This window comes from Massilia sp. S19_KUP03_FR1 (assembly GCF_036688685.1).
GTDB lineage: Bacteria > Pseudomonadota > Gammaproteobacteria > Burkholderiales > Burkholderiaceae_D > JALYUM01.
Map to the genome: position 1 here is coordinate 171963 of NZ_JAQQPS010000003.1, position 55775 is coordinate 227737.

General features: G+C 62.9%; 55 protein-coding genes (2 of these 55 cut by a window edge). 17 read left to right on the forward strand and 38 right to left on the reverse strand.

Going from position 1 to position 55775, the window contains the following annotated elements; translation table 11 throughout:
• The 3 genes from ctaD to V6M87_RS04130 all read right to left on the reverse strand — a co-directional run.
• Window positions 1–482, reverse strand: the 5' end (the start) of a protein-coding gene (gene ctaD / locus V6M87_RS04120) for a cytochrome c oxidase subunit I (RefSeq protein WP_332848469.1). 1141 nt of this gene lie to the left of the window's left edge; the window shows 482 of its 1623 coding nt (coding positions 1–482); its start codon is at window positions 480–482; the stop codon falls past the left edge of the window.
• Window positions 483–512: 30 nt separating this feature from the next.
• Entirely contained in the window at window positions 513–1697 is a 1185-nt protein-coding gene (coxB, locus tag V6M87_RS04125; RefSeq protein WP_332848470.1) for a cytochrome c oxidase subunit II, read from the reverse strand.
• A gap of 359 nt (window positions 1698–2056) precedes the next feature.
• Complete coding sequence (locus V6M87_RS04130; RefSeq protein ID WP_442920551.1) at window positions 2057–2947, reverse strand: methyltransferase domain-containing protein; 891 nt, start codon at window positions 2945–2947, stop codon at window positions 2057–2059.
• 84 nt (window positions 2948–3031) lie between these two features.
• Here V6M87_RS04130 and V6M87_RS04135 point away from each other — a divergent pair, with 84 nt between their 5' ends.
• Complete coding sequence (locus V6M87_RS04135; protein ID WP_332848472.1) at window positions 3032–3778, forward strand: ComF family protein; 747 nt, start codon at window positions 3032–3034, stop codon at window positions 3776–3778.
• 18 nt (window positions 3779–3796) lie between these two features.
• On the forward strand, window positions 3797–4267 hold the full coding sequence (gene trmL / locus V6M87_RS04140; RefSeq protein ID WP_332848473.1) for a tRNA (uridine(34)/cytosine(34)/5-carboxymethylaminomethyluridine(34)-2'-O)-methyltransferase TrmL: 471 nt from the start codon (window positions 3797–3799) through the stop codon (window positions 4265–4267).
• A gap of 169 nt (window positions 4268–4436) precedes the next feature.
• Here trmL and rfaE2 read toward each other — a convergent pair whose 3' ends face one another.
• The gene (gene rfaE2, locus V6M87_RS04145; protein WP_332848474.1) at window positions 4437–4916 is read right to left on the reverse strand and encodes a D-glycero-beta-D-manno-heptose 1-phosphate adenylyltransferase; all 480 of its coding nucleotides are present in this window, start codon (window positions 4914–4916) and stop codon (window positions 4437–4439) included.
• Window positions 4917–4923: 7 nt separating this feature from the next.
• Entirely contained in the window at window positions 4924–6123 is a 1200-nt protein-coding gene (locus tag V6M87_RS04150) for a PilT/PilU family type 4a pilus ATPase (protein WP_332848475.1), read from the reverse strand.
• 161 nt (window positions 6124–6284) lie between these two features.
• Between V6M87_RS04150 and V6M87_RS04155 the strand changes: the two genes are divergently transcribed.
• From V6M87_RS04155 to V6M87_RS04165, 3 genes are all read left to right on the forward strand, one after another.
• Complete coding sequence (locus tag V6M87_RS04155; RefSeq protein WP_332848476.1) at window positions 6285–7229, forward strand: hydrogen peroxide-inducible genes activator; 945 nt, start codon at window positions 6285–6287, stop codon at window positions 7227–7229.
• A 38-nt stretch (window positions 7230–7267) separates the two neighbouring features.
• Window positions 7268–8122, forward strand: coding sequence for a 4-hydroxybenzoate octaprenyltransferase (ubiA, locus tag V6M87_RS04160; protein ID WP_332848477.1), 855 nt, complete (start codon window positions 7268–7270; stop codon window positions 8120–8122).
• Between the two features lie 79 nt (window positions 8123–8201).
• Complete coding sequence (locus V6M87_RS04165; protein WP_332848478.1) at window positions 8202–8519, forward strand: DUF883 family protein; 318 nt, start codon at window positions 8202–8204, stop codon at window positions 8517–8519.
• On the opposite strand, the gene proC is transcribed toward V6M87_RS04165, so the two are convergent.
• Together proC and V6M87_RS04175 are read right to left on the reverse strand one after the other, a co-directional pair.
• Window positions 8516–9334, reverse strand: coding sequence for a pyrroline-5-carboxylate reductase (proC, locus tag V6M87_RS04170; RefSeq protein WP_332848479.1), 819 nt, complete (start codon window positions 9332–9334; stop codon window positions 8516–8518). The genes V6M87_RS04165 and proC overlap by 4 nt on opposite strands.
• The gene (locus V6M87_RS04175) at window positions 9331–10041 is read right to left on the reverse strand and encodes a YggS family pyridoxal phosphate-dependent enzyme (protein ID WP_332848480.1); all 711 of its coding nucleotides are present in this window, start codon (window positions 10039–10041) and stop codon (window positions 9331–9333) included. The genes proC and V6M87_RS04175 overlap by 4 nt, the downstream gene beginning before the upstream one ends.
• Before the next feature lie 75 nt (window positions 10042–10116).
• Between V6M87_RS04175 and V6M87_RS04180 the strand changes: the two genes are divergently transcribed.
• Window positions 10117–11160, forward strand: coding sequence for a type IV pilus twitching motility protein PilT (locus V6M87_RS04180; RefSeq protein ID WP_332848481.1), 1044 nt, complete (start codon window positions 10117–10119; stop codon window positions 11158–11160).
• A gap of 9 nt (window positions 11161–11169) precedes the next feature.
• A complete protein-coding gene (locus tag V6M87_RS04185) occupies window positions 11170–12306 on the forward strand; it encodes a PilT/PilU family type 4a pilus ATPase (protein WP_332848482.1) in 1137 nt (378 codons plus the stop codon).
• 79 nt (window positions 12307–12385) lie between these two features.
• On the opposite strand, the gene V6M87_RS04190 is transcribed toward V6M87_RS04185, so the two are convergent.
• On the reverse strand, window positions 12386–13342 hold the full coding sequence (locus V6M87_RS04190) for a fasciclin domain-containing protein (protein WP_332848483.1): 957 nt from the start codon (window positions 13340–13342) through the stop codon (window positions 12386–12388).
• Window positions 13343–13823: 481 nt separating this feature from the next.
• On the opposite strand from V6M87_RS04190, the gene V6M87_RS04195 reads away from it, so the two are divergent.
• Window positions 13824–14312 carry a glutathione peroxidase gene (locus V6M87_RS04195; protein WP_332848484.1) on the forward strand — a complete coding sequence of 163 codons (489 nt, stop codon included), beginning with the start codon at window positions 13824–13826 and terminating at the stop codon, window positions 14310–14312.
• Here V6M87_RS04195 and V6M87_RS04200 read toward each other — a convergent pair whose 3' ends face one another.
• From V6M87_RS04200 to V6M87_RS04220, 5 genes are all read right to left on the reverse strand, one after another.
• Complete coding sequence (locus V6M87_RS04200; protein ID WP_332848485.1) at window positions 14313–16313, reverse strand: hybrid sensor histidine kinase/response regulator; 2001 nt, start codon at window positions 16311–16313, stop codon at window positions 14313–14315. It lies immediately after the preceding gene.
• A 228-nt stretch (window positions 16314–16541) separates the two neighbouring features.
• A complete protein-coding gene (locus V6M87_RS04205; RefSeq protein ID WP_332848486.1) occupies window positions 16542–16856 on the reverse strand; it encodes a hypothetical protein in 315 nt (104 codons plus the stop codon).
• 54 nt (window positions 16857–16910) lie between these two features.
• On the reverse strand, window positions 16911–18134 hold the full coding sequence (glcF, locus tag V6M87_RS04210; protein WP_332848487.1) for a glycolate oxidase subunit GlcF: 1224 nt from the start codon (window positions 18132–18134) through the stop codon (window positions 16911–16913).
• Window positions 18115–19182, reverse strand: a complete 1068-nt coding sequence (gene glcE, locus V6M87_RS04215) for a glycolate oxidase subunit GlcE (protein ID WP_332848488.1) — start codon at window positions 19180–19182, stop codon at window positions 18115–18117. Before glcE ends, glcF begins: the two co-directional genes overlap by 20 nt.
• Window positions 19183–19209: 27 nt before the next feature.
• Entirely contained in the window at window positions 19210–20691 is a 1482-nt protein-coding gene (locus tag V6M87_RS04220; protein ID WP_332848489.1) for an FAD-linked oxidase C-terminal domain-containing protein, read from the reverse strand.
• Between the two features lie 90 nt (window positions 20692–20781).
• On the opposite strand from V6M87_RS04220, the gene V6M87_RS04225 reads away from it, so the two are divergent.
• The gene (locus V6M87_RS04225) at window positions 20782–21333 is read left to right on the forward strand and encodes a cob(I)yrinic acid a,c-diamide adenosyltransferase (protein ID WP_332848490.1); all 552 of its coding nucleotides are present in this window, start codon (window positions 20782–20784) and stop codon (window positions 21331–21333) included.
• An 87-nt stretch (window positions 21334–21420) separates the two neighbouring features.
• On the opposite strand, the gene dxs is transcribed toward V6M87_RS04225, so the two are convergent.
• Genes dxs through V6M87_RS04240 form a run of 3 tightly spaced genes read right to left on the reverse strand, consistent with a single transcriptional unit; the run spans window position 21421 to window position 24443 of the window.
• A complete protein-coding gene (gene dxs / locus V6M87_RS04230; protein ID WP_332848491.1) occupies window positions 21421–23301 on the reverse strand; it encodes a 1-deoxy-D-xylulose-5-phosphate synthase in 1881 nt (626 codons plus the stop codon).
• On the reverse strand, window positions 23302–24192 hold the full coding sequence (locus tag V6M87_RS04235; protein WP_332848492.1) for a polyprenyl synthetase family protein: 891 nt from the start codon (window positions 24190–24192) through the stop codon (window positions 23302–23304). It abuts the gene before it with no gap.
• Complete coding sequence (locus V6M87_RS04240) at window positions 24189–24443, reverse strand: exodeoxyribonuclease VII small subunit (protein ID WP_332848493.1); 255 nt, start codon at window positions 24441–24443, stop codon at window positions 24189–24191. Before V6M87_RS04240 ends, V6M87_RS04235 begins: the two co-directional genes overlap by 4 nt.
• A gap of 253 nt (window positions 24444–24696) precedes the next feature.
• On the opposite strand from V6M87_RS04240, the gene V6M87_RS04245 reads away from it, so the two are divergent.
• The 3 genes from V6M87_RS04245 to V6M87_RS04255 are packed head-to-tail and all read left to right on the forward strand — an operon-like array spanning window position 24697 to window position 27601.
• Window positions 24697–25797 carry an aromatic ring-hydroxylating oxygenase subunit alpha gene (locus V6M87_RS04245; RefSeq protein WP_332848494.1) on the forward strand — a complete coding sequence of 367 codons (1101 nt, stop codon included), beginning with the start codon at window positions 24697–24699 and terminating at the stop codon, window positions 25795–25797.
• Window positions 25798–25852: 55 nt separating this feature from the next.
• Entirely contained in the window at window positions 25853–26767 is a 915-nt protein-coding gene (locus tag V6M87_RS04250; protein WP_332848495.1) for a DMT family transporter, read from the forward strand.
• 9 nt (window positions 26768–26776) lie between these two features.
• Window positions 26777–27601: a sulfurtransferase gene (locus tag V6M87_RS04255; RefSeq protein ID WP_332848496.1), complete on the forward strand. Its 825-nt coding sequence runs from the start codon at window positions 26777–26779 to the stop codon at window positions 27599–27601.
• Between the two features lies 1 nt (window position 27602).
• Here the strand turns inward: V6M87_RS04255 and V6M87_RS04260 are convergent, their stop codons facing one another.
• The 3 genes from V6M87_RS04260 to polA all read right to left on the reverse strand — a co-directional run bounded on the left by V6M87_RS04260 (window position 27603) and on the right by polA (window position 32298).
• Window positions 27603–28304, reverse strand: coding sequence for a ZIP family metal transporter (locus tag V6M87_RS04260; protein ID WP_332848640.1), 702 nt, complete (start codon window positions 28302–28304; stop codon window positions 27603–27605).
• 153 nt (window positions 28305–28457) lie between these two features.
• On the reverse strand, window positions 28458–29339 hold the full coding sequence (locus tag V6M87_RS04265) for a dienelactone hydrolase family protein (RefSeq protein WP_332848497.1): 882 nt from the start codon (window positions 29337–29339) through the stop codon (window positions 28458–28460).
• A 220-nt stretch (window positions 29340–29559) separates the two neighbouring features.
• Window positions 29560–32298, reverse strand: a complete 2739-nt coding sequence (gene polA / locus V6M87_RS04270; protein ID WP_332848498.1) for a DNA polymerase I — start codon at window positions 32296–32298, stop codon at window positions 29560–29562.
• Window positions 32299–32445: 147 nt separating this feature from the next.
• Between polA and V6M87_RS04275 the strand changes: the two genes are divergently transcribed.
• The 3 genes from V6M87_RS04275 (at window position 32446) to V6M87_RS04285 (ending at window position 34683) form a co-directional block, all read left to right on the forward strand.
• Complete coding sequence (locus tag V6M87_RS04275; RefSeq protein ID WP_332848499.1) at window positions 32446–32871, forward strand: hypothetical protein; 426 nt, start codon at window positions 32446–32448, stop codon at window positions 32869–32871.
• An 82-nt stretch (window positions 32872–32953) separates the two neighbouring features.
• Window positions 32954–33913, forward strand: a complete 960-nt coding sequence (locus V6M87_RS04280; protein WP_332848500.1) for a homoserine kinase — start codon at window positions 32954–32956, stop codon at window positions 33911–33913.
• The gene (locus tag V6M87_RS04285; RefSeq protein WP_332848501.1) at window positions 33910–34683 is read left to right on the forward strand and encodes a BPSS1780 family membrane protein; all 774 of its coding nucleotides are present in this window, start codon (window positions 33910–33912) and stop codon (window positions 34681–34683) included. Before V6M87_RS04280 ends, V6M87_RS04285 begins: the two co-directional genes overlap by 4 nt.
• Window positions 34684–34731: 48 nt before the next feature.
• Here the strand turns inward: V6M87_RS04285 and kdsA are convergent, their stop codons facing one another.
• The 8 genes from kdsA to V6M87_RS04325 form a co-directional block, all read right to left on the reverse strand.
• Window positions 34732–35574: a 3-deoxy-8-phosphooctulonate synthase gene (gene kdsA / locus V6M87_RS04290; protein WP_332848502.1), complete on the reverse strand. Its 843-nt coding sequence runs from the start codon at window positions 35572–35574 to the stop codon at window positions 34732–34734.
• 24 nt (window positions 35575–35598) lie between these two features.
• Entirely contained in the window at window positions 35599–36330 is a 732-nt protein-coding gene (locus tag V6M87_RS04295) for a LytR/AlgR family response regulator transcription factor (protein WP_332848641.1), read from the reverse strand.
• Between the two features lie 20 nt (window positions 36331–36350).
• Window positions 36351–37517, reverse strand: coding sequence for a sensor histidine kinase (locus V6M87_RS04300; protein ID WP_332848503.1), 1167 nt, complete (start codon window positions 37515–37517; stop codon window positions 36351–36353).
• A gap of 39 nt (window positions 37518–37556) precedes the next feature.
• Window positions 37557–38066 (reverse strand): DUF6622 family protein, encoded by a 510-nt coding sequence (locus tag V6M87_RS04305; protein WP_332848504.1) that lies wholly within the window; start codon window positions 38064–38066, stop codon window positions 37557–37559.
• Window positions 38067–38372: 306 nt separating this feature from the next.
• Complete coding sequence (locus V6M87_RS04310) at window positions 38373–38609, reverse strand: hypothetical protein (RefSeq protein WP_332848505.1); 237 nt, start codon at window positions 38607–38609, stop codon at window positions 38373–38375.
• Window positions 38610–38783: 174 nt separating this feature from the next.
• On the reverse strand, window positions 38784–39926 hold the full coding sequence (locus tag V6M87_RS04315; protein ID WP_332848506.1) for a serine hydrolase domain-containing protein: 1143 nt from the start codon (window positions 39924–39926) through the stop codon (window positions 38784–38786).
• Between the two features lie 117 nt (window positions 39927–40043).
• Window positions 40044–40556, reverse strand: a complete 513-nt coding sequence (locus V6M87_RS04320) for a GNAT family N-acetyltransferase (protein ID WP_332848507.1) — start codon at window positions 40554–40556, stop codon at window positions 40044–40046.
• On the reverse strand, window positions 40557–42866 hold the full coding sequence (locus tag V6M87_RS04325; RefSeq protein ID WP_332848508.1) for a UvrD-helicase domain-containing protein: 2310 nt from the start codon (window positions 42864–42866) through the stop codon (window positions 40557–40559).
• 126 nt (window positions 42867–42992) lie between these two features.
• Between V6M87_RS04325 and V6M87_RS04330 the strand changes: the two genes are divergently transcribed.
• Window positions 42993–43982 carry an aldo/keto reductase gene (locus V6M87_RS04330; protein WP_332848509.1) on the forward strand — a complete coding sequence of 330 codons (990 nt, stop codon included), beginning with the start codon at window positions 42993–42995 and terminating at the stop codon, window positions 43980–43982.
• Here the strand turns inward: V6M87_RS04330 and V6M87_RS04335 are convergent.
• Entirely contained in the window at window positions 43909–45321 is a 1413-nt protein-coding gene (locus V6M87_RS04335) for an App1 family protein (protein WP_332848510.1), read from the reverse strand. The genes V6M87_RS04330 and V6M87_RS04335 overlap by 74 nt on opposite strands.
• 110 nt (window positions 45322–45431) lie before the next feature.
• Between V6M87_RS04335 and V6M87_RS04340 the strand changes: the two genes are divergently transcribed.
• Window positions 45432–46226, forward strand: a complete 795-nt coding sequence (locus V6M87_RS04340) for a lipid II flippase Amj family protein (RefSeq protein WP_332848511.1) — start codon at window positions 45432–45434, stop codon at window positions 46224–46226.
• A 3-nt stretch (window positions 46227–46229) separates the two neighbouring features.
• Here V6M87_RS04340 and V6M87_RS04345 read toward each other — a convergent pair whose 3' ends face one another.
• The 10 genes from V6M87_RS04345 to thiE all read right to left on the reverse strand — a co-directional run.
• On the reverse strand, window positions 46230–46712 hold the full coding sequence (locus tag V6M87_RS04345) for an RES family NAD+ phosphorylase (protein ID WP_332848512.1): 483 nt from the start codon (window positions 46710–46712) through the stop codon (window positions 46230–46232).
• The gene (gene parS, locus V6M87_RS04350; protein ID WP_332848513.1) at window positions 46712–47197 is read right to left on the reverse strand and encodes a type II RES/Xre toxin-antitoxin system antitoxin; all 486 of its coding nucleotides are present in this window, start codon (window positions 47195–47197) and stop codon (window positions 46712–46714) included. Before parS ends, V6M87_RS04345 begins: the two co-directional genes overlap by 1 nt.
• 88 nt (window positions 47198–47285) lie before the next feature.
• Window positions 47286–48449, reverse strand: coding sequence for a M56 family metallopeptidase (locus V6M87_RS04355; protein WP_332848514.1), 1164 nt, complete (start codon window positions 48447–48449; stop codon window positions 47286–47288).
• Window positions 48450–48453: 4 nt separating this feature from the next.
• Entirely contained in the window at window positions 48454–48840 is a 387-nt protein-coding gene (locus tag V6M87_RS04360; protein WP_332848515.1) for a BlaI/MecI/CopY family transcriptional regulator, read from the reverse strand.
• Window positions 48841–48911: 71 nt separating this feature from the next.
• Window positions 48912–50981, reverse strand: coding sequence for a M13 family metallopeptidase (locus tag V6M87_RS04365; RefSeq protein ID WP_332848516.1), 2070 nt, complete (start codon window positions 50979–50981; stop codon window positions 48912–48914).
• Between the two features lie 163 nt (window positions 50982–51144).
• The gene (locus tag V6M87_RS04370; protein ID WP_332848517.1) at window positions 51145–51639 is read right to left on the reverse strand and encodes an outer membrane beta-barrel protein; all 495 of its coding nucleotides are present in this window, start codon (window positions 51637–51639) and stop codon (window positions 51145–51147) included.
• A gap of 269 nt (window positions 51640–51908) precedes the next feature.
• Window positions 51909–53015, reverse strand: a complete 1107-nt coding sequence (locus tag V6M87_RS04375; RefSeq protein ID WP_332848518.1) for an S-(hydroxymethyl)glutathione dehydrogenase/class III alcohol dehydrogenase — start codon at window positions 53013–53015, stop codon at window positions 51909–51911.
• A 55-nt stretch (window positions 53016–53070) separates the two neighbouring features.
• Window positions 53071–53814 (reverse strand): sulfite exporter TauE/SafE family protein, encoded by a 744-nt coding sequence (locus V6M87_RS04380; RefSeq protein WP_332848519.1) that lies wholly within the window; start codon window positions 53812–53814, stop codon window positions 53071–53073.
• A 4-nt stretch (window positions 53815–53818) separates the two neighbouring features.
• Window positions 53819–55354, reverse strand: coding sequence for a hypothetical protein (locus V6M87_RS04385; RefSeq protein ID WP_332848520.1), 1536 nt, complete (start codon window positions 55352–55354; stop codon window positions 53819–53821).
• Window positions 55355–55403: 49 nt separating this feature from the next.
• A protein-coding gene (thiE, locus tag V6M87_RS04390; protein WP_332848521.1) for a thiamine phosphate synthase crosses the window boundary here: on the reverse strand, window positions 55404–55775 show its 3' portion. Its footprint extends 246 nt past the window's final position; the window shows 372 of its 618 coding nt (coding positions 247–618); its start codon lies off the right edge, out of view; the stop codon is at window positions 55404–55406.

Below are 55775 nucleotides of genomic sequence, written 5' to 3' on the forward strand. Positions count from 1 at the left end.
GGCGCGTACAGCGTCCAGCCGGCGGCGGTGGCGCCGCCCGGCACAAAAAACGACGTGGCCAGCAGCAGCGCGGCCGGCGGCAGCAGCCAGAAACTGAAATTGTTCATGCGCGCAAAGGCCATGTCGGACGCGCCCACCTGCAGCGGGATCATCCAGTTGGCGAAGCCGACAAAGGCCGGCATGATGGCGCCGAACACCATCACCACGCCGTGCATGGTGGTGAGCTGGTTGAAGAATTCGGGACGGAAAAATTGCAGGCCGGGCTGGAACAGCTCGGAGCGGATCATCAGCGCCAGCACGCCGCCGGAAAGCAGCATGGTGAACGCGAACCACAGGTACAGCGTGCCGATATCCTTGTGGTTGGTGGCGAACAGCCAGCGCTGGTAGCCGTGCGGCTGATGGTGCGCATGATCGTGGTCATGCGCGTCATGGTGGGCGTGGTCGTCGTGGCCAGCAGCTTGATCAAGTGTACGAGTGCTCATGGCAGTTCTCTCTCAATGTTACTTATTGGCTTACTTACGGGCCACCAGGATTTCAGCAGGTTGGACAATATTCTCTGCCGGTTTGTTCGACCACATATTGCGGGTATAGGTGATGACGGACGCGATGTCGCTGTCGGACAATTGCTTCCACGCCGGCATGGCGGTCTGGTACTTGCCGCTGTGCTTGCCGTTCAGGAGTACATCGACCTGGCCGGCCTTGGCGCCCAACACGACCGGCGACTCGACCAGGCTGGCGAACACGTTCGGCATGCCCTGGCCATTGGCCTGGTGGCAAGCCACGCAGTTGGCGGCGTAGACTTTTTCGCCCTTGGTTTTCAGTTCGTCGATGGTCCAGGTTTTATTCGGATCATCGGCCAGCGCGGCCATGCGCGCTTTTTCCTTGCCGACCCAGGCGGTATAGTCAGCGGGTGTCACCACGCGTACGACGATCGGCATGAAGGCGTGGTCCTTGCCGCACAGCTCGACACAACTGCCGCGGTAGACGCCCACTTTCTCGGCGCGGAACCAGGTGTCGCGCACGAAACCGGGAATCGCATCCTGTTTCACGGCAAAGGCGGGCACGGTCCAGGAGTGGATCACGTCGTTGGCGGTGAGCACGATGCGCACCTTCTGGTTGACCGGCACGACCACTTCATTGTCGACTTCCAGCAAATACGTGTCGCTGCGCTTTTCGGTCGGCGCGACCCCTGGTGAGCCCACTTGCGAACGCGGCGTGGACAGGTTCGACAGGAAGGAAATGCCTTCGCCCTCGCCTTTCAGATAATCGTAGCCCCACTTCCACTGCATGCCAGTGGCCTTGATGGTGATGTCGGCGTTCGACGTGTCCTTCATGGCAATGACGGTTTTGGTGGCCGGCAGCGCCATCACGATGACGATCAGGAAGGGCACGATGGTCCAGGCGATTTCGACCGTGGTCGATTCGTGGAAAGTGGCGGGCTTGTGGCCGCGCGAGCGGCGGTGCGCGAACACCGAGTAAAACATGACGCCGAACACGGCGAGGAAGATGGCGACGCAGACCACCATCATCCAGGTATGCAGGGCATAGATTTCGTGGCCGATGCCGGTCACGGGTGTTTGCAGGTTCAGCTGGTACTGGACCGGGCGGCCCATTACTTCATCCGCCGCCAGTGCCGGGATACCGGCGCAGGCCGCCATTGCGTACAGCGAGGCGTAAAGCCGCTTTGCATATGTCATGTTTTCCCCAACCACCCAAAAATAGAAAATTTTCAAACGGTCAGCAATTCCATGAACGAACTGCCGCCGCTCCGAAACCTGCCAGGCCCATCAAACCGTCCGGAGCACGGTTCGACGTTGACTTGCGGTTGCTGCAATCGGGAGGGGAAGGGACGCTGCTTCATTCCGATTCGTGCTGAATCGAATTAGCGTTTTACATCCACAGCCGACAAAGAATAGTCTTTGATTATACTCAAACTGTTAACTTGATACTAAAAGAATGATGCTGACGCAACATTATTTTTGAACCGAAACAGTGCGCCAAGAGCGTAGCACCTCTACCCCGGCATGGCGAGCGTTTGCACCGTTTTGGCCGCCCGTCAGGGTTTCCGTGGCTGAAAACGCACGATCGCCTCGCCCGCCGCTGTCACGCGCGGCGCAGGCCGGAACGCGTGGCCGTAGATGACTTCAAAAGTCAGTCCCAGTTTGCCGTCCGGCCGACGCTGGGCTTCAAGCGCCGCCAGCATGCGGGCCCAGGCAGCGCGCCCGATCAGGCCGCGCCGGCGCGTGGCCAGCGGGTTGCCACCCAGCGCGCGCACATCGGCCAGCAGGGCAGCGGTCGTGTCGTAGGTCACCGTGATGCGCTCCATGTCCATCACGGGCGTCGAAAAACCGGCTTCGACCAACTGATCGCCGAAATCGTGCATGTCGACGAACGGCAGCACGTGGGCGCTGTCGTCCAGCGCCCCGAACGCGGCGCGCAATTCCTTGAAGGTATCGGGGCCAAAATTGGAAAACATCAGCAAGCCATCCAGGCGCAGCACCCGTCTCCACTCGGCAAAGACCAGGTCCGGCTGGGGATGCCAGTGCAAGGCAAGGTTCGACCAGACCAGATCGACCGCGTTGGGTGTGAGCGGCAAGTTGCCGAAGTCGGCGCAGGCCAGGTCGATGCCGGTCTTGGCGGGCAACAAGCGGCTGAGCATCTGGTTCAGCGCACCCGGTGCCGGCAGCGCGGCGCGCGCCCCGACCAGCGCGCCGGGAGCGGCATCGAGGCCGACGATTTGCGCGGCCGGGTAGAAGCGCTGCAGTGCGACCAGGTCGGCGCCGCTGCCACAGCCGGCGTCCAGCACGCGTGCCGGCGCAAGTTTTACCAGCAGCAAGCGCTCCATCATGCGCGCGGCAATTTCACGGCGCAGGAAGCTGGCGGCGGCGCTGCTGGCGGGGTCGGCGAACAGCGCGCGCACGCGCACGAGGTCGATCGGCGCGCTCATTTTTGAAGACGGTAGGGTTGAAGCCATGGTCAAAACTGCGTGAATGAGATAATGGCGGCAGTGTACAGGTTTTGGAGAGCCATCTTGGATAGCCAGGGACTTTGGCAGTGGCCGCAGCGTGCCTCGCGCGCGCTGTTGACGGCGGTGGCCGATGTGCTGCTGCCCTCCTCGTGCGCGCTGTGCGCCGGTCCTTGCAAGGGCGTGTTGTGCGCGCCGTGCCGCAGCCAGTACACGCTTGCGCGGCGACGCTGCCTCCAGTGCGCCAATCCGCTGGCGGCGCACGAACCGGTGGTGCGCTGCGGCGCCTGCATCAAGGCCACGCCGGGGTACGACGCGACGGTGGCCGCGGTCGATTACGCGGCGCCGTTCGATGCGCTGGTGTTGCAACTGAAATTTGGCGCGCAACTGGCGCTGGCGCCGATGTGCGCGCAGCTGGTGCGCGACGCCATGCTGGGCCGCGCCGGCCTCGATTTGCCGGATGTCTTGTGTCCGGTGCCGCTGGGACCGCGCCGCCTGGTGGAGCGTGGCTTCAACCAGGCGCTGGAAATTGCCCGGCCGCTGGCGCGGGCGCTGGGGGTGCCGCTGGACCCACGCCTGCTGGCGCGCCCCGTGGACACGCCGGCGCAATCGACCATGACGCCGGCCGCGCGCCGTGATAATGTGCGGCGCGCCTTTGTCGCCTGTGGCGATGTCGAGGGCAAGCACGTCGGCGTGGTCGACGACGTGATGACCAGCGGGCAGACACTGCATGCCGTGGCGCGCACATTGAAGCGCGCCGGGGCGGCGCGAGTGACGAACCTGGTGTTCGCACGCACGCCGCCGCACGATTGATTAATGAAGGAGCAAGCCTTGTTTCACGTTGTCCTGTTTGAACCGGAAATCCCGCCGAATACCGGCAATATCATCCGTCTGTGCGCCAATACCGGCGCCCAGCTGCACCTGATCGAGCCGCTCGGTTTCCCCCTCGACGACGCCAAGATGCGCCGCGCCGGGCTCGATTACCACGACTACGCAACCATGCAGGTGCACAAAAACTGGGACGCATTCATCGAGGCGGCGCAGCCCGACCGGGCGCGCATGTTTGCCATGACGACGCATGGGTCGGCGCCGTTTGCCAATGTCAAGTTCCAGGATGGCGATGTGTTCGTGTTCGGGCCGGAGTCGCGCGGGTTGCCGGTCGATCTGCGCGAGTCGTTTCCGCCGGCACAGCGCATTCGTTTGCCGATGCGTGAGGGGAACCGGAGTCTGAATTTGTCGAATACGGTGGCGGTGGTGGTGTACGAGGCGTGGCGGCAGAATGGGTATGTGGGCGGAACTTGATACACCCATCTCGCCAATTAGTGCCAACGTCATCCCGACGAAAGTCGGGACCCATACTGATTCACCGGCTGGTGCAGCCTCAATGTCGCGATAACAGCACGCTCGGCATGCACCCCGGCCTGCGCCGGGGCGACGGTTTTTCGTGTCGTGGCTAGAGAATTGTCTGCGTTCAGCTGCCTGCCCTGACCTTTGTCAACAACTTCGTCGTCGACCGGTCATGCTCGAAATCGATCGCGATCGCCTGCCCCCCATACGCCAGCACGGCCTGTCCTTCCGGAATGGCCGTCATGTCGTAATCGCCGCCCTTGGCATAAATGCCCGGGCGCGCTTCCTGCACCACTTCGAGCGCGGTGTCTTCATCGAATGCCACCACCAGGGCGACGGACTCGAGCGCCGCGATCACGGCCATGCGGTCATCGCACGTATTCAAGGGCCGGTCATCCCCCTTGCCCAGGCGTTTCACGGACGCGTCGGTATTCACCGCCACCACCAGCGACGCTCCCAGCGCGCGCGCCTGCGCGAGGTAGGTCACGTGCCCACGGTGCAGGATGTCGAATACGCCATTGGTCAGCACGACTGGCTGCGGCAAGGCGGCCACGCGGGCGGCCAGCGCGAGCCGGGAACACATCTTCGTTTCAAAATCGGTCACGTCATTCCTATATCTTGTTGGGCATCTTGGCACTGTCGTCTTCTTCCGGCTCGGCTTCCAGCGCCATCGACAGGTCGGCGGGCTTGCCGCGCGTGTCGCCCGGCTCGCGGCGCTCACCGCGCAGTTTGATTTGCAGGCGCAGGCCGTTGGCCGAGTCGGCATTGCGGATCGCCTCATCGTAACCGATTTGCCCCTTGTTATAGAGCTCGTAGAGCGCCTGGTCAAAGGTGCACATGCCCAGTTCGCGCGACTTGTGCATGATTTCCTTGATCCCCTGGAAATTCCCTTTCAGGATCATCTCGCCGATCGTCGCTGTATTGAGGAGGATTTCGATGGCTGCTTTCCGGCCCTTGCCGTCTTCGGTGCGCACCAGGCGCTGCGAGACGATGGCGCGCAGGTTCGACGACAAGTCCATCAGCAACTGGCCTTTGCGCTCTTCGGGGAAGAAGTTGATGATCCGGTCCATGGTCTGGTTCGAATTGTTCGCGTGCAGCGTGCCGAGGCACAGGTGGCCGGTTTCGGCAAACGCGATCGCGTGCTCCATCGTTTCCGTATCGCGAATTTCACCGATCAGAATCACATCCGGCGCCTGGCGCAGCGTGTTTTTCAGGGCGTTATGCCAGGACAAGGTGTCGACGCCCACTTCGCGGTGCGTGATCAGGCAACCCTTGTTTTTATGGACGTATTCAACCGGGTCTTCCACCGTGATGATATGCCCGGCCGAGTTGGCGTTACGGTAATCGATCATCGCCGCCAGCGTGGTCGACTTGCCCGAACCCGTGCCGCCCACCACCAGCACCAGCCCGCGCTTGGTCATGATGACTTCTTTCAAAATATCGGGCAGCTCGAGTTTCTCGAAGTTCGGGATTTCCGAGGCGATGGTGCGCACGACCATCGAGACGGATTGCTGCTGCACGTAGACATTCACGCGGAAGCGGCACACGTTCGGCAGTGAAATGGCGAAGTTACACTCCATCTCTGCCTCGAATTCATTACGCTGGCGCTCGTTCATCAGCGACATGGCCAGCGCGCGCGTGACGTCGCCGGTCAATTTTTGCTGGCTCAGCGCCTTCATCGCCCCCTGATGTTTCATACTCGGAGGAAAGTCTGCCGACACGAACAAGTCGGAGCCCCCCTGGTGATGCATCACGGTCAGCAGCTTGTGGATATATGCCTGGGCTTCGGCCGGACCAAAGGTAGTCGACATGGTGGTCTTTCTGGTGTGGTAATGTTCAATGGCAAAATATAGTGTGGGTCATGCGATAACGGCAGTAACGCTAAAATAAGGCATCACCAGTTGACTCAACGATCATTCATCCCGCAGCGGCATACATTGCTTTGCTGCAATTCTAACGGTCCACCACGACAATGACACTCACTGAGTTGAAATACATCGTCGCCGTTGCGCGCGCCAGACATTTCGGACACGCTGCCGAATCCTGTTTCGTTGCCCAGCCTACGCTCTCGGTTGCCATCAAGAAGCTCGAAGACGAGCTGGGGGTGGTGCTGTTCGAGCGCGGCGGTTCGGAAGTCTCGGTCACGCCGCTGGGCGCCCAGATCGTCGCCCAGGCCGAACGCGTGCTGGAGCAGACCGCCGCCATCAAGGAACTGGCCAAGCAGAACAAGGATCCGCTGGCCGGCGCGCTGCGCCTGGGCGTGATCTACACCATCGGCCCTTACCTGTTGCCGCCGCTGGTCAAAAACCTGATCGACAACGTGCCGCAAATGCCGCTGGTACTGCAGGAAAACTTTACGGTACGCCTGCTGGAATTGCTGCGCCAGGGTGAGCTCGACGCCGCCATCATGGCGCTGCCGCTGCCGGACCACGGCATGTCAATGCAGACACTGTACGACGAACCGTTCGTGGTGGCGATGCCAAAAAGCCATCCGTGGGCCAAGCGCACCGAGATCTCGGCGGCGGACCTGAAAACCGAAACCATGCTACTGCTGGGCAATGGACACTGTTTCCGCGACCAGGTGCTGGAAGTGTGCCCGGAAATGGCGCGCTTTTCCTCCCCGGGCAATGGCATGCAGCGCACCTTCGAAGGGTCGTCGCTGGAAACGATCCGGCACATGGTGGCCAGCGGCATCGGCCTGACCGTGTTGCCGCGCGCATCGGTGCCGGACATGCATGAGCCGAATGGCATGCTGGCCTTCGTGCCGTTCATGGCGCCGGTGCCGGACCGGCGCGTCGTCATCGTCTGGCGCAAGAGTTTTACGCGGCGCGCGGCCATCGACGCGGTATGCGCGGCGGTGGCGGCGTGCGCTTTGCCGGGGGTGCACATGCTGCCACTGGAGGATCTGGCGGCGTAGGAGGTAAAATCCCGCCACCTGCACTCACGAACCACACCATGACCAAGCTGGCGCTCTACTTCCGCCTGATTCGCGCCGACAAGCCGATCGGCATTCTGCTGCTGTTGTGGCCCACCCTCTGGGCCCTGTGGATGGCCACCGGCGGCAAGCCCGATCCGTTCATATTGACCATCTTCGTCATCGGCACCGCCCTGATGCGATCAAGCGGCTGCGCCATCAACGACTACGCCGACCGCGACTTCGACAAGCACGTCAAGCGCACCGCCGAACGTCCCCTCACCAGCGGGCGCATCAAAAGCTGGGAAGCGCTGATGGTGGCCGGCGTGCTGGCCGCCTGCGCCTTCCTGCTGGTCATTCCCCTCAACGCGCTGACCAAACAATTGTCGGTGCTGGCCCTGATCATCGCTGCCAGCTATCCCTACTTTAAGCGCTTCTTCGCAATTCCCCAGGCCTATCTCGGTATCGCCTTCGGCTTCGGCATCCCGATGGCGTTTGCCGCCGTGACCGGCGCAGTGCCGGCGGTGGCGTGGTGGCTGCTGGTGGCGAACGTGTTCTGGGCCGTGGCCTACGACACGGAATATGCCATGGTCGACCGCGACGACGACATCAAGCTCGGCATGCGCACCTCGGCCATCACCTTCGGCCGCTTCGACGTGGCCGCCGTGATGCTGTGCTACGGAGCGGCGCTGGCGATCGACCTGGTGTGCGGCTGGACGCTGGGACTGCGCTGGTATTTTGTCGGCGGCATCGCGCTGGCGGCCGGCATCGCCCTGTATCACTACACCCTGATCCGCGCGCGCGATCGCATGCAATGCTTCGCCGCCTTCCGCCACAACAACTGGCTGGGGGCCGCGATTTTCATTGGTGTCGCACTAGACTATGCAATAGGATAATATTGCCGCAATTGCACGCGCCGGTTCACAAACTCAGCCCGGCGCGGCTTACCCAGAAACATAAAGAAAGGCTCTTACCATGATGGAAAAAATCCCGACCCAGTCCAGTGCCCGCGACCAGTTGATGCGCGATTTGAAAAACGTGGTGTCGGACGCGGAAACGTGGCTGCGCGGTAGCAACCTGACTGGCGACGATTTGAAAGCGGCCAAGGCCAAATTCGAGCGCACCCTGGTCAACGCCAAGGACGGCATCGTCCGCATGGAAGAAGCCGTGGTCGAAAAGACCAAGGCAACGGCGAAGGCGACCGACGTCTACGTCCAGGAAAATCCGTGGAAAGCCATCGGTATCAGCGCCGCCATCGGTGTGCTGGTCGGCGCGCTGATCTCCCGCCGTTAATTCGCGCCCAGTTCGACCCCAAGTTCGCGGCCCCTTGCGGCCGCGGCCTTCACCGCAGCAACGATGGCTTCCTTGACACCGGCGTCCTGCATGCTGGTCAACGCCGCGTACGTGGTCCCGCCTTTTGACGTCACCCGCTCGCGCAATACCGCCACCGGCTCGTTCGACTGCGCCGCCAGTTGCGCCGCACCGGTGAACGTGGCAATCGCCAGTTCCCGTCCCTGCTCGCTCGACAAGCCCAGTTCTTCGGCGGCCTGCTGCATCGCCTCGATAAAATAAAACACGTACGCCGGGCCGCTGCCCGACACCGCCGTCACCGGATCGATCAGCACTTCATCGTTTAGCCAGACCGTCTTGCCGACCGTCGCCAGCAGCGTATTGGCGGCCGCCTTCTGCGCCGGCGTCACGCCCTGCATGGCCACCATGCCGGTGATGCCCTGCCCGATCAACGCGGGTGTATTTGGCATGCAGCGTACGATGCCCTGGTAGCCACCAAGCCAGCGCGACAGGACTTCGCCACGGATACCGGCGGCAATCGAGACGATCAGCGGGGCGCCGCGCACCAGCAGGGGCGCGATGGCGTCCGCCACATCGCGCATCTGCTGCGGCTTGACCGCCAGCACCAGCACATCGGCAATGACGACCGCGGCGTCGATAAGCGCCGACGTGGTCACGCCGTACTCGCCGTGCAGGCGCGCCAGCGCGTCGGCGCTGGAGTCGACCACGTGGATATCGGCCCCGGCGACCAGTTTGCCGGCCAGGCCGGAAATGAGTGCCGTCGCCATATTCCCGCCGCCAATGAATGCAATCTTCATGCTGTTTCCTTGTAAGTGCGTTTGCCGAAAATGGCGCTACCGATGCGGACAATGGTGGCGCCTTCGGCCACCGCGGTGGCCAGGTCGCCGGACATGCCCATCGACAGCGTGTCGAGCGGCAGGCCATCGCGCTGTAGTTGTTCGTACAAGAGACGCAGCTGGGCAAAGGGCAGGTGTTGTTTCGCCGCGTCAGTTTCGGCTTCCGGTATGGCCATCAAACCGCGCAGGCGCAGGTTCGGCAGTGTCGCCACCTGGCGCGCAAGTTCGGGCAAGTCCGCTGGCGCCACGCCGCTTTTGCTGGCTTCGCCACTGATATTGACTTGCAAACATACATTCAATGGCGACAACCCGGCCGGTCGCTGCTCGGACAGGCGCTGGGCAATCTTCAGGCGGTCGACCGCATGCACCCAATCGAAGTTTTCCGCAATGGGACGCGTCTTGTTGCTCTGGATGGGACCGATAAAATGCCATTCGAGATGGGCATCGGGTGCGGCGGCGGCAACCGCGGCGATCTTGTCGACGCCTTCCTGCAAATAATTTTCGCCGAAGGCACGTTGCCCCGTTTGCATCGCGTCGAGCACGGCTTGAAACGGAAAGGTTTTCGAAACTGCAAGCAATTGAACGCTCGAAACGGGCCTGCCGGCGGCCTGCGCGGCGGCGGCGATTGCCTGTTCGACAGCTTGCATGTTGGCGCTGATTATGGACATAATGATTTACGTAGGGCAATACCCGAAGGGCGCCCATTCAACGCGGTTGAGTTTTAATGGATCACTGGATTATAAATGGACATCTCCGAACTGCTCGCCTTCTCTGTAAAGAATAAGGCGTCCGACTTGCACCTGTCATCGGGCCTGCCGCCAATGATCCGCGTTCATGGCGACGTGCGCCGCATTAACTTGCCGCCGCTCGAGCACAAGGATGTGCACGGGATGATCTATGACATCATGAACGACGGCCAGCGCAAGCAGTACGAAGAAATGCTCGAGTGCGATTTCTCGTTTGCCATTCCGGGCCTGGCGCGCTTCCGCGTCAACGCCTTCAACCAGGAACGCGGCGCCGCCGCCGTGATGCGGACCATTCCGTCGAAAATCCTGAGTCTGGAAGAACTGAATGCCCCGAAGATTTTCCAGGAACTGGCGATGCGTCCGCGCGGCCTGGTGCTGGTGACGGGCCCGACCGGTTCCGGCAAATCGACCACGCTCGCCGCGATGGTGAACCACCTCAATGAAAACGAATACGGCCACATCCTGACGATCGAAGACCCGATCGAATTCGTGCACGACTCGAAGAAATGCCTGATCAACCAGCGCGAAGTAGGTCCCCACACGCTGTCGTTCAGCAACGCGTTGCGCTCGGCGCTGCGCGAAGACCCGGACTGTATTCTGGTGGGCGAATTGCGCGACCTGGAAACCATCCGCCTGGCCCTGTCGGCTGCCGAAACGGGCCACCTGGTGTTTGGCACGCTGCACACCTCGTCGGCCGCAAAAACCATCGACCGGATCATCGATGTGTTCCCTGGTGACGAAAAAGAAATGGTGCGCGCGATGTTGTCCGAGTCGCTGCAAGCGGTCATTTCGCAGACCCTGCTCAAAACCAAGGACGGCAGCGGGCGCGTGGCGGCCCACGAAATCATGATCGGCACGCCGGCCATCCGCAACCTGATTCGGGAAGCGAAGATTGCGCAGATGTACTCGGCCATCCAGACCGGCAGCAATGTCGGCATGCAGACGCTCGACCAGAACCTGACCGACCTGGTACGCCGCAACGTCATCTCGAACGGCGCGGCCCGTTCGGCGGCGAAGACGCCAGACAATTTCCCAGGTTAAGGACGAATTATGGAACGCGACCAGGCATCAAAATTCATGTTCGACCTGCTGCGCCTGATGGTGAGCAAGGGCGGCTCCGATCTCTTTATTACAGCAGGCTTCCCTCCCGCAATCAAAATCGACGGCAAGATGACCCCCGTGTCGAGCCAGCCACTGACGGCCTCGCACACGGCGGACCTGGCGCGCGCCATCATGAACGACAAGCAGACTGCCGGCTTCGAGCTCAGTAAAGAAGCCAACTTCGCCATCAGCCCGGGCGACCTGGGACGTTTTCGCGTCTCGGCCTTCGTGCAGATGAGCTGCGTGGGCATGGTGCTGCGCGTGATTACCACCACCATTCCGAAACTGGCCGACCTGGACTTGCCGGACATTCTGTCGGACATCATCATGACCAAGCGCGGTCTGGTGATCATGGTAGGCGCCACCGGTTCCGGCAAATCGACGACGATGGCGGCCATGGTGGGCTACCGCAACGAGAACAGTTACGGCCACATCATCACCATCGAAGACCCGGTCGAATACGTTCACCCGCACAAAAATTGCGTGATCACGCAGCGTGAAGTGGGCGTGGACACCGACAGCTTTGCCGCGGCGCTGAAAAACTCGCTGCGCCAGGCGCCGGACGTGATTCAGATCGGCGAGATCCGCGACCGCGAAACGATGGAACACGCGATCGCGTTCGCCGAAACCGGCCACCTGTGCCTGGCCACGCTGCACGCCAACAGCTCCAACCAGGCGCTCGACCGCATCATCAACTTCTTCCCGGAAGAGCGGCGCCAGCAATTGCTGATGGACTTGTCACTGAACCTGAAAGGGCTGATTTCGCAGCGCCTGATTCCACGCAAGGAATCGAAGGGACGCGTGGTGGCCATCGAGATCATGCTGAACTCGCCCCTCATTTCCGACCTGATCTTCAAGGGCGACGTCCATGAGATCAAGGAAATCATGAAGAAGTCGCGCGAACTGGGCATGCAGACCTTCGACCAGGCCCTGTTCGACCTGCACGAACTGGACAAGATCACCTACGAAGATGCGCTGCGCAATGCCGACTCGGTCAACGATTTGCGGCTGGCCATCAAGCTGCGCGGCAAGGATGCCAAGAGCCGCGATTTGTCGGCCGGGACAGAGCACCTGGGGCTGGTGTAGCGATCACGTAGCCGGCATGTGCCGCGTTGCGGGACATCTGGCTGATCGGGCGAATGCCGTCCGATCAGCCAGACCGCCCCTAGCGCGGAATCAGGACCTTGCCAATCACATGAATCACGCCATTGACTGCCCGTACATCCGTTGCCAGGATGCTGGCCGCGCTGGTGGTGGTATCGGTGATGGTGAGATTGCTGTTGATGGTGATCGTCTGCGCCGCGACGGTGGCGCCGTCCAGCGTTTTGGTGTCGAGCGTGGCAATGGGGGTACCGAATGGGATCGCGCTCGACAGCACCTGACCCGACAGGACATGATAGGTCAGCACCGAAGTGAGCTGCGCTGTCGTCAAACCTTGCGGCGCAGCGGCGAACGCCGTGTTGACTGGCGCAAACACCGTGAATGGGCCGGCGCCGCTGAGGGTGGGCGCCAGACCAGTGGCAACGACAGCGCCAACAAGCGAACTGAAGGTTGCCGGATTGGCCTGCGCCATCTGGACGACATTGAGCACACCTGGCGGCACCAGCACTTTGTCCACGGCGTGGATGACGCCATTATCGGCCCGCACATCTGCCGTTGTCACGGTTGCATCGGCCAACACGGCATCGGTGACGGCAATACCGGTGCCGGTTTTCAGCCGCACGGTGGCCGGCGCGCCCTCGAAGCGATAGCTCGTCTGCAGCGATGCACCCGCCGCCCGGAGGTCCGCGGCAGATTTGGTTCCGCTGACAACGTGGTACTGCAATATTTTGCTCAGGTCTGAAGCCGGCAACGCGGTGACCAGCTCGCCGGCATTGGCAAAGCCCAGTTGCTTCGCCAGCGTGTCGAAGGCAGCATTGGTTGGCGCGAACACCGTCACATTGGCATTCTCCGCCTGCAGGGTTGCAGTAATACCCGCCTTGTCGGATGCCGCCAGCAGCGCCGTAAAGCCGCGTTGCTGCGCAACGGTCGCCAGATTACCGAAATCATCATCGCCACCGCCACAGCTGCTCGACAGGCCAGCCACGAACAAGATCGCGAACACGTGCCTCAAGAATTTCATGATGCAGTCTCCTTCAATGTGTGAATTTGTTCGACTACGAGCCGCTCCTTGAAGTTCAGTTCCGATTGGTCGCCAGGCGGGGCGCACTGACGCTTGTCAAGATGTGTCACTGTCAGCCACGCTTGCGTATTTGCCGCGCCGGCAAGCCAGCACCGCGGTCGCGCTTCGCGGTCACCTCACCCCCGACGTCGTCGCGGCGAAGGCTGGGAACCATGCAGAGCCGGCACACGCCCAGCTTGATTCGTCACGTGAGCAGGCCAAGGCCATCAATACGCGTCGTGTTTCAATCGACGACGCGATGCCTGAATCTCAGTATGGGTCCCGACTTTCGTCGGGATGACGTTCATGCGCCGACCATGAAAGCTGGCCTCGCCGGAAACGAAACACGTCCCCTGCAGCGTTGCCAGAATAACCCACAGTCGGTTAAGCTGATCTTCCGAGCCGCGCGATCGATTGCCGGCCAACGCACTGCAAGGTACGCATGACCCAGAACGTGTTCGACTTCACCGCCAATGGCCTCGACGGCCAGCCCATCGAACTGTCGCGCTACCGAGGGCACGTCTTACTGATCGTGAACACCGCCAGCGCCTGCGGGTTCACGCCGCAGTACCAGGGCCTCGAACAGCTCTACAAGGAAGACGCGGGCAGGGGCCTGGTGGTGCTGGGTTTTCCATGCAACCAGTTCGGCAAGCAGGAACCGGGCGACGCGAGTGCGATCGGCGCCTTCTGCGAAAAGAACTACGGCGTGACGTTTCCGCTGTTTGAAAAAATCGATGTGAATGGCAGCGACGCGCACCCGCTGTTCAAGCACATCGAACACGCCGCGCCGGGCGTGCTGGGCACGGAATTCATCAAATGGAATTTCACCAAATTCCTGATCCGCAAGGATGGCACGGTGTTCAAGCGCTACGCGCCCACCACCAAACCGGAAGACATGCGCGCCGATATCAGCGCGTTGCTGGCCGAATAATCAGGACGGTTCCAGCATCTGCTGCACCCGCTCGAACATCGCATCGATCGAAAACGGCTTCGCAATCAGCGCCATGCCCGGTTCCAGGAAGCCGCCGGTGGTGGCCGCCAGTTCGGCATAGCCGGTCATGAACAACACCGGCAGATGCGGTAGGGTCAGGCGCGCGGCGTCGGCCACCTGGCGCCCGTTCAGGCCGGGCAGGCCGACGTCGGTGACCAGCAAGTCGATCTGCGCGCCGCCGTCAAAGTGCGCTTGCGCTTCGATGCCATTGACCGCCACCAGCACCCGGTAGCCAGCCTCGCCGAACAAATCGCGCAGCATCTCCAGCACGGCCGGCTCGTCTTCCACCACCAGGATGGTCGCGCCGGCGCCATCGCGCGCTTGCACCACCGGCTGCGGCGGCGCGCCCGGCACGCCCGTGTCCACGCTGGCGGGCAGGTAGATGCTGACCGTGGTGCCCTGGTCAAGCACGCTGTCGATGCTGGCGAAGCCGCCCGACTGACCGGCGAAGCCATATACCATCGACAAGCCGAGCCCGGTGCCCTGTCCCAAGGGCTTGGTCGTGAAGAAGGGATCGAAGGCCTTGCCGGCCACGCCGGGCGCCATGCCCATGCCGGTGTCGCACACCGACAGGCGCACGAACCAGCCCGGCGCCACGGCGCGGCGGCTGGCATCAAGCTGGCCGATCTCGACGCAGTCGCTGCGCAAGGTCAGCGTGCCGCCTGCGGGCATGGCATCGCGCGCATTGATGGCCAGGTTCAGCAGTGCGCTTTCGAGCTGGTTGGCGTCGCAATGGGTATGGCATGGCGTGTCACGCAGCGCCAGGTGCAGCGTGATGGTTTCGCCGGTGGTGCGCTGCAGCAGTTCGACCAGCGACAGCACCAGGGCATTGGTGTCGAGCAGTTGCGGATCGAGCGGCTGGCGCCGCGAAAACGCCAGCAGGCGGTGTGTCAGGGTCGCGGCACGCCGGGTCGAGCCAAGCGCCATCTCGATATACCGGGCCACATGCGCGTCGAGGCCCTTGCCCAAGCGCGCGCGCAATAATTCGAGCGGGCCCATCACGCCTTGCAGCATATTGTTGAAGTCGTGCGCGATGCCGCCGGTTAGCTGGCCCACCGCTTCCATTTTCTGGGCCTGACGCAGTTGCTGCTCCAGCACGCGCTGGCGCGTCATGTCCACGCCAACCCCGGTGCGGCGCACCGGCACACCCTGTTGGTCAAAATAAGTGTGGCCGCGCGAGAGCACGGTGCGGACCGAGCCGTCCGGATGGCAGATGCGGTATTCCAGCTCCAGGTCGCCCGGTTGCAGCAGGCCGCCCGCCATGGTGGCGCGCAACTGCGCCAGGTCGTCCGGGTGCACATTGGCCAGGAAACCGCTGCGCAGGATGCCGGCCGCGCCCTCCTGCGGGTCGATGCCGTACAGCTCGGAAACGCCGGCGTCGCAAAAGAAGCGGTCGCTGGCGGCGTCGTAAGTCCAGACGCCGACGCCCGAGACCGCCGACAGCGCCAGCCGTGCGAAATCGACCGAGTCGCGCAGCGCCGTTTCGCGCGCGCGTTCGTCGGTAATGTCGCGCCCGACGCAATAGATGAAGCCGTTCGACGGCACCGCGCTCCAGCTGATCAGCCGGTACTGCCCGGCGCTGGTGCGGAAGCGGTCTTCGAAACCTTCACTGGTTGCGCCTTGCGCCACGCGCTGCACTTCCAACTGTTTGCGTTCGGCATTGTCGTCCGGATGCGCCAGCCAGTCCGACGTGCGTCCCACGATCCGCTGCGCCGGCCAGCCCAGCACCGCAGTCCAGGCGGGATTGACTTCCAGCCAGACGCCCTGCGCATCCGTCACGCCCAGCAAATCGTGGCACATCTGCCAGATTGGGGAATGGTTACCAGCCAGGCTGGCTTGCTGCTGCAACGCGAACATCTGCCGCAAGGCGTCGTTCTCGGCTTGCAGGGCAGCTTCGCGCGCGCTGACTGGCGCCGCCGCGGGGGGACGGGTGTGGGGCATGAAAATAAGCCTGAAGGAAATTCAGTGACGGAGGGCATTTTACCCTGTTGCCCAGCTCGCCTATTGAAACCAAAGATTGCAAAATAAAATTGATTCTCAGGTAATGCGAGGAGGATGCGCGCACCGCGTCGGCCGACGCCGGGTTCGACCACCATCTGACCAAGCCGGTGGACACGCGCGCGCTATTTCAACGCTGCTGGCCGCGATCGCGGCCGTCGAAGCAACGGCTTAGCGCGTTTCGACCGTGGACGAGGCGTGGATGGTGCAGCCGCGCAGGACGTTTTCCAGGAAGCGAATGGCATCCATCAGCGAAACGGTGGGCGGCAGCAGGCGCGCCAGCCGGGGGTCCTGGTGCAGGCGGTCGACCCCGAAGGCGATCACGCGCGACACGGCGCGGGCCTCCTGGCCGTCACTGTTATACAGGGCATCGTAGACGCCCGCCGCTTCCCACACCGGCACGCAGCCGGCACTGGCGCTATCCTTGAACACCACCGCCGGGCCGCTGCTGCCGTCTTGCGACACCAGACAAAATACGAGACTCACAACCGTCACCTCCTGTGTTTGCGTGGGCGACGATGCTACCAGATCGGCTTGAATTCAGCTGGCCAGCGCGCGGTCGATCAGTTCGATCCAGTGCGTGACCGGTGTATCGGTGCCCGACTGCAGGTGGCTGACGCAGCCGATATTCGCCGATACGATGGCAGTGGCCCCGGTGGCAGCCAGGCTGGCCAGCTTGGCGTCGCGCAGTTCATGGGCGATTTTCGGGTGCAGCACGGAATAGGTACCGGCCGAGCCGCAGCACAGGTGGCTGTCCTGGCACAGCACCACGTCGACGCCAGCCGCGCGCAGCACGCCTTCGACCTTGCCGCGGATTTGCTGGCCATGCTGCAGCGTACAGGGCGGATGGAAGGCCACGCGCTGCGTGATTTTTCCCCGCAAGAGCCCCGCCAGTTCTGTTTCGAACTGCGGCATCACTTCGGACAGGTCGAGCGTCATGCCGGAAATGCGCGCGGCCATGGCGGCATAGGCGCTGTCATGCGCCAGCAGGTGGCCGTATTCCTTGACCGTCACGCCGCAACCGGACGCGGTCATGAGGATCGCTTCGACCTGTTCAATGTGCGGCCACCAGGCGTCGATATTGCGGCGCATGTCGTCCAGCCCGGCCTCCTGGTCGTTCAGGTGATAGCGCACCGCGCCGCAGCAGCCGGCTTTCGGCGCGCTGATGAGCTGGATGCCGAACGCATCGAGCACGCGCGCAGCAGCCGCGTTGATCGATGGCGCCATGGCCGGCTGGACGCAGCCTTCCAGCAGCAGCATCTTGCGCGCGTGGGCGCGCGTGGGGCGCGCGCCAGCGCGGCGCGGCGCCTGCAATTTGTCCTGCAGATTCTTCGACAGCAGCGGGCGCAGCGCCAGCCCGGCCTTGAACGCGGCGCCGAACAGCGCGCTATTCGGCAGCAGGTGGCGCAAGGTCATGCGGGTGAGCTTCTCGCGGCGACCGCGCGCCACTTGCTGGTCGACCACCTTGCGGCCGATGTCGACCAGGCGGCCGTACTGCACCCCCGACGGGCAGGTGGTTTCGCAATTGCGGCAGGTCAGGCAGCGGTCCAGGTGCAACTGGGTTTTCGCGGTGGGCACTGCCCCTTCCAGCACCTGCTTGATCAGGTAAATGCGCCCGCGCGGGCCATCGAGTTCATCGCCCAGCAGCTGATAGGTCGGGCAGGTGGCAGTACAAAAGCCGCAGTGAACACACGCACGCAGGATCGCTTCGGCCTCGATGCCGTCGCGCGTACCCTGGATGAAATCAGCGAGATTGGTTTGCATGGTCGTAGTCCCTGCCTGGATTGAAGATGTGGGAAGGATCGAACGATGCCTTCAGGCGCTGGTGGATGCGCGCGATCGCCGGGGCCAGTGGCTGGAATACGCCACTGGTCTTGTCGCCGCCGCGAAACAGGGTCGCGTGGCCGCCGGCCGCGCCAACGGTGCGCCGGATCGTGGCCGCATCGACCTCGCTTTTCAGCCAGCGCAGCGCGCCGCCCCATTCGATCAGCTGGGTACCGGGCAGGATCAAGGCACTCGTGGTCGACGGCACCGACAAACGCCACAGCGGCGTTGCGCCGGCAAAAAATGGATGCTGCTGCTCGCGCACGCCGGCCCAGAACGGGGCGCAGTCGGACCACAGCTCGCCGCCGAGGTTGTGCAGCGCCGCCTCGACTGCCGCGCTGGCGCCGGACAGGCGCAGCGCCAGCACGCCGTCGTGCCAGCAGCTGGCGGAGACCGGTAGCGGCATGCCGCCCCACGCGTTCAGCTGGCGCAGCGCGTCGATTTCAGGCATGGCAAAGCGCAGCGTGGCTTCGCGGCGCGGGCGCGGCAGCACTTTGCATGACACCTGCAGCATCAGCCCCAGCGTGCCCATGGAGCCGGCCAGCAGGCGCGAGACGTCATAGCCGGCGACATTTTTCATGACCTGGCCGCCGAAGGTGAGTACCTGGCCGGCGCTATCCATCAGCACCGTGCCCAGCACGAAATCGCGCAGCGCGCCGCTGGTAGCGCGGCGTGGCCCCGACAGGCCGCTGGCAACCGCGCCGCCGAACGTGGCGCCTTCACCGAAGTGCGGCGGCTCGAAGGCCAGCATCTGGTTGCGCTGCGCCAGCGCGGCTTCAATTTCAAGCAGCGGCGTGCCGCAGCGCGCGGTGATCACGAGTTCCGTGGGTTCGTAGTCGATGATGCCGCTGTACGCGCGCGTGTCGAGAATGTCGCCGGTTAAATCCTGGCCATAAAAATCCTTGGTGCCGCCGCCGCGGATGCGCAAGGGCCGCTTCGATGCGGCCGCCTCCAGCACCTGCGCGCGCCATGTTTCGATTACCTGCATGTACTGTCTCCACTGCTGTTTTATTTTTTAGAAGCGCGGCAGGCCCGGGAACGGCAGGACGCCACCCGTCACGCGCATCTTGCCAAATTCGGCGCACCGGTTCAGGGTGGGAATGGCCTTGTCGGGGTTGAGCAGGAAGGGCGCGTCGAACGCGCGTTTCACCGCAAAAAAGGCATCGAGTTCGGCGCGCGAAAACTGCACGCACATCGAGTTGATTTTCTCGATGCCGACGCCGTGCTCGCCGGTGATGGTGCCGCCAACTTCCACGCACAGTGCCAGGATCTCGGCGCCGAAGGCTTCGGCGCGCTCGAATTCGCCGGGCTTGTTGGCGTCGAACAGGATCAGCGGGTGCAGATTGCCGTCGCCGGCGTGGAACACATTCGCGCAGCGCAGGCCGTAGGTGGCCTCCATGCGCTCGATACCGACCAGGACCTGGGCCAGGTTCTTGCGCGGGATGGTGCCATCCATGCAGTAGTAGTCAGGCGAGATGCGCCCCGCCGCCGGGAAAGCGTTCTTGCGGCCGGACCAGAATTTGAGCCGCTCGGCCTCGCTGCTCGAGACGGCGATCGCGCTGGCGCCGGCCTGTTCCAGCACCGCCGTCATGTGGGCGATTTCCTCCTCCACCTCGTGCCGGGTGCCGTCCGCCTCGCACAACAGGATGGCGGCCGCGTCGAGGTCGTAGCCGGCTTTCACGAACGGCTCAACCATGCGTGACGAGGTGCGGTCCATCATCTCCAGGCCGGCCGGGATGATGCCGGCGGCAATCACGCTGGCCACCGCGTTGCCGCCGGTGACGACATCGTCGAACGAGGCCATGATGACGCAGGCTGCGGCTGGTTTCGGCACCAGTTTCACGGTAACTTCGGTGACGATACCGAGCATGCCTTCCGATCCGATGAACACCGCAAGTAAATCGAGACCCGGTGCGTCGAGGGCTTCGCTGCCCAGCTCGATGATGTCGCCATCGATGGTGGCCACGCGCACGCGCAGCACGTTGTGCACCGTCAGGCCGTATTTCAGACAGTGCACGCCGCCGGAATTTTCGGCCACGTTGCCGCCGATGGTGCAGGCGATCTGCGACGAGGGATCCGGGGCGTAGTACAAGCCATGCGGTGCGGCCGCTTCCGAGATGGCCAGGTTGCGCACGCCCGGCTGGACCACGGCGGTGCGCGCGAACGGCTCCATGCGCACGATGCGGTTCATGCGCGCGGTGGACAGCACCACGCCATCGGCGATCGGCAGCGCGCCGCCCGACAGACCGGTGCCGGCGCCGCGCGGCACAATCGGCACCTGCAGCGCGCGGCACACCTCCAGGATTGCCAGCACCTGCTGCTCCGAATCGGGCAAGGTGACGATCATCGGAGGCTGGCGATACGCTGCCAGCCCGTCGCATTCGTAGGGCCGGGTGTCTTCCGGATCGGACAGCACGCAGCGCTCGGGCAGCTGCGCACGCAGTGCGGCGGCCACTTGGGCGCGACGCTCGGCGTTGATGGGCAGGGAGGCAGTCATGCTTTAGATTGTAAGCACTATTGGCCCGATTTGACGTATCCTTCCGCTATCTTTTTCACGAGCGCGGTTCAAGCGCAGACACGGCACATTATGGGCAATCGACTTTCGAAAATCGCGACCCGCACGGGCGACGATGGCAGCACCGGCCTGGGCGACGGCACCCGCACCGCGAAGGACAGCGCGCGCGTGCAGGCGCTGGGCGACGTGGATGAGCTGAACTCCAACCTCGGCCTGCTGCTGTGCGAAGCCATGCCGGAAGACCTGCGCGAAGAACTCGTCACCATCCAGCACGACCTGTTCGACCTGGGCGGCGAATTGTGCATCCCGGGCTACCAGATGATCCAGGATACGCACGTGGCGCGCCTGGACAGCCTGCTGGCCAAGTACAACGCCGACTTGCCGGTACTCAAGGAATTCATCTTGCCGGCCGGTTCGCGCGCGGCATCGCTGGCGCATGTTTGCCGCACCGTGTGCCGGCGCGCCGAGCGCAGCATCGTGGCGCTGGGGCGCACCGAGACGCTCAATGCGCAGCCACGTCAATATGTGAACCGGCTGTCGGATCTGATGTTCGTGCTGGCGCGGGTGTTGAACCGCTTTGGGGGAGGTAGCGATGTGCTGTGGGAGCACGCGCGCAAGCGTTAACCCCCGCGAAGGCGGGGGTGAATAGCACGCTTCAATAGCAATAACACGCGTCGAAGGTGCTATGGATCCCGCCTGCGCGGGGAAGACTCAGCTGTTGTTGACCACCAGGCGCGGCTCAGCCGCCCCAAAACGCTGGCGAATCGACGCTGCAATACCCTTGGCATCGAGCCCCACGCCGGCCAGCAAGGTGGCCGGATCGCCATGGTCGATGAACACGTCCGGCAAACCGAGCATCAGGATCGGTTTCACGATGCCAAGGCTGGCCAGCGCTTCGGCCACCGCTGAACCGGCGCCACCCATGATGGCGCCCTCTTCCACCGTCACCAGGTAGTCGTGCGACTCGGCCAGGCGTTTCACCAGTTCGACGTCGAGCGGCTTCACGAAACGCATATTGGCCACTGTGGCGCCCAGCTCCGCGCCGGCGGCGACGCTTGGCGCCACCATCGAACCGAACGCCAGGATCGCGACGCTTTTACCCTCGCGCTTGATCTCGCCTTTGCCCAGCGCAAGCGAGGTCAAGGCCTGATCCACCACCGCCCCGATGCCGGCGCCGCGCGGATAGCGCACCGCGGCCGGGCCGTTGTAGTGAAACGCGGTGGTGAGCATCTGGCGGCACTCGTTTTCGTCCGATGCGGCCATCACGACCATGTTCGGGATACAGCGCAGGAACGGGATGTCGTAGTTACCGGCGTGGGTGGCACCGTCGGCGCCGACCAGGCCGGCGCGGTCCAGCGCAAACGTCACGTCCAGGTTTTGCAGGGCCACGTCGTGGATCAGCTGGTCGTAGCCGCGTTGCAGGAACGTGGAATAGATCGCCACGACCGGCTTCATGCCTTCGGCCGCCAGGCCGGCACCGAACGTCACCGCGTGCTGCTCGGCGATGCCGACGTCAAAATAACGTTCCTTGAACTGCTGCTCGAAGCGCACCATGCCAGAACCCTCGCGCATGGCTGGCGTGATGCCGACCAGGCGCTTGTCGGCAGCGGCCATGTCGCACAGCCAGTTGCCGAAGACTTCGGTGTAGGTCATCTTGCCGGCCGCGGTGGCCGGCTTGATGCCTTCGGTCGGATTGAACTTGCCGGTGCCGTGATACAGGATGGGTTCGGCTTCGGCCAGCTTGTAGCCCTGGCCCTTCTTGGTGACCACGTGCAGGAACTGCGGGCCCTTGAGCTTCTTGATGTTTTCCAGCGTCGGAATCAGCGAGTCGAGGTCGTGGCCATCGATCGGGCCGATGTAGTTGAAACCGAATTCTTCGAACATGGTGGCCGGGACCACCATGCCCTTGGCGTGTTCTTCCAGGCGCTTGGCCAGTTGCAGCACCGGGCCGGGCAGCACGGTCTTGCCGACATTTTTGGCGGCGGCGTAGAACTGGCCGCTCATCAGGCGCGCCAGGTAGCGGTTCAGCGCGCCGACTGGCGGCGAAATCGACATGTCGTTATCGTTGAGCACCACCAGCAGGTTGCAGTCTTCTTCCACGCCGGCGTTGTTGAGTGCCTCGAAAGCCATCCCGGCGGTCATGGAACCGTCGCCGATGACGGCGATCGCGTGGCGGTGCTCGCCCTTGATGCGGGCGGCCGAGGCCATGCCGAGGGCGGCCGAAATCGAGGTCGACGAGTGTGCGGTGCCGAAGGTGTCGTACTCACTCTCGTCGCGCTTCGGAAAGCCGGAGACGCCGCCGAACTGGCGCAGCGTGTGCATGCGGTCGCGCCGGCCAGTGAGGATTTTGTGCGAATAAGTCTGGTGGCCCACGTCCCAGACGATGCGGTCGTACGGCGTATTGAACACGTAATGCAGCGCGATGGTCAGTTCGACCGTACCGAGGTTGGACGACAAATGGCCGCCCGTTTTCGATACCGAGTCGAGCAGATAGCTGCGCAGTTCGTCCGCCAGCGGGATCAGCTGTGCGCGGGTGAGCTGGCGCAACTGCGCCGGTTCGTTAATATTTTCAAGCAAATTGAGCTGGTTCATTTAAGCCTTCCGCTGCACGATCAGGTCCGCCAACTCGCGCAGCCTGCGTGCTTGTTCTCCGAACGGGGCCAGCGCTTCATGCGCCGTGTCCCGCAATTGTTGTGCCAGCGCGCGCGAGGGTGCCAGGCCAAGGATCGAGACGTAGGTCGGCTTGTTGGCCGCCGCGTCCTTGCCCGCCGTTTTGCCCAGCGTAGCAGAATCGGCCGTTGCGTCGAGCACGTCATCGACCACCTGGAACGCCAGGCCGATCGCATTCGCGTAGGTCTCCAGCGCGGCTTGCTCGTGCGCGTCCAGCTGCTTGCCGCACATGGCGCCAAGCAGCACGGCCGCACGCAGCAAGGCGCCGGTTTTCAGTTGGTGCATGCGCTCGAGCTGCGCCAAAGAGAGGCTGAGGCCAACGCTGTCGAGGTCGATGGCCTGGCCGCCGCACATGCCGTTTGATCCCGCGGCCTGCGCCAGCAGTTTCAGCATGGCGACCAGGCGCTCGGGCGGCATCGATGGGGACGCCGCCAGCACCTCGAAGGCCTGCGCCTGCAGGGCGTCGCCCACCAGCAGCGCGGTCGCTTCGTCGTAGGCAATGTGGACCGTCGGTTTGCCGCGGCGCAGGGCGTCGTCGTCCATGCACGGCATGTCGTCGTGCACCAGCGAGTAGGCATGGATCATTTCGACCGCCGCGGCGGCGCGCGCCAGGGTTTGCGGGTCGGCGGTGAACAGTTCGCCACTGGCATAGGCCAGCAGCGGACGGACGCGCTTGCCGCCGCCCAGTACGGTGTAGCGCATCGCTTCGTGCAGCTTGAGCGGGACCGTGTCTGCTTTCGGCAACAGCGCCTCCAGGGCCCGTTCGGAGCGGGCCTGGGTGTCCTGCATCCATGCGTCGAAATCGACCGTCATTGCTCGCCCTCGCCGGCAAACGGCTTGAGCATGTCGCCTTCCAGCACCTTGACCTGGGACTCGACTTTTTCCAGCTGGCCAGCGCAGAACTTGACCAGCTCGGCGCCGCGCGCATAGGCGGACACCGACGCTTCCAGCGGCAAGGCGCCGCCTTCCATCTGGGTGACCAGTTCAGCCAGTTCGGCCATGGCCTGCTCGAAGCTGGCCGGTGCCGTGGCGCTGGCTGCGGGTGCGGAAAATGTATTTGGCATAAATGCTTTATGAAAAAAAGCGACGTGCCGGCGCTTGGTGGCGACAGCCGAGTCTAATCGCGTATTTTAGACCAAACCACCCCCCGCGTGGACCAACTCTGTCTTGCAAGACGCACAACGCAATCCTGCATACTGCTGACCGGTGCTGCGCGTTACCGGATATAATCGCCGGTTCTGTCCGAAATACCGTATTGCGACACCCAAAATACTGGTCTTTCTCTTCCTGAGGTACGCATATTAAAGGGGGGTTGGGATGTCCGATCTGGCTACCCACGCCAAGCTGGCGCGTTCGTGCGCGCAGCTTCCAGTCAATGTCTATTTTGACGAAGCGTTGTTGCAGCGTGAAATGCAGCAGTTATTCCGGTCTGGCCCGCGCTACGTGGGCCACGAACTGATGGTGCCCGAGGTCGGCGACTTCGCCACGCTGAAGGCGGAACATGAAGGCCGCATGCTGGTGCGCAATGGCGCTGGCATCGAGGTGCTGTCGAACGTCTGCCGCCATCGCCAGGCGCTGATGTTTAATGGCCGCGGCAACGCCAACAACATCGTCTGCCCGCTGCACCGCTGGACCTACGACCTCAAGGGCGAGCTGATCGGCGCACCGCACTTCCCGGAAACGCCGTGCCTGAACCTGTCGAAAACCCCGCTGCAAAGCTGGAACGGCTTGTTGTTCGAGCAGAACGGCTACAACGTCATGGAAAAACTGTCGACCTTGTCGGTGACGCAGGACTTCGATTTTTCCGGCTATATGTTCGACCACGTCGAAGTCAATACGCTCGATTACAACTGGAAGACGTTCATTGAGGTGTACCTCGAGGATTACCACGTCGAGCCGTTTCACGCGGGCCTGGGTGGCTTTGTGTCATGCGACGATTTGCGCTGGGACTTCGGCAGCGACTACAGCGTGCAAACGGTTGGCGTGAACCGCGGGCTGGGCAAGGCCGGCTCGAAGGTCTACCAAAAATGGCAGGAGCAGGTGCTGAAATTTCGCGGTGGCGTGCCGCCGGAAAAAGGCGCGATCTGGTTCACGCTGTACCCGAACATCATGGTTGAGTGGTATCCGCACGTGCTGGTGGTGTCGACGCTGTGGCCGGAAGGCCCGCAAAAGACCCGCAACGTGGTCGAGTTCTATTATCCGGAAGAGATCGTGCTGTTCGAGCGCGAGTTCATCGAAGCCGAACGCGCGGCGTATATGGAAACGGCGGTCGAGGACGACGAAATCGCCATGCGCATGGACGCCGGCCGCAAGATTTTACTGGCGCGCGGCGTCAATGAAGTGGGGCCGTACCAGTCGCCGATGGAAGACGGCATGCAGCATTTTCACGAGTGGTACCGCAGTAATATCGATATTTAAAACAAAGACGGCGCACGGGATTTGTCCCCTGCGCCGTTTTACTTAGAAAGTAGCAATGGCTTCGTTGTGGATGTTGTTCGCCAGTTTCGCCTTTGCCGCCATGGGCGCGGCGGTGAAAATGGCATCGGAATTGTATTCGACCTCGGAAATCGTGATGTACCGCGGCCTGGTCGGCGCGGTGATCCTGGGCGGCATGATCGTCGCGCGCGGCCTCACGCTGCGCACCCGCTACCCGCGCGAACACGTGGTGCGCAGCCTGGTCGGCGTGATCTCGCTGTGGTTGTGGTTTTACGCGATCGGCAAATTGCCGCTGGCGACCGCCGTCACCCTCAATTACATGGCGCCGATCTGGATCGCGGCCGCGCTGTTTTGCGCCGGCTGGTGGCAGCGCAAGAATCACGTCGAGTGGCCGCTGATCTTGGCTGTCTTGATGAGCTTTGTCGGCGTGACGCTGGCCCTGCAACCGGCCGTTGAAATGAAACAGTGGTTCGGCGCCCTGGCCGGCCTGGTGTCGTCCGTGATTTCCGCGATGGCCTATATGCAGGTGCGCAAACTGGGCCAGATGGGCGAACCGGAATACCGGGTTGTGTTCTTCTTTTCGCTGACCACGACCATCGTTGGCCTGGCCGGCACCTTTACCGATGGCGCGGCGCCAGTGCTGCACGCGCACACCCTGCACGGCGGCCTGCTGGTGTTTGCCATCGGCTTTTGCGGCCTGCTGGGGCAAATGGCCATGACGCGCGCCTACCGCACCGGCAGCGTGCTGGTGGTTGCCAACCTGCAATACACCGGCATCATTTTTTCCTGCCTGTGGGGCATGTTTTTGTGGGGCGACCGCTTCGACGCCATCGTCTGGCTGGGCATGGGCGTGATCCTCGTGTCCGGCATTGCGGCAACGTTCTACAATACCCGCAGCACGGCGCGCGGCGCCGTCATTGAAAAGACCGACCCGATTGCCGCCGAACTCTAGGAGTAGACCATGCACACAACGCTGATCTCCGCGCCCGACCTCGCGGCCCATATCACTGACCCGAAGTGGGTGGTCGTCGATTGCCGCCACGACCTGATGAACCTGGCGGCGGGACGCGCCGCCTACAACGCCGGCCACTTGCCGGGTGCCCGCTTCGCCGACATGGAAACCCAGTTGTCGGGCGAAAAATACGCTGAACACGGCGTGTTCCGGGGGCGCCATCCGTTGCCGGACCGCACCGCGCTGCTGGCGACGCTGCGCGAATGGGGCATTGACGACGACAGCCAGGTCGTCGCCGTCGACGCGCATGGCGGCATGTACGCGGCGCGGCTGTGGTTTTTGCTGCGCTGGATAGGGCATGCCGCGGTGGCCGTGCTCGACGGCGGAATGCAGACTTGGGAAGCACTCGACACGACCGTGCCAACCCCGGCACCCGGCACCATCACATTAAAAGCGGCGCTGGTCGACACCATCGAGGCGGACCAGGTTCTGGTGCACGGTAACATCGTCGACGCGCGCGCGCCCGACCGCTTCCGCGGCGAGAACGAAACGATCGACCCAGTCGGCGGCCACATTCCCGGCGCCAGAAACCGCTTCTTCAAGGATAACCTGGGGCCGGACGGGCGCTTCAAGGACGCGGCGCAACTGCGCGCGGAACTGGCGCCCATCGTCGGCGATGCCACGGCCAGCGTGATGCAGTGCGGCTCCGGCGTGACCGCCTGCCACAACCTGCTGGCCCTCGAAGTGGCCGGCATGCCGGGTGCCAAACTGTATCCGGGCTCGTGGAGCGAATGGGTGAGCGATCCGGCGCGGCCGGTCGCTACTGGAAACTAGATCAGTGGCCGTGCGTCAGCACCAGCACGATGATCACACCCAAGGCGATCAGCGCCACCTGCGGAATCGATTCGCGCACCGTGGCGCGGCGCTGCATCTGCGGCATCAGGTCACTGACCGCAATGTAGATGAAGCCGGATGAGGCGAACACCAGCACGTAGGGAATCAGGCCGCTGGCGCGGTCCAGCGTGAAGTAGCCGAGCAAGCCGCCGGCCACCGCCATCAGGCTGCACAGTAAATTGAAGACATAGGCGCGCGTGCGCGAAAAGCCGGCATTGAGCAGCACGATGAAGTCGCCGATTTCCTGCGGGATTTCGTGGGCGATGATGGCAACACCGGTGACGATGCCCAGCGCCGGATCGGCCAGGAAGGCCGCGGCGATCAGGATGCCATCGGTGAAGTTGTGCATGCCGTCGCCGATCAGAATCATCCAGCCGGCCTTGCCCGCTTCCATCGCATCGTGGCCGTGGGCGTGATGGTGGCCGTCGCCCTCGTGGTGATGCGAGTGGCGCAGCACCGCCAGTTTCTCCAGCAGGAAAAAGGCCAGCAAGCCGCCCAGCAGGGTAGCAAACAGGCTGCGCGGGTCGGCGCTGGACTCGAACGCTTCCGGCAAGGCGTGCAGCAAGGACGTCGACAGCATGATGCCGACCGACAGGCTGACCATCTTCTCGACCAACTTGGAGAGCAAGGTAAAGGAAAAGATGGCAGCAGCGGTAATGCTGACGACGCCAGCGAGTAGCGTGGCGCCTAAAATGGAGATGAGAATCGGGTCGATTTGGTAGCCTCTTGTGCGGGTATTGCTGTCTCAGCAAGGCGGGCATTGTACTCGCCCGTACCTGCACTTGCCCTCGGGCAGTTAAATGACCCCGTGTTCCTTGAACCAGGCCGTGGCGCGCGCCCAACCATCCCTGGCGTCCTTCTCCACATAACTCGGACGGTAGTCGGCGTGGAATGCATGGCCGGAGTCGGCAAACACCACGAAGGTCGAGCCACTCTTGCCTTTCGCCAGTTCGCCTTTCATTTTCTCGATCGAGGTTTGCGGGATGCCGCTGTCCTTGGCGCCGTACAGGCCCAGAACCGGCACCGTCAGTTTGGCGGCAAAATCGATCGGGTTGCTTGGCGTGTACTGGTTGGGCGTGCCTTCCAGGCGGCCGTACCACGCAACGCCGGCTTTGACGTTCGGGTTGTGGCTGGCATACAGCCAGGTAATCCGGCCGCCCCAGCAAAAGCCGGTGATGCCGAGCTTGTCGATATTGCCATTGTTTTGTTTGGCCCAGGCGACCACGGCGTCGAGGTCGGACAGCACTTGCGCGTCCGGCGTCTTGCCGACGATGTCGCGCATCAGCACGTCGCGTTCGGCGTGGACGGCGTCGCCCTGGCGCACGAACAGGTCGGGCGCGATGGCCAGGTAGCCCAGCTTGGCGAAGCGGCGCGCGACGTCGGCGATGTGCTCATGGACGCCGAAAATTTCGGAGATCACCAGGATGACGGGCAGGTTGTTCTTGCCTTCCGGCTGCGCGCGGTAGAACGGGACGGCCTGGCCGGCAATGTTCAACGTGACGGTGCCGGCGGTCAGGCCGGTGGTGTCGGTCTTGATCACGGACTGGGCCACCACTGGCATGGCAGCCAGGGCGAAGCTCGAGCCGAGGGCTGCTTTCAGAAAGTCGCGCCGCTCGACGCCGTCAGAAAACCTGGCGTTGTCGAGCAGGCTGGCGTAGTCGTTGACGATGTCTTTCATGCAGTCCTCCGGCAAATGGTTGGGTTGTAATATTAACAGCGGCATCGTCATTTATACCCCTACACGCAATACCGTCATCCCGGCGCAGGCCGGGATCCATAGCATGCAGCCGTGAGCCATCAAACTAAACAACTTCGGAGAAGTGTTATCGGCCCCGGCCTGCGCCGGGGTGACGGTTTTTAAGGCGATGGGTAATGCCGGCGTCTGTGGTTTGAGAATCTCAGTGCGCTTCGTCCCAGTTCGCGCCCACGCCCACTTCGGCCACCAGCGGCACTTTCAGTTCCGCCACGCCGGCCATTAATTCCGGCAGCTTGCGTTTCACCAGTTCCAGCTCGGCATCCGGCACTTCCAGCACCAGTTCATCGTGCACCTGCATGATCATGCGGGTGGCAAGCTGCTCGGTCTCGAGCCAGTTCTGCACGGCAATCATGGCCAGCTTGATCAGGTCGGCAGCGGTGCCCTGCATCGGCGCGTTGATGGCGGCGCGTTCGGCGCCCTGGCGGCGCGGGCCGTTCGGCGAATTGATTTCGGGCAGCCACAGGCGGCGGCCGAACACGGTTTCGACATAGCCGCGCGCCTTGGCGGCCAGGCGGGTTTCGTCCATGTACTGCTTGACGCCGGAGAAGCGCACAAAATAACGATCGATGTAATTCTGCGCCGCGGCCCGTTCGATGCCGAGGTTGGCAGCCAGACCGAACGCGCTCATGCCGTAGATCAGGCCGAAGTTAATCACCTTGGCAAAGCGGCGCTGTTCCGACTGCACTTCTTCCGGCGCCACGCCAAACACTTCGGCCGCGGTGGCGCTGTGAATGTCGATGCCTTCCGAGAACGCGCGCAGCATCGCTTCATCGCCCGAAATGTGCGCCATGATGCGCAGCTCGATCTGGGAATAGTCGGCCGACACGATCTGGCTGCCGGCGGGCGCAATGAAGGCTTCGCGAATGCGCCGGCCTTCTTTGGTTTTTACCGGGATGTTCTGCAGGTTCGGGTCATTCGACGACAGGCGCCCCGTCACCGCCACGGCCTGCGCATAATTGGTGTGCACGCGGCCGGTGTCGCGGTTGACCATCTTCGGCAATTTGTCGGTGTAGGTCGATTTCAGCTTCGACATGCTGCGGTGTTCCAGCAAAATTTTTGGCAGAGGATAATCCTCGGCCAGCTTTTGCAGCACTTCTTCGTCGGTCGACGGCGCGCCGGTCGGCGTCTTCTTGATCACCGGCAGCTGCAGCTTGCCGAAGAAAATTTCGCCGATCTGTTTTGGCGAACCGAGGTTGAACGGGCCGCCGGCCAGCACATAAGCCTGGGCTTCCAGTTCCATCATGCGCGCGCCCAGTTCACCCGACTGTTTATCGAGCAGTGCAGCGTCGATCAGCACGCCGTTTCGCTCGATCTTGTGCAGCACGACCGAGGTTGGCAATTCGATTTTTTTATAGATGTAGTCGAGGCCCGCATTGCTCTCGACGTGGCCGATCATGGCGTGGTGCAGGCGCAGCGTGATGTCCGAATCTTCGCCCGCGTATTCGGTGGCGCGCGACAGCTCCACCTGGTCGAAGCAGATCTGGTTGACGCCCTTGCCGCACACGTCCACGAAGGGAATCGTGGTGTAGCCGAGGTGGCGCTGGGCCATGGTGTCCATGTCGTGCGGCTTGTGCGATTCAAACACGTACGATTCGAGCAGGGTGTCATGCACGATGCCGCGCAGGGTCACGCCGTGGTTCGAAAAAATGTGCGCGTCGTATTTCAGGTTCTGGCCGACCTTCGGCTTGTCCTTGTCTTCCAGCCACGGGCGCATGCGCTCGAGCACCATTTCGCGATTGAGTTGCTCGGTGACGCCGGCATAGCGGTGCGCCAGCGGAATGTAGGCGCCATGGCCCGGTTCCACCGACAGCGATATGCCGACCATCTGCGACGTCATCGGTTCGAGCGAGGTGGTTTCGGTGTCGACCGAGGTCAGCACGGCAGTATCGATGCGTGCCAGCCATTTGTCGAGTTGCGACTCAGTAGTGACAGTTTCATACTCACCGCGTATCACAGGCACGCCGGCGATCTGACCGCTCATCTCTCCCTCCGGCGAATTGAGCGCCGATGCCGCCGGCGCGCTGCCGGCCAGTTCGCGCAGCATGGTTTTGAAACCGTAGCGCTGGAAAAATTCGCGCAGCTCGTCCGCGTCTTCGAGCTTGCCAGTGAGAGATTCTTCGATCGAGACCATGTGCCCGGAGAGGTCGCAGTCGAGCTTGACGGTGACCAGCGCGCGGCCCTGCGGCAGCCAGTCGAGCGCGCTGCGCAGGTTTTCGCCCACAGCGCCGCCGATGGTGTGCGCATTCGCGATCACACCGTCGAGCGAACCGTGCAAACCCAGCCATTTGAGCGCCGTCTTCGGGCCCACCTTGGCCACGCCCGGGATATTGTCGACGGTGTCGCCGACCAGCGTCAGGTAATCGATGATACGGTCGGGCGTGACACCGAACTTGGCCAGCACGCCGGCTTCGTCGAGCTTTTCGTTGCTCATCGTATTAATCAGCATGACCTTGTCGTTGACCAGCTGCGCCAGGTCCTTGTCGCCGGTGGAGACGATCACGTTCATGCCGCGCGCGGCGGCCTGGGCGGCCAGCGTGCCGATCACGTCATCCGCTTCGACGCCCTCGACGGTCAGGATCGGCCAGCCCATGTGGCGCACCGCTTCGTGGATCGGCTCGATCTGCAGGCGCAAATCGTCCGGCATCGAGGCGCGCGTCGCCTTGTATTCCGCATACATATCGTCGCGGAAAGTTTTGCCCTTGGCATCGAACACGCAGGCGATGTAAGCGGCTGGGTAATCGGCGCGCAAGCGGCGCAGCATGTTGACCATGCCGTGCATGGCGCCGGTCGGATGGCCGTCCGGGCTGCGCAGGTCGGGCAAGGCGTGAAAAGCGCGGTACAGATAGCTGGAACCATCGACCAGGAGTAGCGTATTTTGCATGAGTTTTTATCGTCGTAAAGAGGGCGGCCGGCAGGCGGCGAAGTGTCGGTCATTATCGCAGAATCACATATGAGGATGATTCGCCGAGTTTGCACAGCGAATGGCAGCACTTTGTTACAATGATCCAAACGTTATAAGGTGACTATCATGGCTCGCACGTCTTCATTCTGGAAAGCACTTTCCCTGGGCGCGCTTGCGTTCGCGGGCCTCGCTTCGGCGCAACAGCCTGCTTCGAAGGTCGTGAGCCAGGCGCCACCCCAGCTCGAACAGGTCGAGCCAGGCAGCGATGTGCCGGCCACGGCGGCCCAATCGAGCCCGCGCACGGTCATCACCGAGCGCCGCGTGAATGGCCAGGTGGTGGAAGCAGACGTCGTCAGCAGCGGCAGCCGCTACAACATGAAGCCGAACCGGCCGGCCGGCAATGCGCAGATCAACGATGCGCAAAACGGCAATTCGATTCGCGCCCCGACCTGGACCGTGCTGCAGTTTGGCGCCGGTACCAAGAAGCCAGCTGCCGAGGCCACCGGCCCATCGTCAACCGCGGATGCACCGCCACCGACCGTCACCAAATAAGTCTTGCCTGGCATGCCGCCCTGCCGTATGGCGGCATGCCAGCTGTAGCCGCTCCCCGATTTCTCCTACTTTTCACTAGCACATGGCAGTTTTCACCGCAGTCACCCTGGACGACCTCCAAGCGTGGCTTGAGCAATTTCAACTTGGCAAAGCGCTGGCAATCGACGGCATCGCTTCCGGCATCGAAAACAGCAATTTCTTTTTGACGACCGAGCGTGGCGCGTACGTACTGACGATTTTCGAAAACCTCGGATTTTCCCAGCTTCCCTTCTACCTGCAACTGATGAAGCACCTGGCGGCGCGCGGCATTCCCGTGCCCGACCCGGTGGCCAACAGCGCCGGCGAACTGGTCGTGCCGCTGCACGGCAAGCCGGCCGCGATCGTCAGCAAGCTGGCGGGATCGTCGCAGATGGATCCGCAGCCAGTGCACTGCGCCGCGATGGGCGCGATGCTGGCCCGCATGCACGTGTCGGCGCAAAGCTTCACCATGCACCAGCCCAATCTGCGCGGCCTCGACTGGTGTGCGGCGACCGCGCCCGCGGTCCTGCCTTTCCTGTCGGCTGGCGAAGCCGGTCTGCTGCGCGCCGAAATCGCGTTTCAACAGGATTTTGCCAGCACGCCGGTCTACGCCAGCCTCGCGCGCGGCCCGGTCCATGCCGATCTGTTCCGCAATAACGTGATGTTTGTCGATACCACCCTCAGCGGCTGCTTCGATTTCTATTTTGCCGGCGTCGACACCTGGCTGTTCGACCTGGCCGTCACCGTCAACGACTGGTGCATCGACCAGGAGAATGGCCAGCTCGATGCAGCCCGCCTGCGCGCCTTGCTGGACGCCTACCACGCGGTGCGCCCGTTCACGCCGGCCGAAAGCGCGGCCTGGCAGCCGCTGCTGCGCGCCGCCGCACTGCGCTTCTGGCTGTCGCGCCTGTACGACCTGCACATGCCGCGTGCCGCAGAAATGCTCACGCCGCACGATCCCACCCACTTCGAACGCATATTGCGCGAACGTATTGCTGTACCAGCTGGAGAATTGTTCGCATGAGTCAATTAACTGCAAGCACAGGCTGGGCCTGGCTCAAGCAAGGCGCGGGCCTGTTCCGCAAGCAGCCGGCCGGCCTGACCACCCTGCTCTTTGCCGACATCCTGATCAGCGTGCTGGTCGGTGTCATTCCGTTCATCGGTCCGATGGTGGCGATCGTGCTGGTGCCATGCTTTTCGCTGGCCTTCATGCAGGCGTGCATGCTGATCGAACAAGACAAGCGCGTCACCCCCGACATCTTGCTGACCGGCTTTCGCCAGCCGGCCGTCAAAACGCTGCTGAAAGTGGGCCTGGTGTACCTGGGTGTGTTTTTTGTGCTGGCAATGATCATGCGCTTCGCGGTCGATCCCGACATCCTGAAACAGGCTGAAAGCGGCACCAATGCGGCCGAACTGCAACACGTCAGCGGTAGCGACATGCTCGGCCTGCTGGTGGTGTTTTTGCTGCAGGCCCTGGCCGTGCTGACGCTGGCGTTCACCGCGCCGCTCACGTACTGGCAAAACATGCCAACCGGCAAAGCCGTGTTCTACAGCTTCTTCGCCGTCCTGCGCGCCGGCCGCGCGTTTTGCGTGTTGTTGATGAGCTGGTTCGCCATCCTGTTTGGCCTGTGCATCGTGATCGCCTTTGTGCTGGGGCAGTCGGGCGTCGCCCGGATCGTCATCATGTGGGTGTTTTTCCTGTTTTTCCTGCTGTTGCAGTGCGCGCTGTACGCCGCCTACCGCCAGATCTTTGGCACGCCGGCGCCGCTGCCGGTCTCGCTGACCAAGCTGTAAGGACGAAAAAAAACCGCCAGCCTGGCGGTTTTTTTCGTCTGGATGCGACTACGCGATATTCAGCGGTGCAAACGATTTGACCACGTCGTCGAGCTGCTTCAACTGGGTCAGGAAGGGCTCGAGCTGGTCGAGCGGCAGTGCGCTCGGGCCATCGCATTTGGCATGATCCGGATCCGGGTGGGCTTCCAGGAACAGGCCGGCGATGCCGACGGCGAGACCGGCGCGCGCCAGGTCGGCCACTTGCTGGCGCCGTCCGCCCGACGCCGCGCCGCCCGGATCACGCTGCTGCAGCGCATGGGTGACGTCGAAAATGATCGGCAAATCGTTGCAGACTTTTTTCATGACGCCGAAACCGAGCATGTCGACCACCAGGTTGTCATAACCCAGGCAGGTGCCGCGTTCGCACAAAATCAATTGTTCGTTGCCGGCTTCCTTGAACTTTTCGACGATATTGCCCATTTGCGCCGGGCTGAGAAATTGCGGCTTCTTGATGTTGATGACGCGGCCGGTTTTGGCCAGCGCCACCACCAGGTCGGTCTGGCGCGCCAAAAAGGCCGGCAACTGCAGCACGTCGACCACTTCGGCCACCTGCGCGGCTTGCCACGGTTCATGCACGTCGGTGATCATCGGCACGCCGAAGGCCGCCTTGACGTCCTGAAAAATGCGCAGGCCCTCTTCCAGTCCCGGACCGCGGTAAGAGTGGATCGAGGAGCGGTTGGCCTTGTCGAAGCTGGCCTTGAACACGTAGGGAATGCCCAGTTTTTGCGTGACGCGCACGTATTCTTCGCAGCTGCGCAGCGCCAGGTCGCGCGATTCGAGGACATTGATGCCGCCGAACAGGACAAAGGGGGCGGTGTTGCTGACGTTGATAGTGTCGTTGATTGTGACCATGCGGGTGTTCCTGTCGTGAGGTTGTTACATCTGGCGAAACTGATCGGTGTAATTACGGCTGACCACGAGCAGCTCCTCGCGCCCCTTGAGCCGCACCATCAGCCGTCCGCGGAAGTCGGTATGCGTGGCAGCGATGGCGCTGGCGGCGACGATGACGCTGCGGTGAATCTGCCAGAAGCGCTGCTCGTCGAGCCCGTCGCGCAATTCGCGCAGGGGCGTCCGGATCAGGCTTTCGCCCTCGAGCGTGAAGACGCTAGTGTACTTGTCATTGCTTTGAAAATACAGCACGTCCTCGATCGAGATCAGGCGCGTTTCCTTGCCATGGGCCGCGCGGATCCATTGCAGCGGTGCCGGCTTCGGTACCGCCGCGACACCCAGCTGGTCCAGCAAGGCGCGCAGCGTGGCGGCCTCGCCCGCCGGTTTGGCCTGCATGGCGGCGCGCAACCGCGTCACCGTTTGCGCCAGGCGCGCCGCCGTCACGGGCTTGAGCAGGTAGTCGCAGGCGGCATGCTCGAAGGCGGCGACGGCGTGGTGGTCGTAAGCCGTCACGAACACGATGTGGGGGCCATGTTCGTTGGTCGCCAGGCGCGCGGCCACGTCCAGGCCGGTCAGGCCGGGCATCTGGATATCGAGGAACACGATGTCGGGCGTGAGTTCGTCGGCCAGGCGCAGCGCCTCGATGCCGTTTTCGGCCTTGGCCACAATGCGCAGGTCTGGCCAGGCGATGGCCAGCTGGGTGGCGAGATAGTCGCGCAGGTGCGGCTCGTCGTCCGCGATCAGGGCTGTGGGCTTGTCGATGATGGCACCTTCGATGAAATTGGCAACAGCAGGCGCACGATGGCGCCGCCGCCGGGATTGTCGAGCAATTGGAGTCGAGCGCCGTCGCCATGCACACTGAGCGCACGGGCTTTCACGTTGGCCATGCCGACGCCGCCACCAGCGCGCGCAGGGGCGTTGCCGATGCCGACGCCGTCGTCGGCAATGTCGACCTGCAAAGTGTCGCCGCTGCGCTGCGCCCGTACAACGATGGTGCCGCCCGCGATCTTCGGTTCGAGTCCGTGCATGACGGCGTTTTCCACCAGCGGCTGGATCAGCATGGGCGCAATGCCGCTCGCGCGCGCCGCGGCATCGGCCTCGATGCGGTAGTGCAGCCGTTTGCCCATGCGCACGGCCAGCACGTCGAGGTAGGCGGCCGCCAGGTCCAGCTCGGCGCCGACGGTGGCCGATTCGGCCCGGCTGGCGTGCAGGCTGGCGCGCAGAAAATCGATGAAGCGCTCAAGCATGTGGCGCGCCTGGGCCGGCTGGGTATCGATCAGGCCAAGGACGTTGGCGAGCGTGTTGTACAGGAAATGCGGTTCGATCTGGGCCTGCAGCGCGCGCAACTTCGCTTCGGCCAGCAGTTGTGCGGTGGCGGCCAGTTCTTCGCGCTGGCGCAGCCTTTGTACTTCCGCTTCGGCACGACGCTGGCCGACGCTGGTCATGATCAGCAGCAGCACGGCCAAGCCAAAGGTGAACGGCAGCACGTGCGCCAGTTCCTGGAAATGCGTCACGTAATGCCAGGGATTGCGTCCGCGCAGCAGCGCGTTGCCCAGCGCGACACCGATAAAGGACAGGATCGACACGGCCGTCACGTAGTACAGCGAGCGCACCGTCCCGCTCTGGCGGTGCGACCAGCCGCGTGTCAACACGGCCAGGAGCACCAGGCCGCCATGGATCGTGAAACCGACGCTGTTGCCAATCACGATCACCGGCACCACGGCATTGGAGAAATGGATCTTGTCGGAAAAGGCGGCCTGGATGGTGGTCACGATGGCGCCGATCAGCATGCCCAGCACGCATGTCAGGACGATGCTGCGCAACGGGGTACGCGACCAGCGCCGGACGAACGGCAGGAAGTCCAGCGGGTGAGCAACGTGCTTCAGCTTGGCTTGTTGGGATGGCATGGACATCTTGCTATGGTAGCAGTCGCGGGGAGACCGGCTTCAGATTGCCTGCAGCTGCGCCGAAAATCCCTGGTAGGCCTTCAGATCACGCGCCAGGCGGCCCAGGAAGTAGCCGCTGAAGAGGCCGAACAAGGCGCACACCGCCACCGTGAAGATGGCATTCTCGCGCAGGTGCGGTTGCACCACGACGGCAATCGACGTCACGTATTTGGTGACGAAGATCGCCATCATCAGCGCCAGCGGGAATTTGCTTCCGAGCACGACGACATGGCCGGGTTTTGCCGTCGGCGCAATCCGCGCGGCGCCGAACCTGACCAGCAGCGCCAGCGTGGCGGCCATGGTGACGGTCCAGGTGGCAAAGCCGATGCCGCCGAGGCCGAATTTTGCCGCGATATCGAACAGGGACAGGGCCAGCATCACCAGCGGGATGATGAACAGCTTGTTCATGGCAAGCTCGCGGGTGCGCATGGCAATAACGCCGCGGAAAATCAGGAAGGCGAGGATTACCCAGACGTACAGGGGGGTGTGGGTGAAGATCTGGTTCAGCATGGTCGGCTCCGTCAGGTGGGTGAGTGGAGCCAGTGTGGGGGAGATACACAGTGCAGTGGGAGCGCTGCGATGAAGTGCTACGGGATGACGCGAAATGCAGCGGACGGGCGCGAAATGCGGTGGTTAATGGTCGCGGCGCGCGTTTGAAACGGACCATGCCCGGATTCGACGCGTTTTCTGGCTCAGATTGCGTGCGAATGACGGATGGGTCGTGCTCGCGCTATATGCAAATATGTTCGCGCTAGCTGCAAATGAAATCAGGCCTGCGTCGACAGGCCGGTACCGACTCAACGCGGACTTTCGAAGTCATTCTTCGTCCCGTAGTCGTTCCCGAGCATCTGCCAACGCTTGCCCATACTCCATGTCAAATGGAGCCACGGGCGTCTTTTCAAAAATGCAGCATAGATTCCAGAGAGCTCTCTGTTCTGCTTGATCTACTACATTCAACTGGTCTGTATCAGAATAGCGCCGCAAAAATTCAAACAATACCAAGGCTTCATCGCTGGTAATTAATATTCGAATTTCAGAACTTTCTTCAGTCATATGATATTTATTTCGGTCGGCATGGCTTCAAGAATGACCGCTTCTGGCCGAACCCGGCCGTTCGGTGCAGCATAGCAGGTTGCTGGCGGGATCAATGAAAGTGCACCCATCGAGCGGCAGCTTATGGCTGCGCGCAGCGTCCGGCGTTTGATCGTTTATATAAGTTCGACCGACCTACTTCGCGCTTTCTATGGATTCCACTGTGTCGAAAATAGACGCCAGCGCGCTTTCCATGGCGCCGGCAGTAGCGTCGCCGCTCTGGTTGGTGATGATGAAGACGCCAAGCTGATATTTGGGGACAACGTAAGCGTAACTTTGCGCACGTGGCACGCCGCCATGGTGGACGTAATGCGTGCCAAGCTGACGATTGCTACCAATGTTCCAGAAATATCCAATGCTGAAATCGTCCTGAAAGCGTACCAGCGGCTTGTGCGATTCGACGACCGCAGGGTTGTCACCTAATTGCAGGCGCAGGTATTTCGTCATATCCGGCATCGTTGACTTCAAGTTGCCGGCTGCGCCCCAAGGCAGCTGTGGCATCGGTGTCGTTATGACGGGGTTGTCGCTATGGTAGCCGGGCGCTAGCCGGCCGGTATCCCTGGCCGTGATTCTCAGCTTGGTATCTTGCATGCCGGCTTCGCGCGCGAGGAATTGCGTGAGCAGGACTTCATAGGGCAATCCGTAGATTTTTTCGAGAGCGTGCGCAACGAGTTCGGTACCGGCGCTCGAATATGCGTAGTCCTTACCCAGCGGACCGTTGATGCTGACTGTGTGTAAGTCTTGCCAGAATTGCTGGCGTCCGTAGTTGGCGTAGGCTGCATTGAGCTGTGCAGGCGTGGTGTGTGCAGTGAAATCTTTCAATACGGTGTTCACGTGCAATGGCAGCATGCCCGGCATATTGCTGGTGTGCGTGATCAAATGGCGCAGGCGAACCGGCTGCCCCTGCGACTGCAGGTTCGGGTAGGCGGCCGCCAGGTACTGTTGTATGGGATCGTCGAGCGCTGCCTTCCCATCGAGGACAGCATTCGCCAGTAGCAGGCCAGCAAACGTTTTGCTGACTGAGCCGATTTCATAAAGCGTTGTATTGTTTGGCGGATTCGCTTTACCGGTCTCCAGCTCGCCTTGATGCAACATGAATTCCTTGCCGCGATAAACGACAGCAATCGAGGTCGCGTGTAGCAATTTTGACCGCAGTAAGGTGGTCGCGGTACGGCTCATCGCCGCAGGAATGTCATGCGCAGGTGCTTGGGGTGAGGGCTTGCAAGCTGCCAGCAATACTGTCATTCCAGTGATGATTACGGCGAATTTGGTCATCATGCGTACCATCCAGGGGGAGGGTCATTTTCGCACAAGGGGTTCAGCGGCGACAGAAAAAGTCGTCTGTATGTTTTTTCCGAACAGTAAACGGCGGTACGCATATGCGCGTCGTTACACTTAATCGAGGCGCCGTTCAAAGTACACGTGTTCGTGCACCACGCCGTTCAGTTCGACTGTGTCGGCCACGTCGTCGAGCCGGCCAAAGCCAGCGCGCAGCAAGACCTGGACGGAGCCGAGGTTGCTGGTGCGCGCCCCCGCCACGATCCGCCGCAGGCCGAGGCGGCCAAAGGCGATCTCCAGCACGGCTTGTACCGCGGCGCTGGCATGCCCCTGGCGCACATGTGCAGCGCCGATGCGGTAGCCCATCACAGCAGAACCGCGCTCCCGCTCGACCTCGCGCAGGTTGATACGTCCGAGGATGTCACCCTTGTCGGACTTGACCAAAAACTGGTAACCCCGGTCGGCGGCGGCATCGTCGAGGGCGACATCGATTGCGCTTTTGACGCCCTCATCAGAATAAAAGGTCGCGGCCCGGGCATTGATATTGGCTTCAAAAAACGCCCGATTCTCCAGCTCGAAGGCCAGCAGCGCAGCCCGATCGGCATGGCCCACCGGGACCAGCTCGACCATTTAGCGGGCCACCCGTTCCAGCTTGGCTACCGACAAATCGAGCACCTTGATACCCGCCTTGCCAAAATTGATTTGGGCCCGCAAATTGGCGCCGCTGCCTTCCAGGTTGACGATCACGCCCTCGCCAAATTTGTTGTGCGCGACCGATTCGCCGATGCGCCAGCCCGAGCCACCCACCTGTTTGTGGGCAATCTGCTGGGCGATCTTGTTGTCCGTGCCACTGCGGAACTCGGCATCGTCCCACGCCGTTTTTTTGTTCGCGAACCAGTGCGTCTGCACGCGCGGCGACAGCCATTTCAATGCTTCTTCCGGCAACTCGTCGAAGAAGCGCGATTTGAGGTTGTAGCGGGTCTGGCCGTGCAGCATGCGCTGCTGGGTAAAACTCATGTACAGGCGCTTGCGTGCGCGCGTGATGGCCACGTACATCAGGCGCCGCTCTTCGTCCACGCCATCGAGCTCGCGCGAACTGCTTTCGTGCGGGAACAGGCCCTCTTCCAGGCCGGTGATGAACACCGCGTCGAATTCCAGGCCCTTGGCCGAGTGCACCGTCATCAGCTGCAACGCTTCCTGGCCGGCCTGGGCCTGGGCGTCGCCCGCTTCCAGCGACGCATGCGACAGGAAGGCAGACAGGGGCGACATGACGGTGGGCAGCGGCGCATCGGCGTCGAACACTTCGAGACCGTCGGCATTCAACAGCGGCTCGCCGGCCTGGGCGGTGGTGGCCGGCCCGAGGTGCGCCGGCGCGGTCTGGCCGAAGCCCTCTTCCTGCACGAACTGGGTGGCCGCATTGACCATCTGCTCCAGGTTTTCGATGCGGTCAGCGCCTTCTTTTTCTTTCTCGTAATGGGTCAGCAAGGTCGAGCGTTCCAGCACCACGCGCACCATTTCCGGCAATGCCATCTGCTGGGTTTCAAAGCGCGCGCCCTCGATCAGTTTCACAAAACTGCCCAATGACGAGCCTGCCTTGCCGGTGACATACGCCACCGCCGCATACAGCGAAATGCCGTACTGATCGGCCGCCATTTGCAGCTGCTCGATCGAGCGCATGCCGATGCCGCGGGTGGGAAAATTGACCACGCGCAGGAAGGCCGAATCGTTGTGCGGATTGTCCATCAGCTGCAGATACGCAATCGCGTGTTTCACCTCGGCGCGCTGGAAGTAGCGCTGGCCGCCGTACACGGTGTACGGCAAGCCGGCCGCGAACAGGCCGTGTTCGATGACGCGGCTTTGCGCATTCGAGCGGTACAGGATCGCGATTTCATTGCGTGGCATGCCGTCGGCGATCAGGCCCTTGGCTTCTTCGATGATCCACTGGGCTTCTTCCAGGTCGGACGAGGCTTCGTAGATACGCACCTGCTCGCCCACGCCGGCGTCTGTGCGCAGGTTCTTGCCGAGGCGCTTGCTGTTGTTGGCGATGAGGAAGTTGGCGCTGTCGAGAATGTGGCCGTGCGAGCGGTAATTCTGCTCCAGTTTGATCAGGTTCTCGACCTTGAACTCGCGCTCGAACGCGCTCATGTTGCCGACATTGGCACCACGGAAGGCGTAAATCGACTGGTCGTCGTCGCCCACCGCAAACAGCGCGCCGCCGTGGCGCTCGCCGTGCCCGGCCAGCAGTTTCAGCAGGTTGTATTGCAGATCGTTGGTATCCTGGAACTCGTCGACCAGGATGTGGCGGAAGCGCTGCTGGTAGTGTTCGCGCAGCGGCTGGTTGCGCGTGAGCAGTTCGAACGCACGCAGCAGCAGTTCGGCAAAATCGACCACGCCTTCGCGCTGGCATTGCTGGTCGTACAGCTCGTACAGTTCCGCCATCTTGCGCTCGATCGGGTCGAACGCTTCCACCTTGTTGGCGCGCAGGCCCTGGTCTTTCGCGTGGTTGATGAAATACATCAGGGTCTTGGCCGGATATTTTTCGTCATCCACATTATTCGCCTTCAGCAGGCGCTTGATCATCGACAGCTGGTCTTGCGAGTCGAGAATCTGGAAGGCCTGCGGCAAGGCCGCATCGCGGAAATGGGTGCGCAATAACCGGTTGCACAGGCCGTGGAAGGTGCCAATCCACATGCCGCGCGTGCTCATCGGCAACATGGCCGACAAACGCGTCAACATCTCCTTCGCCGCCTTGTTGGTAAACGTCACCGCCATGATGCCGGCCGGCGACACCTGCCCGGTCTGGATCAGCCAGGCGATGCGCGTGGTCAGCACGCGGGTCTTGCCGGAACCGGCGCCGGCCAGGATCAGCGCGCTCTGTTGCGGCAAGGTGACAGCGGCAAGTTGTTCGGGATTGAGCTTGTGAAGGAGTTGATTTTGCATGCCGCATTATACGCCTGAGGACCCTTTTATCGCCCCGCCCGCCCTGCGGTTTCGGGGCGCGTCCAGCGCGCTCAATCTTGCGCGTCTATACTGACAGTCCATATCGGCAACTAACTGGAGCGCGCCATGCAATTCACCAAACTGGGGTCCACCGGACTCGATATTTCGCGCCTCGCGCTCGGTTGCATGACCTTCGGCGTGCCGCAGCCGGGCACGCATCCGTGGACCATGGGCGAAGCGGATAGCCGCGTCATCTTCCGCCGTGCGGTGGAGCTGGGCATCAATTTTTTTGACACGGCGAATATGTATTCGGCCGGCTCGTCCGAAGTCATCGTCGGCAAGCTGCTCAAGGAATTTACGCGGCGCGAAGAAGCCGTGGTGGCCACCAAGCTCTACTATCCCGTGCAGCCGGGCGACAAGGCGCCGAACGCCGCCGGGCTGTCGCGCAAGGCCATCATGACGGGCATCGATGCCAGCCTGGCACGCCTGGACCTCGATTATGTCGACCTGTACCAGATTCACCGCTGGGACTACGCCACCCCGATCGAGGAAACCATGGAAGCGCTGCACGACGTGGTGAAATCGGGCAAGGCACGCTATATCGGCGCCTCGTCCATGTTTGCCTGGCAGTTCGCCAAGGCCCAGGAAGTGGCACGCGCCAATGGCTGGACCCGCTTCGTGTCGATGCAGAACCAGATCAGCCTGCTGTACCGGGAAGAAGAGCGCGAGATGATCCCGCTGTGCCGCGACCAGGGCGTGGGGCTGATTCCATGGAGCCCGCTGGCGCGCGGGCGGCTGACGCGCCCTGCCGGCGTCGAAACCCGCCGCAGCGAAACCGATGCCGTCACCAAAATCCTGTTCGGCAAAACCGAACAGGCGGACAAGGCGGTCATCGATGCCGTCGAAAGCGTCGCGGCCGAATTACAGGTGCCGATGGCGCAGGTGGCGCTGGCATGGGTGCTGGCCAAACCGGGCATGAGCGCGCCGATCATCGGGGCGTCGAAGGCCGCGCAGGTGGACGATGCCGTCGCTGCGCTGTCTCTTACCCTGTCCCCGGCTCACCTGGCGGCGCTGGAGACGCCGTACGTTCCGCACCTGGTGGCCGGTCACCAATAAGCTTTTCGGCGCGCACCGCGGCCATTGCATCGGCCGCGATCAAGCCGGCCGCCACCGCGTGCGCGGCGACCGCGGCGCTGTCGCTGGTGAGCACCAGCTGGGCCCCGCTGGCGGCGACTTGTTCGGCCAGCCGGTCGAGCGCATCGATGCGGGCCGGGTCCGGATTGACATTGCGGATGTAAATCACTTTGACTGCCCTCGGGTGGCGCCGCACCACCTCGGCATAAATTTCCGGGTCGCGCTCGCCGCTGTCGCCAATTAAAACAAACGGCAGATCGGGATAGGTGCGCAGGACCTTCTCGATCTTGTCCAGTTTGTGGTTGCGCGACATGGCGGGTTTCAGCAGCGCGCGCACGGACAGTTCGCGCAGCATCAAGGGCCCCAGCGGGATATTTTGCAGGCGCATGAATTCGACCAGCGGGTCAAACAAATGCCACGGGCTGCTCGACACATAGAACACGGGATTGCCTTCATTGCCGCCCGCGCCGGCATGCAGCGCGCGGTACAGCGCGGCGACGCCCTTGAACGGTTTGCGCGTAAAAGGATTGCTGCGGGCCAGCGTCAGCGCCATGTTCAGTTTATTGGTGACATTGGTCCAGAGCACGGTGTCGTCGATGTCGCTGATCACCCCGAAGCGCGCGCTGGCCGGCGCAATCAGAACCTCGGCGACCGCACGAATGGATGTGTCCACCAATGTCAGCTGCACGGTTTGCCAGCCGCTTTCCGCCATCGGCGCGGGTAGCGCCAGGTCGATCGTGAAATAGCCGCCGCCGTCGGTGACTGCCTCGCCTTCCACGCCGTGAAAGTTCGCGCGCACTTTGGCGCCGGCTACCTGGTCCGATTCGAGGCGCTGGTACAGGGCGGCGACATTGCGCCACGCGCTGTCCTGCAGGCTGTGGGCGCGAAAGCCAATTTCATCGAGAACCCGTCCGCGAATGCTGACCATGCGTGCATTGCCGAAGCCCAGGTAAGGGACGATCATCAGATGCCGGCCGCCACCCAGCTGGCGGTCCAGGAAACGCCAGGCGGCCCCGGCGTTGCTGCCGAGCCGACGCCGCAGCGAGCGCGCCGGCGTGCCGGAAACCACCGGCGCCGGCCCGCGTTCCAGCCAGACGGTGCCCCCGCCCTGCTCCGCTTCCTGCACGGCGGCGGCGACCTCGTCCTCGTCGTGCGGATCGACCGGGTGCTGCAGGACGTGGACGCTCACGCCGGCGTCGCGCAACTGCGCCAGCATGGCATCGGTGGCAAGCGCCGGATTGATCGCTACGGGGCCGGTTGCGCCAGGGCCCAGTTCGAGGAAGGCTTCCAGGCCAGTTGCGGTGAGTATCAGAAATGCCAAGCCGGGCTCCTGCCAGTGGGATGCTGCAATTATGCATGTACTACGTTTTCCATGGCGTTTGCAGGCGCACTGTGGCAGCATCGGTGTTCATAAAAAAAATACCAACCAGCATGGACTTCCAGCTACTGTTTCTCTGTTTTCTCACCTTCGTCATCCACCTGATCGGCACCCTGGCCTATTCGGTACGCATCGCAGGCGTGCGCACCCGCAAGATTGCTGTCTCGTTTGCGCTGTTCAGCATCCTGGTGCTGGTGTCACGCACCTCGAACATGATGCTCAGTCCGTTCCTGGCAAAACGCGTCGAGAATGGCTTGCAGCAGGCCGACAGTTTATTGGGCGACTTCCGCTGGCTGCTGCTGACGGCGACCCTGGCAACCATCGTGGCCGCCGTGCTGATTCCCACGTTTCAGCGCGTGTTCAGCCGCGCGGTGCTGCACTTCCAGGTGCACCGCTCGGTGCCCAAGCTGATCCTGCACGGCTTCTTCAAAGGCGGGCTGTCGTATGTGCGTGTCGCGGCCAGCCTGCCCGTGGCGCAAAACATGGCCGCTGCCAAGGGTCACGGTGTGTCGGTCAGCATGACGCTGATGAATATCCTCGCCACCGCTTTGTGGACCGTCGGCGTGTTTGCCGCGCTGTATGCCAGCGTGCTCGATCCGTCCGTACGCGTCACGTCGAGCACGCTGTCGTCGATCATCAACGGCGGCGCCACCATCATGCTGGCGATTTTCATCGACCCGCACATGTCGGGCCTGACGGACGATGTCATCGAAGGAAAACTGGGAGAAGGACAATTTCGCAAGGCCGTCATCTGGCTGGTCGGCAGCCGCCTGGTGGGCACCTTGCTGGCGCAGGCGCTGCTGGTGCCGTCGGCCTGGCTGATCATGCACGTGGCGCGCGCCATCTGACGCTCAAAGGCGCGGATCGTAGACCGACTGGCGCGCCACGCTCGCACCGAGCTGGCGGGCTGACGGATGCGCCGGGTTGATGAGGACGTTGTATTCTTCCGGCACGCTAATCGATGGCACCAGCAGCAACAGGTGGGCTTGCGTGCGCAGCCAGGTGTCGCCGATCTCAATGGATGCCGCACCGGGCGGCTCGGCCAGCCACGCCGCCGGCAGGCTGGCCACGGTGACCTTGCAACGCTGCGCCCACAGCGCGGCCGGTACCTCGATGCGCACCAGAAAAGCATTGCGGATCGAAATATTCCCGCCCAGGTGCGCCAACGTTTCCAGTGTGGCCAGCGCAATCGTAGTCGATGCATAGACAGCCGCCGTCCCCTTGCGGTTCCAGCGGCCGCCGACTGCCTTGGCGCCGCCGCCGGACATGTCATGCGCGGGATAGTCCGGCGTTTCCTTGGCAATGCGCCACAGGACGACGTCTCCCGCCGCCATCAGGCCACGACACCGTACTCGATGCGGCCCAGCGTATCGAGCACCAGCTCATAGCCGGCTTCCGTGTCGAGCAGAGAGAGTGGCGCTTCGCCGCCCAGGGAGCGATTTTCCTGCACCAGCCAGGCCCTGGCCGATGGTGCATCCTCGAGCACGGCCAGGGTGCGCGCCAACACTTTTTCGGTGCGGTACAGGCGATCCTGTTCCGACGACGACAAGGTATCGTTCTTGCTGATGCGCGCTTTCATCGTGCTGTGCGGCAGGCGCAGCAGGCGAAACAGGCCGTCCTGCGTCACGCCGAGGCGGGCAGCGAGCCCTGGAATTATGTCAGCGAATGTCCCGCTGCGCATGTTGCGGATGATATCGGCCGGGTCGCCGGTAAAGGCGCCCACGGGGCCGTAAGAGGCCACGGCCTGGGCCACCGCCAACGCGGGGGCGCGGTGTTCCTGCGCCGCTTTGACGCGCGGCTTGCGGGCTTCGTTCGTCATGCGCACCTCCAAATCAATACTTTTTCTTATCCAGATTTAGACTATCACAAAGCCTGTACTTTGCAAGCGATTCGGCCGCAAGGTGGTGCTAAGGCTGCTGCGTGACCACCATCGACAAGGCAAATGGAGCGGCACCGTCGCCCACCTTGACGCCGATTTTTTCGTTGAGGTGGGCCAGCAAATGCGGCGTGCCGACGACTTTCGCATCCTGGTAGACCTTGCTCACTACCCAGACGCTGCCCGCCTCGTTCGCGCCGCGCACGGTCATCTCGATGCGCCACGCGCCGCTCGCCACGGCAAACTGCTCGCCAGTTTTGGCCAACACGCGCGGTGACGATTGTGCGCCGCCGGCATCGATGGTCATGGCCACTGCATACACCGGCGCTTCCGGTTCGGCACGCGCGGCCAGGGCGCCGAACATGGCGCCGGCGGCAAGCAGGCCCACCAGGCAACGGCCGGCGATGCGGCGGGATAAACGTGGCGCGGACGATTGCAATTGCATGAGACGCTCCTTGATGGGGTGATGGGTTTGCCAATGGCAGTTGATACCGTCTTGCAACGGCGCGCGTCGATGCGATTTGAGCAGCGCTTCGGCATAGCTGCGGCGCTGGCCGGGGTGCTGCGCCATGACACGCGCATCGCATGACAATTCCTGGTCTTGCCGGAACCGCAGCGCGGCCAGGTGCACCAGCGGATGGAACCAGAACAGGCACTGGCATGCGGCCTGCAGCAGATTGGCCAGTGCGTCGCGGCGCGCGATGTGAACCTGTTCGTGGGCGATCACCAGCGCTTGTTCGGCGGCGCCGTAACGCTGCATGAAGTCATGCGGAACGATGACGATCGGGCGCAGCAGGCCGACCGACGCCGGACCCGTATCACCCGCACTGAGATACACGCCGCCGGCTTGCCGCAACGGCCCGGCCGCACGCCGGAATGCCTGGTGCGCGTGGAGGAACCAGCCAGCCAGCGCCAGCGCACCGCCGGCCCACGCCACCAGCAGCAGGTCGACCTGCAACGATGGCGCGGGCACCATCCGGGTGGCCAGCACGCGCGCCGTGCGCACGGCGGCGGCGCCGTGCAGCGCCGGCGTGGTACGGGCCGGCAGGCAGGCGACCAGCGTCACCAGCGGCACCAGCAGCCAGGCCTGGTACGCTGCCGCTGCGCCGAGAAAGCGCCGCAGCGGCGTGCGGATGGCCAGCAGGATCAGCAGCGTGATGCTGGTGAACAGCGTCAGGCGCAGCAGTGACGGCATCAGTTCACTGCTCATGGTCGAAGCGGTCGATCAGCTTGCGCAGTGCCTGCACGTCTTCCGGGGACAAGGTCTGCTGGCTACCGAAATGCGCGACCAGCGGCGCCAGGCGGCCGCCGAACAGGCGCTGCAGCATGCTCGCGCTTTCGCGCGCCAGCCACGCGTCGCGCTGCAGGACCGCTTGATACAGAAAGCGCCGGCCATCCTTCTCGGCGGCAATCGCGCCCTTGTTCAGCAGGCGATTGAGCAGGGTTTTAACGGTGGCCGCCTGCCAGCGGCGCGTTTCGGCCAGGGCCACGACGATTTGCTCGGCCACCACGGGTGCGGGCGCGCGCCACAATACTTCCATGACGTGCGACTCGGCTTCGCTGATGCTGGGGTTTTTTTCCGACATGGTGCATTCGTTTACAAGTGTAATCAGAACTCATGATTACACTTGTAATTGCACCTGTCAACAAGCCCTTGTCACCAGACCCGGCAGCGCTTCTCCGCAACCATCGGCTGCCCCGCCTTGCACATGAAGGCCTTCTGGAATTGCGGCATGTTCACGACCAGGCCATTCACGCGGAACTTGCCCGGCGAATGCGGGTCAGTCAGCGCCTTGACGCGCAGGTTTTCCGGGCGGTCGTTTTCACAGGCCCATTGCGCATTGCCGACAAAGAAACGCTGCTCCGGCGTCAAACCATCGCGCAGGGCGGCAGTCGCTTGCTGCGGCATGCTGGCCATTTCCGTTTGCCATGCCATCCAGCCGAGGATCAGGCCACCGAGGTCGGCCACGTCTTCACCGAGCGTCAGCTTGCTGTTGATCTTGATGTCGTCCACCACCGTGTACTGCGCGTACTGGTCGACGATGCACTGGGCGCGCTCTTCGAACGCCTTGGCATCCTTCTTGGTCCACCAGTCTTTCAGGTTGCCGTTGGCGTCGAACTGGCGGCCTTCGTCGTCGAACGCGTGGGTCAGCTCGTGGCCGATGGTGCCGCCAGTGTTGCCGTAGTTTGGCGCGTCATCCATTTTCGGATCGAACAGCGGCGGTTGCAGCACGCCGGCCGGGAAGTTGATGTCGTTCATCTGCGGGTTGAAATACGCATTCACGGTCGGCGGCGTCATGCCCCATTCCGAGCGGTCGAGTGGCTTGCCGATCTTGGCCAGGTGGCGTTTGACTTCAAAGCGATTCCCGCGCACCACGTTGCCGGCGTAATCGTCCGCCGTCACGGTGTACGCGCTGTAGTCGCGCCACTGGTCGGGGTAACCGATTTTGTTGACGATGGCTTTCAGTTTCTGCTGCGCGCGTTTTTTCGTGTCCGTGCTCATCCAGTCGAGCGCATCGATATCCTTGGCCATCGCGTCTTCCACCTGGCGCGTCATGTGTAGCGACTTGGCTTTCAATGCCGGCGAGAACGCGCGGCTGACGAATTCCTGGCCCAGCGCTTCACCGAGCTGCTGGTCGACCTGCTGCACGCAGCGCTTCCAGCGTGGCGGCTGTTGTTCGACGCCGCGCAGGGTCTTGCTGAAGAAATCGAAATGGGCCTGGTCGAAGTCCGGCGCCAGCGCGGGCGACAGATGGCGCGCCACGTGCCAGCGCAAATACGTCTGCACGGCTGCCACGTCTTCGCTGGCCAGCAAGCGCGAAACTTCCTTGAAATAGGCCGGCTCGGTGACATTGAAACTGTTCAGCCTGGGCTGACCCAGTTCGGTGAGATACGTGTGCCAGTCGAAGCCCGGCGTGAGCGCCTGCAGCCCTTTGGCGTTGACCTTGTGCAGCAGTTTATAGGGATCGCGCTTGTCGACGCGCGACAGCGAGGCGCGCGCCAATGCCGTTTCGATCTCCATCACCTTGGCGGCGTGCGCGGCCGCCTGGCTGCCGCTCTCGCCCAGCAGCACGAAGGTCTGCGCAATGTGCGCCACATAGTTGGAGCGCAGGTCGACCGATTTCGGGTCGTCCTTCAAATACGAATCGCGGTCCGGCAAGCCGATGCCGCCGCCGCTGGCAAAGGCGATCACGCGCGTGGCGTCCTTGAAATCCTGGCTGGCGTCGAAGCCGAACAGGAAGGCGTCGTCGCCGAAATCGCCGTGCAGGTGCGCCAGCACGCGCGGCAAGTCGCGCATGCTGCGCATGGCGCCGATCCGCGCCAAATAGGGCGCCAGCGGCGCGGCGCCGCGCTGTGCGATAGCCTTCTCGTCCATGCAGGCGGCAAAGTAGTCGCCGATTTTTTGCTGCGCCACATTCCTGCCGTCATGCTTGGTGGCGAGGCTGTCGAGAATGCCCCACAGGTAGCGCTGGTTGTCCTGCGTCAGCTTGCTGTAGACCGACCAGCGCGCCTGATCGGCCGGCACCGGGTTGTTTTTCATCCAGCCGCCGCAGGCGTACTGGTAAAAGTCGACACAGGGGTCGGCGTTCCTGTCCATCGACGTCACATCGAGGCCGGGCGTGTACGGGAAGCTGGTAGCCGGGCGCTCGGCCGGCGCTTGCGCAAGGGCCAGCGCGGTCACGCCGGCGATGGACAGGAAAAAGGCAAATCGAATCAGCGGGCGCATGCAATCGGTCCAGTCAAGAAGAAAAGTATCGCCGCATGCTGCCACACAAATATACAAGTGGCAATATTGACCTGACCGGCCAACAATGAAAAAAGCCTCCGCTGCTCGGCAGGGAAGGCTTTTTATTGCACAGCTTGTTCACGCGGTCATGACCGCGCGGCAATTAGAACGCGAAGGCGACGCCGGCGCTCAGGTTGTGGCTGTCCGACGATGGCTTCTGGAACTCGATACGGCCGGAGATGGTTGGGGTGAACTGGTAGCCCACGCCCACGCCGTACAGCACGCCGCTGTCGTCAGCATTGGCGGTAAAGCCGTTGTACGATGCTTTGGCTTCCACTTTGTTGTAACCCAGGCGGCCGAACACGTTGAAGTTATTCTGCAGTGGCAGGGTGCCGACGATCGAAGCAGCGTACTGGTTGGCATCGACGTCAGCGCCGAACACAGTCCAGCTACCCAGGCGGCGGGCGCCGATTTCAGCAGCGAAGTTCTGGTGGAAGTTGTAACCCAGGAAGGCGCCGTAGCTGCCTTTGTTGTCACCGAAGCCGTCGATCTTGGTGCTGCCGGCGTCTACGCCAGCGTAGAAGGTGTTAGGCGTAGCGGCGAAAGCCGACGATGCCAGGACTGCCAGGGCTGCTGCTGCGAAGATTTTTTTGAACATGGTGTGATCCGTATAAAGTGGTTGTGCCAGTGAACTGACTTATATCAGGCAACGCCGTCGTGTATGCGGCGCTGTCGGGTGCGGATTATAGGCACTGTAAGGACGCGCACGATTCCCTGCTTACATTCCGAAACAAAGTAGCGATGCAGTTTTGATCACATCATGTGCGCCGGCTGCGCCGCGCCACTGACGAGGGCGGCATGCAACAACGTGCGTGTGTCGGCGTCGGCCTGCCCGAACGACATATGGCGCGGTGCCGGTGGCTTACTTTAGAACTCCACGACGGACCGGATCGACTCGCCCGACTTCATCAAATCAAACCCTTCGTTGATGCGCTCGAGCGGCAGGTGGTGCGTGATCAGGTCGTCGATATTGAGCTTGCCTTCCATATACCAGTCGACGATCTTCGGCACGTCGGTGCGGCCACGCGCGCCGCCGAAGGCCGAACCCTTCCACACACGGCCGGTGACCAGCTGGAATGGCCGCGTCGAGATTTCCTGGCCGGCTGCCGCCACGCCAATGATGATCGACTGGCCCCAGCCCTTGTGGCAGCACTCGAGCGACTGGCGCATGGTGGTGACGTTGCCGATGCACTCGAAGCTGTAATCGGCGCCGCCGTCGGTCAGCTGGACGATCGCGTCCACGACGTTTTCCACTTTCGATGGATTGACAAAATGCGTCATGCCGAACTTGCGGGCGATGGCTTCGCGTTCCGGGTTCAGATCGACGCCGATGATTTTATCGGCGCCCACCATTTTGGCCGCCTGGATCACGTTCAGGCCGATGCCGCCCAGGCCGAACACGACGACATTCGCGCCCGCCTCTACCTTGGCCGTGAACAGCACGGCGCCGACGCCGGTGGTCACGCCGCAACCGATGTAGCAAATTTTATCGAACGGCGCATCCGAGCGCACTTTCGCCAGCGCGATTTCCGGCACCACGATGTAGTTCGAAAAGGTCGACGTGCCCATGTAGTGGAAAATCGGCTTGCCGTCGATCGAGAAGCGACTGGTCGCATCCGGCATCAGGCCGCGACCCTGGGTCGAGCGGATCGCCTGGCACAGATTGGTTTTTTGCGACAGGCAGAATTTGCACTGGCGGCATTCAGGCGTGTACAGCGGAATCACGTGGTCGTCTTTGCGTACGCTGGTCACGCCCGGGCCCACGTCGACCACGATGCCGGCGCCTTCATGGCCCAGAATCGATGGGAAAATTCCTTCCGGATCGGCACCGGACAAGGTGTAGTAATCGGTATGGCAGATGCCGGTGGCCTTGATCTCGACCAGGACTTCGCCGGCCTTCGGGCCTTCCAGGTCGACTTCTTCGATCGTCAGCGGGGCGCCCGCTTTCCATGCAATTGCTGCCTTGGTTTTCATGTTGTTCCTTGCCTGTGGTGTAGTGTGGAATACGAATGCGCCATCATAACAAGGCTTACATCCGGGCGCGCACCACCATCTGCACCCCCAGCAGCAGCAAGGCTCCCAGGAAGCAGCGTTTGAAGACAAGCGGCGAGAGCACATGGCGCAAGCGCTCGCCCGCCGCCATGCCGAGCAGCGCCGGCAGCAGCGCCAGCGCCGACGTCATCAAGGTCGCGCTGCTGTAGTGCGTGTTGACGGACAAGGCGGCGGCCAGCGCCAGCGTCGCCACCGTGAACGAGATGCCCATGGCTTGCAGCAGTTGGTCGCGCGTGAGACCAAGCGCCTGCAGGTAAGGCACGGCGGGAATGACGAACACGCCGGTGGCGGCCGACACCACGCCGGTCAGCGCGCCGATGACGGGGCCAAGCCAGCGCTCCATGCGCGGCGCGACCGCCACATGCACGCCAACCAGCGCCCACAGGGCATACACGATCAGCGCGACGCCAAGCGCCACTGCAGCCCAGGTTCCCGATGGCGGTCCCAGCGCCCACGCGCCGGCCAGCGTGCCGGCCACGATCGCGACCTGGAGCGAGGCGGTGCGGCGCAAGACAGGTCCCAGCGCACCCCACGGTTTCAGCTGCCACAGGTTGGTCACCAGCGAGGGCACGATCAGCAGCGCCGCTGCCTGAGCCGGCGCCATCCACAGCGCCAGCAAGGCCATCGACAAGGTCGGCAAACCGAGGCCGACCACGCCTTTTACCAGGCCGGCCAGAAAGAAAACGGCAGCGATCAGTAACGCGAGGGTGCCATCGCTCATGCTGTCATTCAGGCAGCGCCGCCAGCATGTCGGCCAATGCCTTCTGCGAATGGTCGTTCAGCTTGCGCGCCATGTTGACGTGCAGCGCAGCGAGGCGGTCGGCGGCCTGGGCTTCCAGCAACACCGGCTGCACCAGCTGCGCCGCCGCCGTGTGGAATTGCTGTGAGGTGGCGTCGAGCTGCGCGTTCAGTTCCAGGCGGGCCGCTTCCAGTTGCACCCGGAACGCTTTTTCGAACATGGCGCGCTGGTGGCCAATTTCGCCGGTTTTTCGCTCCGCCGGATTCATCAGCCATTTGAACGCGCCGGCAACGAGCAGCACGCCGCCGATGACCGGCGCGGCCGGCGCCACCACCGGCAGCACCACGGCGGCACCGAGAAAATAAGCCGCCGCGCCGGCGCCGAGGATGGTGACACCGCCCACTTTGAGCGTCGTGTCAGCAGCGCTTTCGACCCCGTTGACCACGCGCGTGCCCCAGCGCAGCGCGGGCGCCGCGCCGGCGAACTGCGCATGGTGCAAGCGTTTCAGGAGCGTGGTGCGCGACAGCGCCATGTCTTCCTGGAACAGGCGCAGGTCTTCGTGGATCAAGCGCAGCGATTGCTCGCGGCGCGACATGATGCGATTGACCCGGCGCTCGAGTTCCTTGCCGAAGGTGGATTTGGCGATGCTCTCCCACACCACCGGGCGCTTCCACTGGTCGGTGGCGAGGCGCTCGACCACATCGCGTTCGAAGGCATTGCCGGCGTCATGGATCGCCTCCTCCATGTCCTCGTCGAAGGTGGCGCGCTCGAACGCAATGCGCGCATCGGCAATGGCCAGGCGCTGCTGCACCTGCTTTTGCAGCGCATACGCCGAATCGAGGAACGCCAGCGTGGTTTCGCGGCTGTCTTCGAAGTCCGCAATGCGCTGGTTGAACGCGGCGATTTCCTGGCTGGCGCGGGTGCACGTGGCTGTCATCCGGCGCGACAATTCGCCCTTGTCGAGCGTACCGTTTTCGAATTCGCGCACGGCGTGGGCCAAGGCCAGGTCGCCGGTGGCGCTGACGCACAGCTCGGCCAGGTCGGCATATTTTCGCCCCTTGAGCATGCGCACCGAACCCATGCTGACCTTGCTCCAGATGGTTTGCTCGTCGGTGGCGAACGCCTCCAGCTCATGCGGACGGATGGCGTAACCCAACGCGCTGGCCAGGCTCCTGGCCAGGTCGCGGCTGCGCACGCCCTGCAGCGCCAGCAAGGTGCGCGCGGCCTCGAACGCGGCGGCGGCGGTGGCCGCGTCAATGCCGGCCGCAGCCGCCTGCAGGTCGATCAGGGCGTCGCCCCAGGACATGGGTCGGTCGATGTATTCCAATAAGACGACCCGGGCCAGCGCCGAATCGTTGAGCAATGCAGCCACGTCGGTCAGGGCATTGAAATCGGCGATATTGAGCACGCCGTCCGAACTGGCGATGGCAGCCACGGCGCGCAGGTAGGCGGTGGGAAAGGTGACGTCGTTGGCGATGTACGACGACAACTCCGGATGCGCTGCTGGGGGCTTGCTGGTCATGGGATGTCCTCTGTCGATCACGCCCCATTTTAACGCCAGCAGCGTGAAATCACGCGCCCATGCCGAACAAGCCCGTGAAGTCGCGCGCCGCGCCTTGCGGATCGGCTGCGCCGTAGACGCTGGTGATGGCGGCCACCATGCTGGCCCCGTGCGCCACCAGCGGCGCCGCGTTGATCGCTGTCATGCCGCCGATGACCACCAGCGGCAGGGACAGGGTCGCGCGGGCGTGGTTCAGCAAGCCTGGCTGCGTCACGAAATCGTATTGTTTCACGGGTGATGGATAGAAGCCGCCGAATGCAGCATAGCTGGCGCCGGCCAGCTGCGCCGCCAGCGCCAGCGCCAGCTCGCCGTAACATGAGGCGCCGACGATCTTGTCCGGTCCCAGCACCTTGCGCGCGGCCGCCAGGTCGCCATCGCTGCC

Excerpts from the sequence above, each read along its gene's own strand:
- coxB (WP_332848470.1), bottom strand. The coding sequence starts at position 1,697 with ATGACATATGCAAAGCGGCTTTACGCCTCGCTGTACGCAATGGCGGCC.
- V6M87_RS04130 (WP_442920551.1), bottom strand. The coding sequence starts at position 2,947 with ATGAGCGCGCCGATCGACCTCGTGCGCGTGCGCGCGCTGTTCGCCGAC.
- V6M87_RS04150 (WP_332848475.1), bottom strand. The coding sequence starts at position 6,123 with ATGTCGACTACCTTTGGTCCGGCCGAAGCCCAGGCATATATCCACAAG.
- V6M87_RS04155 (WP_332848476.1), top strand. The coding sequence starts at position 6,285 with ATGACACTCACTGAGTTGAAATACATCGTCGCCGTTGCGCGCGCCAGA.
- ubiA (WP_332848477.1), top strand. The coding sequence starts at position 7,268 with ATGACCAAGCTGGCGCTCTACTTCCGCCTGATTCGCGCCGACAAGCCG.
- V6M87_RS04165 (WP_332848478.1), top strand. The coding sequence starts at position 8,202 with ATGATGGAAAAAATCCCGACCCAGTCCAGTGCCCGCGACCAGTTGATG.
- proC (WP_332848479.1), bottom strand. The coding sequence starts at position 9,334 with ATGAAGATTGCATTCATTGGCGGCGGGAATATGGCGACGGCACTCATT.
- V6M87_RS04175 (WP_332848480.1), bottom strand. The coding sequence starts at position 10,041 with ATGTCCATAATCAGCGCCAACATGCAAGCTGTCGAACAGGCAATCGCC.
- V6M87_RS04180 (WP_332848481.1), top strand. The coding sequence starts at position 10,117 with ATGGACATCTCCGAACTGCTCGCCTTCTCTGTAAAGAATAAGGCGTCC.
- V6M87_RS04185 (WP_332848482.1), top strand. The coding sequence starts at position 11,170 with ATGGAACGCGACCAGGCATCAAAATTCATGTTCGACCTGCTGCGCCTG.
- V6M87_RS04190 (WP_332848483.1), bottom strand. The coding sequence starts at position 13,342 with ATGAAATTCTTGAGGCACGTGTTCGCGATCTTGTTCGTGGCTGGCCTG.
- V6M87_RS04195 (WP_332848484.1), top strand. The coding sequence starts at position 13,824 with ATGACCCAGAACGTGTTCGACTTCACCGCCAATGGCCTCGACGGCCAG.
- V6M87_RS04200 (WP_332848485.1), bottom strand. The coding sequence starts at position 16,313 with ATGCCCCACACCCGTCCCCCCGCGGCGGCGCCAGTCAGCGCGCGCGAA.
- glcF (WP_332848487.1), bottom strand. The coding sequence starts at position 18,134 with ATGCAAACCAATCTCGCTGATTTCATCCAGGGTACGCGCGACGGCATC.
- glcE (WP_332848488.1), bottom strand. The coding sequence starts at position 19,182 with ATGCAGGTAATCGAAACATGGCGCGCGCAGGTGCTGGAGGCGGCCGCA.
- V6M87_RS04220 (WP_332848489.1), bottom strand. The coding sequence starts at position 20,691 with ATGACTGCCTCCCTGCCCATCAACGCCGAGCGTCGCGCCCAAGTGGCC.
- V6M87_RS04225 (WP_332848490.1), top strand. The coding sequence starts at position 20,782 with ATGGGCAATCGACTTTCGAAAATCGCGACCCGCACGGGCGACGATGGC.
- dxs (WP_332848491.1), bottom strand. The coding sequence starts at position 23,301 with ATGAACCAGCTCAATTTGCTTGAAAATATTAACGAACCGGCGCAGTTG.
- V6M87_RS04235 (WP_332848492.1), bottom strand. The coding sequence starts at position 24,192 with ATGACGGTCGATTTCGACGCATGGATGCAGGACACCCAGGCCCGCTCC.
- V6M87_RS04240 (WP_332848493.1), bottom strand. The coding sequence starts at position 24,443 with ATGCCAAATACATTTTCCGCACCCGCAGCCAGCGCCACGGCACCGGCC.
- V6M87_RS04245 (WP_332848494.1), top strand. The coding sequence starts at position 24,697 with ATGTCCGATCTGGCTACCCACGCCAAGCTGGCGCGTTCGTGCGCGCAG.
- V6M87_RS04250 (WP_332848495.1), top strand. The coding sequence starts at position 25,853 with ATGGCTTCGTTGTGGATGTTGTTCGCCAGTTTCGCCTTTGCCGCCATG.
- V6M87_RS04255 (WP_332848496.1), top strand. The coding sequence starts at position 26,777 with ATGCACACAACGCTGATCTCCGCGCCCGACCTCGCGGCCCATATCACT.
- V6M87_RS04265 (WP_332848497.1), bottom strand. The coding sequence starts at position 29,339 with ATGAAAGACATCGTCAACGACTACGCCAGCCTGCTCGACAACGCCAGG.
- polA (WP_332848498.1), bottom strand. The coding sequence starts at position 32,298 with ATGCAAAATACGCTACTCCTGGTCGATGGTTCCAGCTATCTGTACCGC.
- V6M87_RS04275 (WP_332848499.1), top strand. The coding sequence starts at position 32,446 with ATGGCTCGCACGTCTTCATTCTGGAAAGCACTTTCCCTGGGCGCGCTT.
- V6M87_RS04280 (WP_332848500.1), top strand. The coding sequence starts at position 32,954 with ATGGCAGTTTTCACCGCAGTCACCCTGGACGACCTCCAAGCGTGGCTT.
- V6M87_RS04285 (WP_332848501.1), top strand. The coding sequence starts at position 33,910 with ATGAGTCAATTAACTGCAAGCACAGGCTGGGCCTGGCTCAAGCAAGGC.
- kdsA (WP_332848502.1), bottom strand. The coding sequence starts at position 35,574 with ATGGTCACAATCAACGACACTATCAACGTCAGCAACACCGCCCCCTTT.
- V6M87_RS04300 (WP_332848503.1), bottom strand. The coding sequence starts at position 37,517 with ATGCCATCCCAACAAGCCAAGCTGAAGCACGTTGCTCACCCGCTGGAC.
- V6M87_RS04305 (WP_332848504.1), bottom strand. The coding sequence starts at position 38,066 with ATGCTGAACCAGATCTTCACCCACACCCCCCTGTACGTCTGGGTAATC.
- V6M87_RS04310 (WP_332848505.1), bottom strand. The coding sequence starts at position 38,609 with ATGACTGAAGAAAGTTCTGAAATTCGAATATTAATTACCAGCGATGAA.
- V6M87_RS04315 (WP_332848506.1), bottom strand. The coding sequence starts at position 39,926 with ATGATGACCAAATTCGCCGTAATCATCACTGGAATGACAGTATTGCTG.
- V6M87_RS04320 (WP_332848507.1), bottom strand. The coding sequence starts at position 40,556 with ATGGTCGAGCTGGTCCCGGTGGGCCATGCCGATCGGGCTGCGCTGCTG.
- V6M87_RS04325 (WP_332848508.1), bottom strand. The coding sequence starts at position 42,866 with ATGCAAAATCAACTCCTTCACAAGCTCAATCCCGAACAACTTGCCGCT.
- V6M87_RS04330 (WP_332848509.1), top strand. The coding sequence starts at position 42,993 with ATGCAATTCACCAAACTGGGGTCCACCGGACTCGATATTTCGCGCCTC.
- V6M87_RS04340 (WP_332848511.1), top strand. The coding sequence starts at position 45,432 with ATGGACTTCCAGCTACTGTTTCTCTGTTTTCTCACCTTCGTCATCCAC.
- V6M87_RS04345 (WP_332848512.1), bottom strand. The coding sequence starts at position 46,712 with ATGGCGGCGGGAGACGTCGTCCTGTGGCGCATTGCCAAGGAAACGCCG.
- parS (WP_332848513.1), bottom strand. The coding sequence starts at position 47,197 with ATGACGAACGAAGCCCGCAAGCCGCGCGTCAAAGCGGCGCAGGAACAC.
- V6M87_RS04355 (WP_332848514.1), bottom strand. The coding sequence starts at position 48,449 with ATGCCGTCACTGCTGCGCCTGACGCTGTTCACCAGCATCACGCTGCTG.
- V6M87_RS04360 (WP_332848515.1), bottom strand. The coding sequence starts at position 48,840 with ATGTCGGAAAAAAACCCCAGCATCAGCGAAGCCGAGTCGCACGTCATG.
- V6M87_RS04365 (WP_332848516.1), bottom strand. The coding sequence starts at position 50,981 with ATGCGCCCGCTGATTCGATTTGCCTTTTTCCTGTCCATCGCCGGCGTG.
- V6M87_RS04370 (WP_332848517.1), bottom strand. The coding sequence starts at position 51,639 with ATGTTCAAAAAAATCTTCGCAGCAGCAGCCCTGGCAGTCCTGGCATCG.
- V6M87_RS04375 (WP_332848518.1), bottom strand. The coding sequence starts at position 53,015 with ATGAAAACCAAGGCAGCAATTGCATGGAAAGCGGGCGCCCCGCTGACG.
- V6M87_RS04380 (WP_332848519.1), bottom strand. The coding sequence starts at position 53,814 with ATGAGCGATGGCACCCTCGCGTTACTGATCGCTGCCGTTTTCTTTCTG.
- V6M87_RS04385 (WP_332848520.1), bottom strand. The coding sequence starts at position 55,354 with ATGACCAGCAAGCCCCCAGCAGCGCATCCGGAGTTGTCGTCGTACATC.